The organism is Pantoea sp. (assembly GCF_028283705.1).
Lineage (GTDB): Bacteria > Pseudomonadota > Gammaproteobacteria > Enterobacterales > Enterobacteriaceae > Pantoea.
The window spans coordinates 57,034-111,854 of record NZ_JAPWKD010000005.1 but is presented as its reverse complement, the minus strand read 5'-3'; the positions used below and the strand labels follow the sequence as shown (position 1 = coordinate 111,854).

At 54.6% G+C, this 54,821-nt stretch carries 65 protein-coding genes (1 of these 65 running past the window's edge); 52 read left to right on the top strand and 13 right to left on the bottom strand.

Translation table 11 applies throughout. From position 1 onward, the window contains the following. The first annotated feature begins 215 nt into the window (after positions 1–215). Positions 216–782, top strand: coding sequence for an ADP compounds hydrolase NudE (gene nudE, locus PW844_RS03980; protein ID WP_084877477.1), 567 nt, complete (start codon positions 216–218; stop codon positions 780–782). A 68-nt stretch (positions 783–850) separates the two neighbouring features. Here the strand turns inward: nudE and mrcA are convergent, their stop codons facing one another. Then, entirely contained in the window at positions 851–3,400 is a 2,550-nt protein-coding gene (gene mrcA / locus PW844_RS03975; RefSeq protein ID WP_299447634.1) for a peptidoglycan glycosyltransferase/peptidoglycan DD-transpeptidase MrcA, read from the bottom strand. Between the two features lie 222 nt (positions 3,401–3,622). Between mrcA and pilM the strand changes: the two genes are divergently transcribed. From pilM to trpS, 12 genes are all read left to right on the top strand, one after another. Beyond that, positions 3,623–4,417, top strand: a complete 795-nt coding sequence (pilM, locus tag PW844_RS03970) for a pilus assembly protein PilM (RefSeq protein ID WP_299447632.1) — start codon at positions 3,623–3,625, stop codon at positions 4,415–4,417. Continuing rightward, positions 4,417–4,959 (top strand): PilN domain-containing protein, encoded by a 543-nt coding sequence (locus tag PW844_RS03965; protein ID WP_299447630.1) that lies wholly within the window; start codon positions 4,417–4,419, stop codon positions 4,957–4,959. Before pilM ends, PW844_RS03965 begins: the two co-directional genes overlap by 1 nt. Then, positions 4,952–5,446, top strand: coding sequence for a hypothetical protein (locus PW844_RS03960; protein WP_299447628.1), 495 nt, complete (start codon positions 4,952–4,954; stop codon positions 5,444–5,446). Before PW844_RS03965 ends, PW844_RS03960 begins: the two co-directional genes overlap by 8 nt. Beyond that, positions 5,436–5,825: a HofP DNA utilization family protein gene (locus PW844_RS03955; protein WP_299447626.1), complete on the top strand. Its 390-nt coding sequence runs from the start codon at positions 5,436–5,438 to the stop codon at positions 5,823–5,825. The genes PW844_RS03960 and PW844_RS03955 overlap by 11 nt, the downstream gene beginning before the upstream one ends. After that, a complete protein-coding gene (gene hofQ / locus PW844_RS03950; RefSeq protein WP_299449143.1) occupies positions 5,770–7,026 on the top strand; it encodes a DNA uptake porin HofQ in 1,257 nt (418 codons plus the stop codon). The genes PW844_RS03955 and hofQ overlap by 56 nt, the downstream gene beginning before the upstream one ends. Positions 7,027–7,503: 477 nt before the next feature. Then, on the top strand, positions 7,504–8,025 hold the full coding sequence (gene aroK / locus PW844_RS03945; RefSeq protein ID WP_041525861.1) for a shikimate kinase AroK: 522 nt from the start codon (positions 7,504–7,506) through the stop codon (positions 8,023–8,025). Between the two features lie 38 nt (positions 8,026–8,063). Then, the gene (aroB, locus tag PW844_RS03940) at positions 8,064–9,155 is read left to right on the top strand and encodes a 3-dehydroquinate synthase (RefSeq protein WP_299447624.1); all 1,092 of its coding nucleotides are present in this window, start codon (positions 8,064–8,066) and stop codon (positions 9,153–9,155) included. A gap of 170 nt (positions 9,156–9,325) precedes the next feature. Then, positions 9,326–10,354, top strand: a complete 1,029-nt coding sequence (locus PW844_RS03935; protein ID WP_299447623.1) for an SPOR domain-containing protein — start codon at positions 9,326–9,328, stop codon at positions 10,352–10,354. Positions 10,355–10,450: 96 nt separating this feature from the next. Further along, on the top strand, positions 10,451–11,263 hold the full coding sequence (gene dam / locus PW844_RS03930) for an adenine-specific DNA-methyltransferase (RefSeq protein WP_299447621.1): 813 nt from the start codon (positions 10,451–10,453) through the stop codon (positions 11,261–11,263). Between the two features lie 65 nt (positions 11,264–11,328). Beyond that, complete coding sequence (gene rpe, locus PW844_RS03925) at positions 11,329–12,012, top strand: ribulose-phosphate 3-epimerase (RefSeq protein ID WP_084877443.1); 684 nt, start codon at positions 11,329–11,331, stop codon at positions 12,010–12,012. Beyond that, positions 11,996–12,673 carry a phosphoglycolate phosphatase gene (locus PW844_RS03920; protein WP_299447618.1) on the top strand — a complete coding sequence of 226 codons (678 nt, stop codon included), beginning with the start codon at positions 11,996–11,998 and terminating at the stop codon, positions 12,671–12,673. Before rpe ends, PW844_RS03920 begins: the two co-directional genes overlap by 17 nt. 16 nt (positions 12,674–12,689) lie before the next feature. Beyond that, positions 12,690–13,694, top strand: a complete 1,005-nt coding sequence (trpS, locus tag PW844_RS03915; protein ID WP_299447616.1) for a tryptophan--tRNA ligase — start codon at positions 12,690–12,692, stop codon at positions 13,692–13,694. A 54-nt stretch (positions 13,695–13,748) separates the two neighbouring features. On the opposite strand, the gene cysG is transcribed toward trpS, so the two are convergent. From cysG to nirB, 4 genes are read right to left on the bottom strand one after another with little or no spacing between them, the layout of a single operon-like run. Further along, positions 13,749–15,113: a siroheme synthase CysG gene (gene cysG / locus PW844_RS03910; protein WP_299447614.1), complete on the bottom strand. Its 1,365-nt coding sequence runs from the start codon at positions 15,111–15,113 to the stop codon at positions 13,749–13,751. Between the two features lie 44 nt (positions 15,114–15,157). Then, positions 15,158–15,961, bottom strand: a complete 804-nt coding sequence (gene nirC, locus PW844_RS03905; RefSeq protein ID WP_299447612.1) for a nitrite transporter NirC — start codon at positions 15,959–15,961, stop codon at positions 15,158–15,160. Positions 15,962–15,989: 28 nt separating this feature from the next. Next, complete coding sequence (gene nirD, locus PW844_RS03900) at positions 15,990–16,316, bottom strand: nitrite reductase small subunit NirD (RefSeq protein WP_299447610.1); 327 nt, start codon at positions 16,314–16,316, stop codon at positions 15,990–15,992. Further along, positions 16,313–18,853 carry a nitrite reductase large subunit NirB gene (gene nirB / locus PW844_RS03895; protein ID WP_299447609.1) on the bottom strand — a complete coding sequence of 847 codons (2,541 nt, stop codon included), beginning with the start codon at positions 18,851–18,853 and terminating at the stop codon, positions 16,313–16,315. The genes nirD and nirB overlap by 4 nt, the downstream gene beginning before the upstream one ends. Before the next feature lie 179 nt (positions 18,854–19,032). On the opposite strand from nirB, the gene PW844_RS03890 reads away from it, so the two are divergent. Beyond that, positions 19,033–20,316, top strand: a complete 1,284-nt coding sequence (locus PW844_RS03890) for a cytosine deaminase (protein ID WP_299447607.1) — start codon at positions 19,033–19,035, stop codon at positions 20,314–20,316. 33 nt (positions 20,317–20,349) lie between these two features. Here PW844_RS03890 and tsgA read toward each other — a convergent pair whose 3' ends face one another. Then, positions 20,350–21,528, bottom strand: coding sequence for an MFS transporter TsgA (gene tsgA, locus PW844_RS03885; RefSeq protein ID WP_299447605.1), 1,179 nt, complete (start codon positions 21,526–21,528; stop codon positions 20,350–20,352). Positions 21,529–21,792: 264 nt separating this feature from the next. On the opposite strand from tsgA, the gene ppiA reads away from it, so the two are divergent. From ppiA to PW844_RS03860, 5 genes are all read left to right on the top strand, one after another. Then, positions 21,793–22,365 (top strand): peptidylprolyl isomerase A, encoded by a 573-nt coding sequence (gene ppiA / locus PW844_RS03880; RefSeq protein WP_299447602.1) that lies wholly within the window; start codon positions 21,793–21,795, stop codon positions 22,363–22,365. Positions 22,366–22,464: 99 nt separating this feature from the next. After that, positions 22,465–22,635 carry a YhfG family protein gene (locus PW844_RS03875; RefSeq protein ID WP_299447599.1) on the top strand — a complete coding sequence of 57 codons (171 nt, stop codon included), beginning with the start codon at positions 22,465–22,467 and terminating at the stop codon, positions 22,633–22,635. Beyond that, positions 22,625–23,218: a putative adenosine monophosphate-protein transferase Fic gene (locus PW844_RS03870; protein ID WP_299447596.1), complete on the top strand. Its 594-nt coding sequence runs from the start codon at positions 22,625–22,627 to the stop codon at positions 23,216–23,218. The genes PW844_RS03875 and PW844_RS03870 overlap by 11 nt, the downstream gene beginning before the upstream one ends. Before the next feature lie 41 nt (positions 23,219–23,259). Beyond that, positions 23,260–23,835: an aminodeoxychorismate synthase component II gene (locus PW844_RS03865; RefSeq protein ID WP_208716729.1), complete on the top strand. Its 576-nt coding sequence runs from the start codon at positions 23,260–23,262 to the stop codon at positions 23,833–23,835. A gap of 87 nt (positions 23,836–23,922) precedes the next feature. Then, positions 23,923–25,143 carry an aspartate aminotransferase family protein gene (locus tag PW844_RS03860; protein ID WP_299447589.1) on the top strand — a complete coding sequence of 407 codons (1,221 nt, stop codon included), beginning with the start codon at positions 23,923–23,925 and terminating at the stop codon, positions 25,141–25,143. Between the two features lies 1 nt (position 25,144). On the opposite strand, the gene PW844_RS03855 is transcribed toward PW844_RS03860, so the two are convergent. Continuing rightward, positions 25,145–27,220 carry a YccS/YhfK family putative transporter gene (locus PW844_RS03855; protein WP_299447586.1) on the bottom strand — a complete coding sequence of 692 codons (2,076 nt, stop codon included), beginning with the start codon at positions 27,218–27,220 and terminating at the stop codon, positions 25,145–25,147. A gap of 58 nt (positions 27,221–27,278) precedes the next feature. Next, positions 27,279–27,911: a cAMP-activated global transcriptional regulator CRP gene (gene crp / locus PW844_RS03850; protein ID WP_013510795.1), complete on the bottom strand. Its 633-nt coding sequence runs from the start codon at positions 27,909–27,911 to the stop codon at positions 27,279–27,281. A 301-nt stretch (positions 27,912–28,212) separates the two neighbouring features. Between crp and PW844_RS03845 the strand changes: the two genes are divergently transcribed. Then, the gene (locus tag PW844_RS03845) at positions 28,213–28,617 is read left to right on the top strand and encodes an OsmC family protein (RefSeq protein ID WP_299447581.1); all 405 of its coding nucleotides are present in this window, start codon (positions 28,213–28,215) and stop codon (positions 28,615–28,617) included. A gap of 47 nt (positions 28,618–28,664) precedes the next feature. Here PW844_RS03845 and PW844_RS03840 read toward each other — a convergent pair whose 3' ends face one another. The 3 genes from PW844_RS03840 to PW844_RS03830 form a co-directional block, all read right to left on the bottom strand. Beyond that, the gene (locus tag PW844_RS03840; protein WP_299447578.1) at positions 28,665–29,534 is read right to left on the bottom strand and encodes a phosphoribulokinase; all 870 of its coding nucleotides are present in this window, start codon (positions 29,532–29,534) and stop codon (positions 28,665–28,667) included. Positions 29,535–29,595: 61 nt separating this feature from the next. Next, positions 29,596–29,814, bottom strand: a complete 219-nt coding sequence (locus tag PW844_RS03835) for a YheU family protein (RefSeq protein ID WP_299447575.1) — start codon at positions 29,812–29,814, stop codon at positions 29,596–29,598. A gap of 2 nt (positions 29,815–29,816) precedes the next feature. Continuing rightward, a complete protein-coding gene (locus PW844_RS03830) occupies positions 29,817–30,833 on the bottom strand; it encodes a hydrolase (RefSeq protein WP_299447572.1) in 1,017 nt (338 codons plus the stop codon). A gap of 60 nt (positions 30,834–30,893) precedes the next feature. On the opposite strand from PW844_RS03830, the gene PW844_RS03825 reads away from it, so the two are divergent. The 5 genes from PW844_RS03825 to tauD all read left to right on the top strand — a co-directional run bounded on the left by PW844_RS03825 (position 30,894) and on the right by tauD (position 35,080). Continuing rightward, positions 30,894–31,496 carry a LysE family translocator gene (locus PW844_RS03825; RefSeq protein ID WP_299447569.1) on the top strand — a complete coding sequence of 201 codons (603 nt, stop codon included), beginning with the start codon at positions 30,894–30,896 and terminating at the stop codon, positions 31,494–31,496. A gap of 163 nt (positions 31,497–31,659) precedes the next feature. After that, positions 31,660–32,637, top strand: a complete 978-nt coding sequence (gene tauA / locus PW844_RS03820; protein ID WP_299449138.1) for a taurine ABC transporter substrate-binding protein — start codon at positions 31,660–31,662, stop codon at positions 32,635–32,637. A 12-nt stretch (positions 32,638–32,649) separates the two neighbouring features. Next, the gene (tauB, locus tag PW844_RS03815; RefSeq protein WP_299447566.1) at positions 32,650–33,417 is read left to right on the top strand and encodes a taurine ABC transporter ATP-binding subunit; all 768 of its coding nucleotides are present in this window, start codon (positions 32,650–32,652) and stop codon (positions 33,415–33,417) included. Then, positions 33,414–34,244 (top strand): taurine ABC transporter permease TauC, encoded by an 831-nt coding sequence (tauC, locus tag PW844_RS03810; RefSeq protein WP_299447564.1) that lies wholly within the window; start codon positions 33,414–33,416, stop codon positions 34,242–34,244. The genes tauB and tauC overlap by 4 nt, the downstream gene beginning before the upstream one ends. Then, the gene (tauD, locus tag PW844_RS03805) at positions 34,241–35,080 is read left to right on the top strand and encodes a taurine dioxygenase (protein WP_299447562.1); all 840 of its coding nucleotides are present in this window, start codon (positions 34,241–34,243) and stop codon (positions 35,078–35,080) included. The genes tauC and tauD overlap by 4 nt, the downstream gene beginning before the upstream one ends. A 46-nt stretch (positions 35,081–35,126) precedes the next feature. Here tauD and PW844_RS03800 read toward each other — a convergent pair whose 3' ends face one another. Continuing rightward, the gene (locus PW844_RS03800) at positions 35,127–37,034 is read right to left on the bottom strand and encodes an ABC transporter ATP-binding protein (RefSeq protein ID WP_299447559.1); all 1,908 of its coding nucleotides are present in this window, start codon (positions 37,032–37,034) and stop codon (positions 35,127–35,129) included. Positions 37,035–37,156: 122 nt separating this feature from the next. Here PW844_RS03800 and kefG point away from each other — a divergent pair, with 122 nt between their 5' ends. From kefG to slyD, 4 genes are all read left to right on the top strand, one after another. Continuing rightward, positions 37,157–37,708 (top strand): glutathione-regulated potassium-efflux system ancillary protein KefG, encoded by a 552-nt coding sequence (gene kefG, locus PW844_RS03795; RefSeq protein WP_299447556.1) that lies wholly within the window; start codon positions 37,157–37,159, stop codon positions 37,706–37,708. Further along, a complete protein-coding gene (kefB, locus tag PW844_RS03790) occupies positions 37,708–39,513 on the top strand; it encodes a glutathione-regulated potassium-efflux system protein KefB (RefSeq protein ID WP_084877371.1) in 1,806 nt (601 codons plus the stop codon). Before kefG ends, kefB begins: the two co-directional genes overlap by 1 nt. Before the next feature lie 40 nt (positions 39,514–39,553). Next, positions 39,554–39,748, top strand: coding sequence for a YheV family putative zinc ribbon protein (locus PW844_RS03785; protein WP_013510782.1), 195 nt, complete (start codon positions 39,554–39,556; stop codon positions 39,746–39,748). A gap of 196 nt (positions 39,749–39,944) precedes the next feature. Then, positions 39,945–40,508 (top strand): peptidylprolyl isomerase, encoded by a 564-nt coding sequence (gene slyD, locus PW844_RS03780; protein ID WP_299447548.1) that lies wholly within the window; start codon positions 39,945–39,947, stop codon positions 40,506–40,508. Between the two features lie 32 nt (positions 40,509–40,540). Here slyD and PW844_RS03775 read toward each other — a convergent pair whose 3' ends face one another. After that, positions 40,541–40,759, bottom strand: a complete 219-nt coding sequence (locus tag PW844_RS03775; RefSeq protein ID WP_299447545.1) for a protein SlyX — start codon at positions 40,757–40,759, stop codon at positions 40,541–40,543. A 272-nt stretch (positions 40,760–41,031) separates the two neighbouring features. On the opposite strand from PW844_RS03775, the gene fkpA reads away from it, so the two are divergent. The 23 genes from fkpA to rplN all read left to right on the top strand — a co-directional run. Beyond that, positions 41,032–41,862: an FKBP-type peptidyl-prolyl cis-trans isomerase gene (gene fkpA, locus PW844_RS03770; protein WP_299447542.1), complete on the top strand. Its 831-nt coding sequence runs from the start codon at positions 41,032–41,034 to the stop codon at positions 41,860–41,862. Between the two features lie 171 nt (positions 41,863–42,033). Further along, on the top strand, positions 42,034–42,756 hold the full coding sequence (locus PW844_RS03765; RefSeq protein ID WP_084877361.1) for a transcriptional regulator: 723 nt from the start codon (positions 42,034–42,036) through the stop codon (positions 42,754–42,756). Continuing rightward, a complete protein-coding gene (gene tusD / locus PW844_RS03760; protein WP_299447538.1) occupies positions 42,756–43,142 on the top strand; it encodes a sulfurtransferase complex subunit TusD in 387 nt (128 codons plus the stop codon). Before PW844_RS03765 ends, tusD begins: the two co-directional genes overlap by 1 nt. Continuing rightward, a complete protein-coding gene (tusC, locus tag PW844_RS03755) occupies positions 43,142–43,501 on the top strand; it encodes a sulfurtransferase complex subunit TusC (protein WP_299447535.1) in 360 nt (119 codons plus the stop codon). Before tusD ends, tusC begins: the two co-directional genes overlap by 1 nt. A 9-nt stretch (positions 43,502–43,510) precedes the next feature. Beyond that, positions 43,511–43,798, top strand: coding sequence for a sulfurtransferase complex subunit TusB (gene tusB / locus PW844_RS03750; RefSeq protein ID WP_299447532.1), 288 nt, complete (start codon positions 43,511–43,513; stop codon positions 43,796–43,798). 130 nt (positions 43,799–43,928) lie between these two features. Then, entirely contained in the window at positions 43,929–44,303 is a 375-nt protein-coding gene (gene rpsL / locus PW844_RS03745) for a 30S ribosomal protein S12 (RefSeq protein ID WP_003852912.1), read from the top strand. 96 nt (positions 44,304–44,399) lie between these two features. Then, positions 44,400–44,870, top strand: a complete 471-nt coding sequence (gene rpsG, locus PW844_RS03740) for a 30S ribosomal protein S7 (protein WP_084877349.1) — start codon at positions 44,400–44,402, stop codon at positions 44,868–44,870. 93 nt (positions 44,871–44,963) lie between these two features. Beyond that, entirely contained in the window at positions 44,964–47,078 is a 2,115-nt protein-coding gene (gene fusA, locus PW844_RS03735; protein ID WP_084877346.1) for an elongation factor G, read from the top strand. A gap of 70 nt (positions 47,079–47,148) precedes the next feature. Further along, positions 47,149–48,333 carry an elongation factor Tu gene (tuf, locus tag PW844_RS03730; protein ID WP_084877335.1) on the top strand — a complete coding sequence of 395 codons (1,185 nt, stop codon included), beginning with the start codon at positions 47,149–47,151 and terminating at the stop codon, positions 48,331–48,333. Between the two features lie 184 nt (positions 48,334–48,517). Further along, positions 48,518–48,712, top strand: a complete 195-nt coding sequence (gene bfd / locus PW844_RS03725; RefSeq protein WP_013510772.1) for a bacterioferritin-associated ferredoxin — start codon at positions 48,518–48,520, stop codon at positions 48,710–48,712. A 101-nt stretch (positions 48,713–48,813) separates the two neighbouring features. Next, entirely contained in the window at positions 48,814–49,296 is a 483-nt protein-coding gene (bfr, locus tag PW844_RS03720; RefSeq protein ID WP_299447511.1) for a bacterioferritin, read from the top strand. A gap of 313 nt (positions 49,297–49,609) precedes the next feature. Then, positions 49,610–49,921, top strand: coding sequence for a 30S ribosomal protein S10 (rpsJ, locus tag PW844_RS03715; RefSeq protein WP_001181005.1), 312 nt, complete (start codon positions 49,610–49,612; stop codon positions 49,919–49,921). A 32-nt stretch (positions 49,922–49,953) separates the two neighbouring features. Beyond that, positions 49,954–50,580 (top strand): 50S ribosomal protein L3, encoded by a 627-nt coding sequence (rplC, locus tag PW844_RS03710; protein WP_084877329.1) that lies wholly within the window; start codon positions 49,954–49,956, stop codon positions 50,578–50,580. Positions 50,581–50,590: 10 nt separating this feature from the next. Beyond that, positions 50,591–51,196, top strand: a complete 606-nt coding sequence (rplD, locus tag PW844_RS03705; RefSeq protein WP_013510769.1) for a 50S ribosomal protein L4 — start codon at positions 50,591–50,593, stop codon at positions 51,194–51,196. Continuing rightward, positions 51,193–51,495, top strand: a complete 303-nt coding sequence (gene rplW, locus PW844_RS03700) for a 50S ribosomal protein L23 (RefSeq protein WP_010618574.1) — start codon at positions 51,193–51,195, stop codon at positions 51,493–51,495. The genes rplD and rplW overlap by 4 nt, the downstream gene beginning before the upstream one ends. Positions 51,496–51,512: 17 nt before the next feature. After that, complete coding sequence (gene rplB, locus PW844_RS03695; RefSeq protein ID WP_084877326.1) at positions 51,513–52,334, top strand: 50S ribosomal protein L2; 822 nt, start codon at positions 51,513–51,515, stop codon at positions 52,332–52,334. A 16-nt stretch (positions 52,335–52,350) separates the two neighbouring features. Beyond that, positions 52,351–52,629: a 30S ribosomal protein S19 gene (rpsS, locus tag PW844_RS03690; RefSeq protein ID WP_001138115.1), complete on the top strand. Its 279-nt coding sequence runs from the start codon at positions 52,351–52,353 to the stop codon at positions 52,627–52,629. Positions 52,630–52,642: 13 nt separating this feature from the next. Next, entirely contained in the window at positions 52,643–52,975 is a 333-nt protein-coding gene (gene rplV / locus PW844_RS03685) for a 50S ribosomal protein L22 (RefSeq protein ID WP_007891659.1), read from the top strand. A gap of 17 nt (positions 52,976–52,992) precedes the next feature. Next, complete coding sequence (gene rpsC / locus PW844_RS03680; protein ID WP_009087585.1) at positions 52,993–53,691, top strand: 30S ribosomal protein S3; 699 nt, start codon at positions 52,993–52,995, stop codon at positions 53,689–53,691. Positions 53,692–53,703: 12 nt separating this feature from the next. Next, the gene (gene rplP / locus PW844_RS03675) at positions 53,704–54,114 is read left to right on the top strand and encodes a 50S ribosomal protein L16 (protein ID WP_002438716.1); all 411 of its coding nucleotides are present in this window, start codon (positions 53,704–53,706) and stop codon (positions 54,112–54,114) included. Next, positions 54,114–54,305: a 50S ribosomal protein L29 gene (gene rpmC, locus PW844_RS03670; protein WP_013510767.1), complete on the top strand. Its 192-nt coding sequence runs from the start codon at positions 54,114–54,116 to the stop codon at positions 54,303–54,305. Before rplP ends, rpmC begins: the two co-directional genes overlap by 1 nt. Beyond that, entirely contained in the window at positions 54,305–54,559 is a 255-nt protein-coding gene (gene rpsQ / locus PW844_RS03665) for a 30S ribosomal protein S17 (protein WP_013510766.1), read from the top strand. Before rpmC ends, rpsQ begins: the two co-directional genes overlap by 1 nt. 169 nt (positions 54,560–54,728) lie before the next feature. Next, positions 54,729–54,821 carry the 5' end (the start) of a 50S ribosomal protein L14 gene (rplN, locus tag PW844_RS03660; protein WP_013510765.1) on the top strand. It continues 279 nt past the right edge of the window, so the window shows 93 of its 372 coding nt (coding positions 1–93); the start codon lies at positions 54,729–54,731; the stop codon falls past the right edge of the window.

The following is a 54,821-nucleotide window of genomic DNA, read 5'->3' as shown; positions in this document are numbered from 1 at the left end:
AATTAAAAATCGGTATTTTCTGAATTTACCTTCTCCCGGTTGACTTATTGTGAGAGTTTTAAAGCTGAAATAACAATATGTTGTTAGTACCGGTTAGTAAATATATGACATCTTAGTTTACCTGCGCTGTTTGTCGCACATTTATTCGGGCTTCGGTATGCTGTGCCGATGCTGGCATTATCGCATCACAAGGTCGTGCAAAGTTTGAGGTTGATATGAAAACTCCACAGAAAAAACCTGACATCCTCAACGTGGCAGCGGTGGCCCGCTCCCGATTGTTTACCATCGAAGCAGTCGATCTCGCTTTCAGTAATGGCGCCCGGCGGGTTTACGAGCGCATGAAACCTTCCGATCGGGAAGCGGTGATGATTGTCCCCATCCTCGGTGACGATGTGATTCTGATCCAGGAATATGCCGTCGGGCTGGAAAGTTACGAACTGGGTTTCCCAAAAGGACTCATCGATCCGGGTGAAAGTGCGTTTGAAGCGGCAGATCGTGAGCTAAAAGAAGAGGTCGGTTTTGGTGCGACTAAACTGGAAACGTTGGGCAAACTCACTATGGCTCCCTCTTATTTCTCCAGCAAGATGAACATTGTGGTGGCGGAAGGGCTGTATGAGGAAAAGCTGGAGGGGGATGAACCAGAACCACTGATTGTCCGCCGCTGGCCCCTCAATAACCTGCTGGCTTTGCTGGAAGAACCTGATTTCCGTGAGGCCCGCAACGTGAGTGCATTGTTTTTGGTGCGTGAATGGCTGGTGAAACAGGGACGGCTGAGTTACTGAAGCTTCACGCATCAGGTTATTGCGGATGAGCATCATAAAAAAGCCGGCATATTTGCCGGCTTTTTTTATCAGAACAATTCGTGGCTTTGCCCGTTGTCCATAATGGTGGTGCCGACATCATGGACCGAATATTCGGTCGGCTGCGTACCATTGATAAAGAACTCCTGACGCGTATTACCGCCGCCATTCGCCAGCTTGCCGGTGCCGCGATCGATGGTTACCGTTACCACGCCATCTGGCGGTGTTAACGGTTGAACCGGGACGCCATCCAGTGCGGATTTCATATAATCATCCCACGCCGGTTGTGCACTCTTCGCACCACCTTCATAGCCGGAGATTTGATCCGGAATGGCACCCGAAACCGTAGTGCGGCCCAACGCACGAGAATCATCGAAGCCGATCCATACCGACGTCACGACGCCAGGACCGTAACCGGAGAACCAGGCATCTTTCGAGCTGTTGGTGGTACCGGTTTTACCGCCGATATCGTTACGTTTCAGGTCACGACCCGCGCGCCAGCCGGTACCCATCCAACCCGGTTCGCCGAAGACGTTGCTGTTCAGCGCGCTTTTAATCAGGAACGACAGCGGCGTATTGATCACATGCGGAGCATACTGCTGGTCGCCCGCCGGTTGCGGCTGAGCTGGCACCTGTTCCAGCTCCGGCTGTGGAACCGTCTGGTTCTGCGCCTGGCTGGAGACAGCGACGTTTTCGACACTCTCCTCATTCAACGCAACGGATTTTTGCGTATCACCATAAATTACCGGCAAATTGCACTGCGGGCAGGCGATTTTCGGTTTGGCTTCAAATACCGTGGCACCCTGTTCGTTCTCAATCTTCGTAATGAAATACGGATCGATCAGGAAGCCTCCGTTCGCCATCACCGAGTAACCGCGTACTACCTGCATCGGGGTAAATGAAGCGGCACCCAATGCCAGCGATTCGGTATGAATGATGTTCTGTGCCGGGAAGCCGAAACGTTGCAGATACTGCGCTGCGTAATCGACACCCATGGCACGCATCGCTCGCACCATGACGACGTTTTTCGACTGACCTAAGCCCTGACGCAAACGAATAGGGCCGTCATAGGTCGGCGGGGAGTTTTTCGGTCGCCAGTCGGCTCCCGCACCCGCATCCCAACGTGAAATCGGCACGTCGTTCAGAATGGAAGCCAGCGTCAGACCACGGTCCATTGCAGCGGTGTACAGGAATGGCTTGATATTGGAGCCAACCTGACGCAACGCCTGGGTCGCGCGATTGAACATGCTCTGATTGAAGTCAAAACCACCGACCAGCGCGCGTACCGCACCATCTTCAGGATTGAGCGATACCAGAGCCGAGTTCACCAGCGGAACCTGGCCCAGCCACCAGTCATTATCAACCTTACGTACCCAAATCTGCTGGCCTGCCTGTAACACCTGAGACACGCTACGCGGCGTAGGACCTTGCAGGGTGTCGGATTTGTAGGCTCTGGCCCAGCGAACACCGGCCATTGCCAGTGACACGCTGCTGCCATCTTTCAGCATGGCTGTCGCACCGTCGTTACTGACACTGGTGACCACGGCCGGATTAAGCGGGCCATAGAGGGGCAGGTCTTTCAGCGCGTTCTGGATGCGGGTTTGATCCCAGCTGGTTTCACCCGCTTTCCACAACACGTTCGTCGGACCACGATAGCCATGACGCATATCATAGGCGATCACGTTGTTGCGCACAGCCTGCTGTGCCGCTTCCTGCAAACGACGTGTCACGGTGGTGTAAACCTTGTAACCATCCTCGTAGGCGCTGTCACCGTAGCGCTTCACCATCTCCTGGCGCACCATCTCGCTCAGATAAGGGGCGGAGAAGGCGATTTCCGGGCCATGATAACTGGCTACCAGCGGCGTGTTGCGTGCATCATCGTACTGCTGCTGGGTGATGTAATTCTGATCCAGCATGCGGGACAGCACGACATTACGGCGAGCCAGTGCGCGCTGATGCGAGTAGAGCGGGTTGAAGGTGGACGGTGCTTTTGGCAGGCCCGCAATCATCGCCATTTCACTCAGCGATAGCTGATCGACTGATTTACCAAAATAGACCTGCGCAGCAGCACCCACACCATAAGCGCGGTAACCGAGGTAAATCTTATTGAGGTACAGCTCAAGAATTTCATCTTTGGTCAGCAACTGTTCGATGCGGATCGCCAGGAACGCTTCCTTAATCTTACGCATCAGGGTGCGTTCCGGGCTGAGGAAGAAGTTACGCGCGAGCTGCTGGGTAATGGTACTGGCACCCTGCGAAGCATGGCCGGAAACCAGCGCAATGCTGGCAGCACGGAAAATACCAACCGGATCAACACCATGATGCTCGTAGAAACGGCTATCTTCGGTGGCAATAAACGCTTTGATCAGCTCAGGCGGCATTTGTTGCAGGGTAAGCGGCACACGGCGTTTTTCGCCGTACTGGGCGATAAGCTCGCCATCCGCGCTATAAACCTGCATCGGGGTTTGCAGGCGCACATCTTTTAATGTGTTTACGTCGGGCAACTGCGGCTCTATGTACTTGTACAAACCATAAATCGAGCCGGCTCCCAGCAAGATGCAACACACTGCAAGGATCAATAAATACTTTACGAACTTCACCTGAGATTTCCCATCTGTTGTCGTTTGGGCAGTTTATAAACAATCGCGCGGTAGTATAAAGGCAAGCCTGACGCTTTGATATACCCGGCATACTTCAAGTTGCCGGAGCGTTCGCTATCTGCATTCTCTCGGGCCATTAACCTGAGGAGTTATGCACCGGCTGCCATCCTGCAACGCAGGATATTCAGGATTTTTACCTCTAAGGATAAGGAGAGTACGCGCATGGTTTTTCAGCGCTGGCAAATTGGGTTGGATATTCAAAATGGACGGTTTTGTGCGGTGGCGATTCAGCGTCGTCGCCACGGCTGGCAACTCAGGCACTGGCAGCAGCAGACACTGCCACAGGATACGTTAAGAAACGGTGTCCTGCAGTCCTCACCCGCACTGCTGGCGGTGTTACAGCAGTGGCGACGCCAGCTACCCGGGCGCTACTCATTGCGTGTTGGCCTGCCGCCGCAACTGGTGTTGCAACGCGCGTTAACTCTGCCGGACACCACGCTACGCGAACCGGCGCTAAACCGCTATGTGCAGGCGTCAGCGCAAAGGTTATTTCCGGTGGAGCCAGCTTCGCTGGCGCTGGATTATCGCGCATCTTCCTTATCACAATTGTGTATCACGGCGGCACGGCGTGAAGTGATTGCACAATGGCTCACCCCCTTACGACAAGCTGGTTTACAGCCCGATGTGTTTGAGTTGAGCAGCCTGGCGCTGGCGCAGGTGGCGCAGCGTCTGCGACTCAGTCATCAGCAGTTGCTGGTTCATCCGTTGAGCGATCACTGGCTGTGGTATCTGGCCGGTTCAGAGGTTGTCTCTGGATCGAGTACCGGGCCACTGTCGCTGACGCATTTACAGGAGATGTTTCCCCAGGCAGAGACGATGCTGTGTACGGCACCTGTCGACGGGTTTACCGCCATCAAACCCTTTTCGCTGCTGCGCTATTTGCAGCTACCGCAACCGGAAAACGAGGGCGTTTTTGCGCTGGCTCTTGGGCTGGCGTTGCGCCCGGAGGATACCTGATGTTGACGGTAAACCTGCTCCCCTGGCGCGTCCAGCAGTGGCAACGTCAGCGTCAGCGGAGCCTGATGATACTGGTGAGCGCCCCGGGTATTGCTCTGCTGGTGGTGCTGTCAGGCGGCTGGCAGGGGTATCACGCAGCGCAGCAACAGCGTGCTGAGCAACATGCGATCTCTCAAAGGCTGAGCGCGCTGGAACAACATATTCATACCCGTCAGGCATTAGTGCATCAGCGCGATTTCCTGGTGCAGGCGAAACACAGGCAACAGACCCGACAGTTGCAGCACCGGGCCTGGCAACAGTTCTGGCAGCGATTACCGCAACTGATGCCGGAAACACTCTGGCTCAGCCGTATTGAGCGCAGGCAGGGGCAATTATTTCTGGAAGGGCTGGCATCCGGGATGGCCGCGGTAAGTGATTTTCGCTCTCAACTGGCAACCTTGCCGCTATTTCCGGTGATTCGTCAGGGAAATGTGCAACGCCAGCCAGATGGACACTATCGTTTCACCCTGCGCGCCCAGGTCCAGGAGGTGAACGGTGAATGAATGGCTGCAACGCTGGCGACAACTGACGATCACATGGCGAGTGGCCTGGCTGCTGGTGCTGTCATTACCGATATTGGCGGTAGGTTGGTTGGTCATGTTGTTGCCCCAGCAACAGGCGCGGGCTGAGCGGGAACGTCAGCTGATACAGCAAACCCAGCTTGAACAACAGCGTCAGCAGCAGCTGGCTTTGTGGCCCACAACTGATGAACTGATTGCTGAAATCAGCAGGTTACAGCAACCCCTCGTGATGGGTAACTCCCCAAAGCTGCTGGAGTCCATTCTGGCTGCGCGGGGCACTCAACTGGACACATGGCAGCCGGAAAGCCAGCCGCAGCAGGTGGTGTTAAGGCTGAACTGGCAGCAGTTCACTCCGCTGTTTGCTGAGCTGGCGCACACGACATTGCCTGTTCCTGAACGCTTTCAGTTGCAGTCGGAACAAGGGGGCTTGATGGCACAGTTTTGGCTGGAGAAAAGTGATGCGCAGTAGCGTTGTCCTGCTGTTGATACTGTACAGCGCCCTCGCGCCGGCCCGTGACCCTTTCCAGCCGCTTGCCCCTGCCATTTGTCATACCGTTGTTACCTCTGTTGAAGGATGGCGGTTGCAGGGCATCGTCGGCACTCCCCAGCGTTATGTTGCCTGGCTGCGCTCGCCACAGGGCAAAAGTATCAGGCTGACTGAGCAGATGCTTTTACCTTTTTCGAGCTGGCGCGTGCAGCAGGTAACGTCACGAACATTGCGCCTGCATGCGGACCAGAGCTGCTCAGCGCAGCAGATCACCCTACAAATAAAAGGAGGTTTTTATGCCACGGATGAAGGTATGGATACTGTTGCTGCTATGGCTGACCGCGCCACTGCACGCCAATGATCAGCGGCTGAGTCTGGTGTTTGACGATGCGCCGGTTGAGCGTATTTTGCAGGCGCTGGCGGATTATCAGCAAACTAACCTGTTGATCGCGCCTGGCGTTGAAGGGCGGCTCTCGCTGCGGCTGGAAGATGTTGACTGGCAGCGGGCGCTGTCGCTGGTATCCCGGCTGGCTCGGCTGAGTGTGGTGCACGAAGAGGGGGTATTGCTGGTTTATCCGGAAAGCTGGCAGCAATGGCAGACGCAAAAAGCCCAGGCGGAACGCGAAGAACAGCAGCAGCAAATTGCGCTGGCACAGCAGACCGTGACCTTTCATTACGCCAACGCTGGCGATGTCTGGCGCAGTTTGCAGGCGGAACGCTCGCTGCTGACACCGCGCGGTAGCGCCACAGTGGATAGCCGTACCAACAGCCTGTTGCTGCGGGATACGCCGCAGGCATTAAAGGAGGCGACTCGCTGGCTCAGCGCGCTGGATTTGCCGCTGGAGCAGGTCGAGCTGTCGGCTCATATCGTGACCATCAGCGAGGAGCATTTGCGCGAATTGGGGGTCAATTGGGGGATGTCGCCCGCAGAAGACGTGATGCAGGCCCTGCGCAATCCACAACTGGAGATCCCGCTGGCGGTGAGCAATCCTGCCTTTCGCATGGGTGTGACGCTCGGGCAGGTAGGGGGAGAATTACTCAACCTTGAGCTAAGCGCACTGGAACAGGAAAGCCAGATTGAAATCATCGCCAGTCCACGGCTTTTTACCTCGCATCAGCAAACCGCCACCATTAAACAGGGGACGGAAATCCCCTACGAGGTGAAATCCGGTAACAGCGGCGCGACGGCGATTGAATTCAAAGAAGCGGTGCTGGGGATGGAAGTGACGCCGGTAGTACTGGGAAACGGACGCATTCAGTTAAAACTGCGACTGAGCCAGAACATGCCGGGTCGCACCATCAACACTGGGGAGCATCAGGCGTTAAGTATCGATAAGCAGGAAATCGACACGCAGGTAACGCTGCGCGATGGTGAAACTTTAGCACTGGGCGGCATTTTCCAGCAGCAGCGTTCTCAGGGGGAGCATCGGGTGCCCTGGCTGGGGGAATTACCACTGTTGGGAAATCTGTTTCGCCATCAAACGGATGAGCATAAAAAAAAGGAGCTGGTGATTTTCATCACACCCAGACTGGTCAGGGAAGCAGCGCTTACGTCCGGATAATGAGGAAAATTCGCTCAATGATGCCAACTGCGTTGACGCAGGACAGGAATTAGCTTACAAGGTTTAGCGATTTTTAAACGGTGTAACGGAACGCGACAAAAAACCTCCCGATGGGCGACAGTCACAAGCGATACTGGCGTCAGAAGAATGTACACCCCAAATAATGTGTGTTGCAGGAAGGCAACAAGGGAGCGAATCCCCCGGAGCAGTAGGTGATTGGGGATAATTGATCGCAACCAGTATACCTGTAACCTGAAGTATTAAAGGGGTAGCGGAGGTGCGTTACCGTCTCGCGAACCACAGACCGGTCCTGTTAAGAGGTCGCCGGGGGCAATTTATTCGGTTGCCAAACGGCCATGAGTGTTGAGATAATTTTTCGTCTGACTCTTGCTAACGCTCATGAGGTCTCAGTTCCTGTCCCGCCAGCAAAAGCTGAACGCGGGGTATCATCAACGAATTCTTAGTAATACCGACAAAATGGCAGAGAAACGCAATATCTTTCTGGTTGGGCCGATGGGTGCCGGCAAAAGCACTATTGGTCGTCAGTTAGCTCAGCAACTCAATATGGAATTTTTCGATTCCGATCAGGAAATTGAGCGACGTACCGGAGCGGATGTAGGCTGGGTGTTTGACGTTGAAGGCGAAGCGGGTTTCCGCGATCGTGAAGAGAAAATTATCAACGAGCTAACCGAAAAGCAGGGCATCGTGCTGGCGACCGGTGGCGGTTCCGTCAAATCCCGGGAAACCCGTAATCGTCTCTCCGCCCGCGGTGTGGTCGTCTATCTCGAAACCACCATCGAAAAGCAACTTGCCCGCACCCAGCGTGATAAAAAGCGCCCGCTGCTGCAGGTTGACTCTCCGCCGCGCGAAGTGCTGGAAGCGCTGGCTGGCGAACGTAATCCGCTTTATGAAGAGATCGCTGATGTCACTATCCGCACTGACGATCAGAGCGCAAAAGTAGTGGCTAATCAGATCATCAACATGCTGGAAAAAAGTTGATCCAGCGCCTGAGGGCTAAGTAATAGGTATCGGTCATCATGGAGAAGATCACTGTCTCACTGGGGGATCGCAGTTACCCCATCACCATAGCTGCCGGGCTGTTTAACGATCCGGCTTCTTTTTGGCCGCTGAAAGCAGGTGACAATGCCATGCTGGTGACCAACCAGACATTGGCACCGATGTACCTGCAAAAACTGTCGGCACTGTTGAGTGCGGCTGGGGTGAAAGTGGATCAGGTGATCCTGCCCGATGGTGAACAGTACAAAACGCTGGCCGTGATGGATGATGTGTTTACGGCATTGCTGCAAAAACCGCATGGTCGCGATACCACGCTGATTGCCCTTGGTGGCGGCGTGATTGGTGATCTGACCGGGTTTGCTGCGGCCAGCTATCAGCGTGGCGTGCGCTTTATTCAGGTGCCGACGACGCTGCTTTCTCAGGTTGACTCCTCCGTTGGTGGCAAAACCGCCGTTAACCACCCCCTCGGCAAAAACATGATTGGCGCATTTTATCAGCCAGCGTCTGTGGTGGTGGATACCGATTGCCTGGCAACCCTGCCGCCGCGTGAGCTGGCGTCGGGTCTGGCTGAAGTTATCAAATACGGCATCATTCTGGATGGTGATTTTTTCCAGTGGCTGGAGCAAAATCTTGATGCTCTGCTGGCCCTGGATGAAAAAGCCATGGCGTACTGTATTCGCCGTTGCTGCGAGCTGAAAGCCGAAGTGGTCGCTGCCGATGAACGTGAAACCGGTCAGCGTGCGCTGCTCAATCTCGGCCATACTTTTGGTCATGCCATTGAAGCCCATATGGGCTACGGCAACTGGCTGCATGGTGAAGCGGTCGCGGCTGGCATGGTGATGGCCGCACGTACGGCTGAGCGCCTTGGTCAGTTCAGCACGGTCGATACCGATCGCATTATTGCGCTGTTGCTGCGTGCCGGTTTGCCGGTGCATGGCCCGGCTAGCATGACTGCCGAAGAGTATCTGCCGCATATGATGCGCGATAAAAAAGTTCTGGCGGGTGAATTGCGTCTGGTGCTGCCTCTCGCTATTGGTCGCTCTGAAGTGCGTGCTGGCGTGGCACATGATATGGTGCTGGCTGCAATTAACGATTGTCAGAAGTCATTATAATACCCTGAATAATTCGAGTCGCAGGAACGCGGCTGGCGGGCGCATCCCAGGGAGTGGTTATTGATCGCCCCAGATCGCTGCCAACGCAGCTGCGACGCAAAATATGACGGGTAAAAAAGAGAGTGGTGATGCGGTGCGTCGGATGCGTGCCGTTTTACGGAGGAGGCTAAATGGATGAGTTTAAACCGGAAGACGAGTTAAAACCTGATGCCAGTGACCGCCGTCCCACGCGGCCCCGCAAATCGTCGTCTGCACCGAAAGTAAAAGTGCCGGTTTCCCGTCAGCATATGATGATGGGTATCGGGATTTTGGTTCTGTTGCTGTTGGTGCTGGGTATCGGCTCTGCGCTGAATGGCGGCGATGAAAGCAAGAAGCCTGCGAATACGGCAGGTAATACCGGCAATAACAGCGCTGCTCCTGCGACTGGCGGTTCGGAAAAGAATATTGATCTCTCCGGCTCGACCTCCATGAGTGGCCAGCAGAACGCAGCACCGTCAACCGCAGGTGGTGCGACGCCAGATACCAGTAATCCGCAGACGGACGCGAACGGTTCTCAATCCATTTCGATGCCTTCCGTGTCATCGACTCCTACTCAGGCTGCACCGGTTGAAACACCACCGAACCAGCAGCGTGTCACCTTGCCGGGCGATCTCAACAGCGCGCTGAATAATCAGCAGGGGCAGGTTGATAACGCCGCACAGGGTGCACAGGTTAACAGTTCACTGCCGACAGCTCCCGCGACCGTAATCGGCAGCGGTAAAGCCATCACTCCGCCGATTGCACGCGAAGAGAAACCACGTGCCAACAGCCAGCGTGAAACGCACCCGAGTACGCATAAAGCGCCAGCGGCCAGCAAGCCAGCGGTCAGAGAGAGCAAACCACAGTCGACAGTGGCCCACAGCGCCGCACCCGTCAGCAATGGTGGTGCCAGCAAATCTCTGCCTTCAGGCAACTATACGCTGCAACTGAGCGGGGCATCGAAGGCCGAGAGTCTGAATGCCTGGGCGAAGAAACAGAATCTCAGTGGCTACCATGTGTATAAAACCAGCCGTAATGGTCAGCCATGGTATGTGCTGGTGAGTGGTTCTTATGCCACACCGGCTGATGCCAAACGCGCGGTCTCTTCGCTGCCAGCTGAAGTCCGGGCGCAAAATCCCTGGGTGAAACCCCTGAGCCAGGTTAAAAAAGAGAGCGAATAATCATTGTGGGGCCGCATTCACGTGGCCCCGTTTTAAGCGCAGATCTGCTGTCGGTTCCGCCACAGCCAATAATTAAGATGTAATAACCACGACAGCATGAAAAAAAATCGCGCTTTCCTGAAATGGGCTGGAGGGAAATACCCGCTCCTTGACGATATTCGTCGTCATTTGCCACCAGGCGACTGCCTGATCGAGCCTTTTGTCGGCGCGGGTTCTGTGTTTCTTAACACGGACTACGAGCGCTATCATCTGGCCGATATCAACAGTGACCTGATTAATCTGTACAACATTGTCAAAACGCGCACTGCGGAATTTATTGACGATGCCCGTAAGCTATTCACGCCGGAAACTAACTGTGCGGAGTTTTACTACGCGCAGCGCATCGCTTTCAATGCCAGCCGGGATATCTATCAGCGGGCGGTGTTGTTTCTGTATCTCAACCGTCATGGTTACAACGGCCTGTGCCGCTACAATCTGCGGGGCGAGTTCAATGTGCCGTTTGGTCGATATCGCAAACCTTATTTTCCGGAAGCGGAACTGTTGTGGTTTGCTGAGCGGTCGCAAAAAGCCACCTTTGTCTGCGAATCGTACGATGTTACTCTGAACCGCGCTCATAAAGGCTCGGTGGTGTATTGCGATCCGCCATACGCCCCCCTGACAGCGACGGCTAATTTTACCGCCTACCACACCAACAGTTTCAGCCTGTACGAGCAGCAGCATCTGGCGGAACTGGCGGCAATGCTGGCGGAAGAGAGCAGGATCCCGGTATTGATTTCCAACCACGATACCAAGCTGACGCGTGAGTGGTACCGGAATGCGGTATTACACGTTGTCAAAGCCCGGCGTTCCATCAGCCGAAGCATAAGTGGTCGCACGCATGTAGACGAACTGCTGGCGCTTTTCCGCTAGCCTGTTTCGTCCGCGACCAACGCATTACGCCAGTGCACGCTGGCGCACAAAATTGGGAGAATCGGATGAAACAATTTTTACTGGCCCCTTCAATCCTCTCTGCTGACTTTGCCCGTCTGGGTGAGGATACCGCCAGGGCGCTGGCTGCAGGTGGTGACGTGGTGCATTTCGATGTGATGGATAACCACTATGTTCCCAATCTGACCATGGGACCGATGGTGCTGAAAGCGCTGCGCGATTACGGCATCACTGCTCCCATTGACGTTCATCTGATGGTGAAACCGGTTGATGAACTCATCCCGGCATTTGCCAAAGCCGGAGCCAGCTACATCACCTTCCATCCTGAAGCCAGCCAGCATGTCGATCGTACACTGCAACTGATCAAAGAACACGGCTGTAAAGCGGGCCTGGTGTTCAACCCGGCGACACCGCTCAGCTATCTTGATTACGTCATGGATAAACTGGATATCATCCTGCTGATGTCGGTGAATCCTGGCTTTGGCGGTCAATCCTTTATTCCCGGTACGCTGGATAAACTGCGCCAGGCGCGTCGCCTTATCGACCAGAGCGGCTACGATATCCGTCTGGAAGTGGATGGTGGCGTGAAAATTGACAACATCGCTCAGATCGCTGCCGCCGGTGCCGACATGTTTGTCGCCGGTTCTGCCATTTTTGGCCACCCCGATTACAAAAAAGTGATCGATGATATGCGCAGCGAACTGGAGAAAGTTAATGGCTCATTTCACTGATATTCGCGCGCTGGCGTTTGATCTTGATGGCACGCTGGTGGACAGCGCGCCAGGTCTGGCACAAGCCATCGATCATGCTTTGGCCGATCTGCAATTGCCACCCGCTGGCGTGGCGCGCGCCTCGACCTGGATTGGCAACGGTGCGGATGTGATGATGACCCGGGCATTGACCTGGGCACTGGGCCGTGAACCCCAAGAGAATGAACAGCGTGATGCGCGTACGCTGTTTGATAAGTATTACGCGGAGACGGTGGAAGCGGGCAGTACGCTGTTTCCCCAGGTGAAAGCTACGCTGGCAAAACTGGCTGAAAAAGGGTTGCCGCTGGCGATTGTTACCAATAAACCTACGCCGTTTGTTGCGCCTTTACTGGCCTCGCTGGGGATTGCCGAATACTTTTCACTGATCATCGGCGGTGACGATGTGGTGGTGAAAAAGCCGCATCCCGCAGCGATCTTCCTTGTACTGGGACGATTTGGCGTGCTGCCGCAGCAATTACTGTTTGTTGGCGATTCACGCAATGATATCCTCGCTGCCCAGGCGGCAGGCGTACCAAACATCGGCATGACCTTTGGCTACAACTACGGCGAACCTATTGCCAGCAGCCAACCCGATTTAACTCTCGACTCTTTTGACGAACTTTTGCCCGCTCTCGGGCTGTGAATATCAGGACATAAGCATGAGCAAACCCATCGTTTTCAGCGGCGCCCAGCCTTCAGGTGAACTGACCATTGGCAACTATATGGGTGCGCTGCGTCAGTGGGTGCAGATGCAGGATGATTTCCACTGCATTTACTGCATCGTCGATCTGCACGCCATTACCGTTCGCCAGGACCCGGTAGCGCTGCGTAAAGCTACGCTGGATACGCTGGCGTTGTATCTTGCCTGTGGTATCGATCCGAACAAGAGCACCATTTTTGTTCAGTCGCATGTGCCGGAGCACGCTCAACTGAGCTGGATCCTCAACTGCTACGCCTACTTCGGCGAGCTGAGCCGCATGACGCAGTTCAAAGACAAATCCGCCCGCTACGAAGAAAACATCAACGCCGGTCTGTTTGATTACCCGGTGCTGATGGCGGCTGACATCCTGCTGTATCAAACCAACCAGGTTCCGGTGGGGGAAGATCAGAAGCAGCATCTGGAACTGAGCCGCGATATCGCACAGCGTTTCAACGCGTTATATGGCGATATCTTTAAGGTACCGGAGCCGTTCATTCCGAAATCGGGTGCACGCGTGATGTCGCTGCTGGAACCGACCAAAAAGATGTCGAAATCCGACGACAATCGCAACAACGTGATTGGTCTGCTGGAAGATCCTAAAGCGGTGGTGAAGAAGATCAAACGTGCAGTGACGGATTCCGAAGAGCCGCCAGTGGTGCGCTATGACATCAAAGAGAAAGCCGGGGTATCGAACCTGCTGGATATTCTCGCGGGTGTGACGGGTAAAACCATCGCCGAGCTGGAGCAGGAGTTCGAAGGCAAAATGTATGGCCACCTGAAAGGTGCGGTCGCGGACGCGGTTTCCGGCATGCTGAGCGAGTTGCAGGAGCGTTACTATCGCTATCGCAACGACGAGGATTTCCTCAACCAGGTGATGCGTGATGGCGCGACCAAAGCCCGTGCTCATGCGCAGGAAACGCTGAAGAAAGTCTACGAAGCGGTTGGCTTTGTTGCCCAGCCGTAAGCGGCAGCACAGGTAAATCAGAGCGGCGGGCCATTATGGCCCGCCGTTTTTTTATCAGAACCAGCGCAACTGCGAACGCAGACCTACCACGCGTCCCACAATAATCAGCGCCGGGCTGGCAAACTGTTGAGCCAGCGTCGCCAGCTCGCCAAGCCGACCCGTTGCCACGCGTTGTTGTGGCGTGGTGCCGTTTTGCACCAGCGCGACTGGCATTTCCGCTTCCATGCCATGAAACATCAGCTGCCGCTGAATCTCCGGTGCCTGCGTCAGGCCCATATAAAACACCAGCGTCTGCTGTTCAGCCGCCAGCTTTTGCCACTCAATTTCGCCATGCTGTTGCAAATGGCCAGTGACAAAACGCACACTCTGCGCGTGATCGCGGTGGGTGAGTGGAATGCCGCTATAGGCCGCACAGCCTGATGCGGCGGTAATGCCGGGCACCACGCTGAAAGGAATATTATGCTGCGCCAATACTTCCAGCTCCTCACCCCCGCGCCCAAAGATAAAAGGATCGCCGCCTTTGAGTCGCACCACGCGTTTGCCACGTTGTGCCTGCTCCAGCAGCAATTGATTGATCTCCGATTGCGGAACGCAGTGGTGTCCGGCGTGTTTACCCACGAAGATACGCTCCGCATCCCGGCGGACCAGATTGAGGATCGGATCTGACACCAGGCGGTCATACACCACCACATCAGCCTGCTGGATATGCTGTAAACCCTTCAGCGTCAGCAAACCTGCATCCCCTGGCCCGGCACCTACCAGCACCACTTCACCTTGCTGCGACAACGGGGCATCGAACAAAGTATCGACCAGGGCATCCGCGCGGGGTTGATCACCGTTGGCAAGTGATTGCGCCAGTCGGTCACTGGCGAAGAAGCGCTCCCAGAAATGACGACGCTGCGCCATGCTGTTAAAACGCTTTTTCACCCGCTCACGCAGTGAACCCGCCAGGGCCGCCAGTTGCCCGAGATGTTGTGGCAGCATGGCTTCCAGTTTTTCGCGCAGCAGACGTGCCAGCACCGGTGCGCGGCCGCCAGAAGAGACGGCAATCATGAGCGGTGAGCGGTCGACAATCGAAGGCATGATAGCGCTGGCCTGTTCCGGTGCATCCACCAGATTACAAAAAATCCGGCGCGCTTCTGCGGCTGCGCCCACCTGCTGATTCACCGCATCATCATCGGTGGCGGCAATCACCAGCCAGCAGCCATCCAGCCAGGCTTCAGTGAAGGCTCCATTCAGTAGCACCACTTTCCCTTGTTGCGCCCATTGCTGAAAAGCAGGGGAGAAATCCAGTGCGCCGACATACAGGTCAGCACCGGCGTCCAGTAGCAGGCGTGCTTTACGCTCCGCGACATCACCACCGCCCACCAGCAAACAACGCTTGCTGTGAAGGCGACAAAACAGGGGAAAGTAATCCATAGCTGATCCTAAAAAAGCCCGCTCGGGGCGGGCTGTCATATGCGTTATGCCGATTTAAGTGCGCTGGTCTGGGTTTCCGGCTGTGGCCGTTGTGCCTGCGGTGTGGCGTACCAGTAACCGAGGCCCATCAGCACCATGCCAGAGAACATATTGCCCAGCGTCACCCACAGCAAATTATGGCCGATACCTTGCAAAGTCAGATCGGCATTATGCTGACCAAACCATGACAGCGCAAAGAGCGTCATATTGGCGACCGAGTGTTCGAAGCCAGAAGCGATAAACGCCAGCAGGCACCACCAGATGGCGAGGAACTTCGCGGTGCCTTCAGTGCGGACTGCCATCCAGATCGCCAGACAAACCAGCCAGTTACACAGCGCCCCTTTAAAGAACAGAGCCATTGCGGTCTGGCTGGTTTTAGCCAGTGCTGCGCTATGAATCAGGGAACCGGGATTGGGCAGCAGTGCTCCTGCCGCATAGTAGTAAATCAATGCTACCAGCACCGAGCCAAGCAAGTTGCCGAGCCAGGTCTGCGGCAGAACGCACCACATCTGGCCGTGGGTGATGCTCCTCGCTTTCACCCCAATGGTGAGGAACATGGTATGGCCGGTAAACAGCTCCGACCCGGCGATAATCACCAGTGTCAGCGCGATACCAAAGGTTGCCCCCATTAACAGCGGACGGTATGCCGGGTCGGCAAGATTGCCAAGGGTGAAGATCAGGATAATCGCCAGCCCGACATAGGCGCCTGCCATGGCCGCACCTATCCAGAATGCCAGCGGGCTTTGTTGCGCGGTGCGCGCTATGCGCGCCGCATTAGCGGCGCATTTTTCCAGGGTATCAGTAAACATAAAAATATCTCATAAAGTTAAAAATCAGTCAGGCGCACACTTCCACATGGCCATTACTGACGCGCACCGGGTAGCTCGCTACTGAACGTGAGGCATCCTCAAGGCAGAGACCGTCGCTCAGACGGAAGCGTTGCTTTTTCAGCGGGCTGGCAACCCACAATGCCTGCTGATGCTCGGCGATAATGCCGCGTGATAGCACGCTGGCCTCGGCGAAGGGGTCGATATTGCTCAGGGCGTAGAGTTGCTCATCCTCTCTGGGACGGAAGATGGCAATTTGCTGTCCCTGAACCAGGGCGCATACGCCGGTGGCGGGCAGAATCTGGTTCAGTTCGCAGACGGAATTCCACTGGCTCATACGTTGGTCTCCTCAATCAGGGTGACGTCAATACGTTCGGCGGGACGCGCCGGGCGATGCTGATCGCGGACGTTGATATTCTGTATCAGCGGGTCACGCTGCGGGCTGTTGATAAAGGTGGGGAAATGGCTCTGCTGCTGTGGATCGTTAATGGTTGCCGCCCATTCGCACTCTGCCAGGTCACGCAGGCGCGCCAGTTCGCTCTCCAGCTGGCTGTTCAGACCGAGTTTGTCATCCACAATCACTTTGCGCAGGTAATCGATGCCGCCCTCCATGCTTTCCAGCCAGACGGAGGTACGTTGCAGGCGGTCACCAGTGCGGATGTAGAACATCATAAAACGGTCGAGATAGTGCAGCAGCGTGTCGTGATCGAGGTCGGCAGCCAGCAGATCGGCATGACGTGGTTTCATCCCGCCGTTGCCGCAGACATACAGGTTCCAGCCTTTTTCGGTGGCGATCACGCCAACGTCTTTACCCTGCGCTTCGGCGCATTCACGCGTACAACCAGAGACCCCAAACTTCATCTTGTGTGGGGTGCGGATGCCTTTGTAGCGGTTTTCCAGTTCGATGCCGAAACCAAGGCTGTCACCGACACCGTAGCGACACCAGGTACTGCCGACGCAGGTTTTCGCCATGCGCAACGCTTTGGCATAGGCATGGCCGGTTTCAAAGCCAGCGGCAATCAGCTGTGACCAGATGGCGGGCAGGTCATCGCGTTGCGCGCCAAACAGGCCGATACGCTGCGAACCGGTGATTTTGGTGTAGAGATTATACTGGCGTGCTACTGCGCCGATGGCCATCAACCCTTCCGGGCTGATTTCGCCGCCTGCAGAGCGTGGGATCACCGAATAGGTGCCGTCTTTCTGGATGTTGCCGAGGAACAGATCGTTGCTGTCCTGCAACGGCGTGTGTTGAGGCTTGAGAATGTGTTCGTTCCAGCAGGAGGCCAGCAGCGAACCGACAGTCGGTTTACACACTTCGCAACCATAACCCTGGCCGTATTTCGCCAGCAGCGCATCGAACGATTTGATCTCTTCAACCCGAATCAGGTGATACAGCTCCTGACGTGAATAAGGGAAGTGGGCGCACAGATGGTTGTTCACCTCGATACCCTGACGGCTCAGTTCCGCATTCAGCACCTGCGTAATCAACGGAATACAACCGCCACAGCCCGTACCCGCGCGGGTTTCAGCTTTCAGTGCCGCGACGGTGTGGCAGCCATTCTTCACGGCGTTGACGATATCGCCCTTGCTGACATCGAAGCAGGAGCAGATTTGCGCGCTTTCCGGCAATGCATCAACGCCGATCGACGGCTTCTCGCCGCTGCCTGCGGGCAGGATCAGCAACTCCGGCCGTTCCGGCAGGGTGATTTTATTCAGCGCCAGCTGCAACAGGTTACCGTAGTCGCTGGTGTCGCCCACCAGTACCGCGCCGAGCAGCGTTTTGTTGTCTTCACTGACGATCAGACGCTTGTAAATGGATCGTTGTTCATCGAGCCAGACATAGCTACGTGCGCCAGGCGTCCGTCCGTGGGCATCACCAATGCCGCCGACATCCACACCCAGCAGTTTTAGCTTGGCGCTCATATCCGCACCGGCAAAGATATTATCGCGGCCGACTAAGGTATCGCTGGCGACCTGCGCCATTTTGTAACCGGGAGCCACCAGACCAAAAGTCCGGTTCTGCCAGGCGGCACACTCACCAATGGCGAAAATGGCCGGATCGCTGGTTTGGCAGCGGTCATCAATGGCGATGCCCCCACGCGGGCCGAGTGGCAGGCCGCATTGCTTCGCCAGCTGGTCCTGTGGGCGAATACCGGTGGAGAACACAATAAAATCCACATCCAGCGTGCTGTCATCGGCGAATTGCAGGGTTTTACCGCCTTTGCTGTGATGGACAATTTGCCGGGTGTTTTTTGCCGTATGTACATACACACCCATCTGCTCAATCTTGCGACGCAGTTGTACGCCACCCTGGGCGTCGAGCTGCTCTGCCATCAGGACCGGTGCGAACTCGATCACATGGGTTTCAATGCCGAGATTTTTCAGCGCCCCTGCGGCTTCCAGCCCGAGCAGACCGCCGCCAATCACCGCACCGCGTTGGCTGCGACGCGCACAGGCTTCAATCGCGTTAAGGTCTTCAATGGTGCGATAGACAAAACAGTCGCTGCCTTCCGAACCCTGAATCGGTGGGATCCATGGATAAGAGCCGGTCGCGAAAATCAGCGTGTCGTAATGCACCGCCCGGCCGGTATTGGAGTGAATCAGTTTTTCATCACGATTGATGGTGATGGCGCGTTCACCCAACAGCAGATTGACCTGATGTTTTTCATAGTAACCTTCGCGCACCAGCGAAAGTTCTTCTGCGGTGTGATGGGAAAAATAGGCGGACAGGTGGACACGGTCGTAAGCGACCCGCGGCTCTTCGCAAAAAACGGTGATCGCAAACTGGCCGGGTTCGGCCTTGTCGATCAGTTCTTCAATAAAGCGGTGGCCAACCATGCCGTTGCCAATAATGACGACGTTGTGTTTGCTCATGCTTGCCTCAAAATTAAAATATCTGAGGCTACCTTAACGCGCGCGTTCAGGGGCTTATTGATGCATATCAAATGCGTCTTCATATACCTATTTTGAGGTATGTCACTGATTCTGAACACATTCGTAGCGACGTCAGGTTCGTGCTAGCTTAAGACGTTGTGTTTCAACGGGAGAATGGCATGGCGACGACATCACTGAAGTGGATCAACAACCTGCGCTTAGCGGGGCGGGATGGGCTGTGGCAAATCGAAATCGAACAGGGAAAAATTACCCGCGTGGTGCCCCAGTCGGCAGCCTGTAGCGTGCAGGAAGGGGTGCTGGATGCGGAAGGTGGGCTGGCAAGCGCTCCCTTTATTGAACCGCATATCCATCTTGATACCACGCAAACCGCTGGGGAACCGGCCTGGAATCAGTCTGGTACGCTGTTTGAGGGCATTGAGCGCTGGGCTGAGCGTAAAGCGTTGCTCAGCCATGAAGATGTGAAACAGCGTGCGAAACAGACGCTGAAGTGGCAAATCGCCAACGGTATCCAGCATGTCCGTACCCATGTGGATGTCTCCGATCCTACGCTCACTGCGCTGAAAGCCATGCTGGAAGTGAAGGCGGAGATGGCACCGTGGATTGATATCCAGATTGTTGCCTTTCCGCAGGAAGGCATCCTGTCATATCCCAACGGAGAAGCTCTGCTGGAAGAGGCGCTGCGCCTCGGTGCCGATGTGGTGGGCGCGATCCCCCATTACGAATTTACCCGTGAGTATGGCGTCGAGTCGTTACATAAAGCCTTTGCGTTGGCGAATCGTTATGACCGGCTGGTGGATGTGCACTGTGACGAAATCGATGATGAACAGTCGCGCTTTGTGGAAACCGTGGCGGCACTGGCCCATCGAGAGGGCATGGGCGAACGCGTTACCGCCAGCCATACCACGGCGATGCATTCGTATAACAACGCCTACACCTCGCGTTTATTCCGCCTGCTGCGTCTGTCGAAGATTAACTTTGTTGCCAACCCGCTGGTGAATATTCATTTGCAGGGCCGCTTTGACAGCTATCCGAAACGACGCGGCATTACCCGGGTAAAGGAGATGCTGGAGGCCAATATCAATGTCTGCTTCGGTCACGATGATGTGTTTGATCCCTGGTATCCACTGGGCACCGCCAACATGTTGCAGGTGCTGCATATGGGGCTGCACGTTTGCCAGCTGATGGGGTATGAACAGATTGACGCGGGATTGCAGCTGATCACTACCCATAGCGCCAAAACCCTGCAGCTGACGCATTACGGTATCGAACCGGGCAAAGATGCCAGCCTGATTATTCTGCCGGCAGACAGCGGCTTTGATGCGGTGCGGCGTCAGGTACCGGTGCGTTATTCGTTGAGAAAAGGGGAACTGGTGGCGGCAACGGAGCCAGCGCGAAGTGAAATCTATTTGCAGGAGGCGGAAGCGGTCACCTTCCGGCGTTAAGGAGCAGGGCGGACTGACGTCCGCCCATCAATCTTAGTGGGTGATATGACCGTGCTGGCGATGTTTGGTGACAAAGCCGAGTAACACACACATCACGAACACCACGGCATACAAGCCGTTCGACGTTGCCAGTGCGGCATGCGCGCCTCCTTTTGCCACAATCGGGCCGGTGACGACAAAAGTCAGCATGGTGCCAACCGTACCGCAGGTCAGGATAAAGTTAACCAGCTTCGGTGAGGACGCTTTGGTTTGCAGCGAACCGAGGGTAATGATGGTGGTGTAGATGGCGCTGGAGCTGAAACCGAGCGTCATGATGATCCAGTGCAGCATATTGGCGTCACTGGTGCTGACAAACCAGTACATCAGCACGGTGGCAATGGCTGCCAACACCATCAGGATGCGTTGCAGATCAAAGAAGCGCAGCAGGAAGCTGAATACCCACATGCCCACCATATAGGCTGTCCAGAAATTCCCCACCAGCTGGCCCGCAGCCGCGATATCCATACCCATGGTTTTGGTGGCATATTCCGGCACCCAGGAGATGAAACCGAGCTGACCGAGGATGTAGCACAGTGCGGCAATCGACAGGAAGAGTACGCCGATACCCCATTTTTCTTTCTCCGCCGCCTGGGTTTCGCTGTTGTTTTTCAGCACCGGGAATTCCACGCACAGCGCCAGCACGAAGATGGCGAGGTAAATCACACCAATGCAGGCATAGACCCAGTACCACGGCAGAGCACGCGCCAGCAAAATACCCGCAATGATGGGAAACACCGTACCAGCCATACTGAAGAAGGAGTCAGTAAACAGCAGACGTGAACCGCGCTGACGGCCATCATACAGATGGGTAATCAGGAAGGTACCGATTGACATGGTAATGCCGCTCACCACGCCGAGCACAAACATGCACAGCGAGAACACGGACAGGTTGTGGCTGGTCATCAGGCCAACTACCGCCAGCACCATCAGCACAAAGCCAAATATCAGCTGACGTTTTAACGGCACAATCACCATTAACCAGGCGTTCAGAAAGACGGCCACCAGAATGCCGGTATTGAGGAAGGTAAAAGTGTTGCTCATTTCTGAGATGGGTAACTGGAAATATTGCGCGATATTGTCCAGCACCATCCCGGTCACAATCACCAATGCGCCAGTCAGCGCATATGAGAAAAAGCTAATCCAGGTAAGGCCAATGCGATTACGGTTTGTCATGTTGGGAACCTGTTTTGAGCACCGAAGTTGGCAAAAAGTGTCATGAATTGTAAATGCAACTGTGACCTTAATAAACAAAGAGTGAAATATGGTTATCAGATTTCATTAATAGTGTGATTCAGGTCACGCAAATGATTGCGTGGCGCGGGATTGGGGACATTTACCGTCGCCGCGTAAATATAAGTAAAACGCTGGCTCTTGTATTACATGCTCTTTACAATCAATCTCGTTTTTGAGCTGGCTCTCCATGGTAAGGAATCTTTCATGTTTAAACGTACTTTGACAGCGGCCGTAGCCCTGTTAGCGCTCTCATCTATTTCCGCTTCCGCCCTGGCGGCGAAAGGCGATCCCCATGTTCTGCTCACCACCTCTGCGGGCAATATCGAACTCGAATTGAATGCACAGAAAGCCCCGGTTTCGGTGAAAAACTTTGTTGATTACGTCAATAACGGTTTCTACAACAACACGATTTTCCATCGTGTGATCCCTGGTTTTATGGTGCAGGGTGGTGGCTTCACTACCGATATGCAGCAGAAGCAAACCAACGCACCGATTAAAAACGAGGCGGACAACGGCCTGCGTAACCTGCGTGGCACCATCGCGATGGCGCGTACCGCAGAAAAAGACAGTGCGACCAGCCAGTTCTTTATTAATGTCGCCGACAATGCCTTCCTCGATCACGGTCAGCGTGATTTCGGCTACGCGGTATTTGGTAAAGTTGTGAAAGGAATGGATGTGGCCGATAAGATGGCTCAGGTGCCGACCAAAGATGTGGGTCCGTACCAGAATGTGCCGTCAAAACCGATCGTTATCCTTTCCGCGAAAATCCTGCCCTGATTTATCGGCGCGTCATTTCGTGATGGCGCGTCCTGCCGCTCTCCGGCAAAGCGAATATTTGCTGCTTATACTTAGGGCAAATTGCTTGCCGGAGGCTCTATGACCAGCAAACTGACCGACAAACAGAAAGCCACGCTGTGGCAACAACGCCGTGCTGCCAGTTATCAGGCCAGCTGCCGTCTGGCGGGTTATGCGCTGAACGAAGCCGCGATCACGCCTGAACAGGCTTCAGCCCGGCTGACCTCGCTAAGGAGGCAATATGGCGGATAACACTCTGGCGGTACGCGATCCCTATCTGTGGCACAACGATAGCGTGCTGAAAAACCGTCTGGATATTCACGATAGTGCACAGTTACGCAAAGCTGAGCTGGCGTTCAGTGCTGCGCGACTCGCCACGCTGGAACTGGCTCCGCGCAACAGCGGTATGCCATGGCTATGTCATATTCATCGCACGCTGTTTCAGGATCTCTACAGCTGGGCCGGTGAGTTGCGCACGGTCGATATCTGGCGCGATGACACCCCTTATTGCCACTGCGCTTATATCGAGAAAGAAGGCAACAGCCTGATGAGCGCGCTGGCGGATGAAGAAGGACTGGCCCATCTGGCGCAGGATGAGTTTGTCGCGCGCCTTGCACATTACTATTGCGAGATCTATGTGCTGCACCCGTTCCGGGCCGGTAATGGTCGAACCCAGCGTATCTTCTTCGAGCAGCTGGCGTTACATGCCGGTTATCTGCTGACGTGGGATAAGCTGGACCGTGATAGCTGGCGTGCGGCGATTCGCGATGCCGTCGAGGGCGATTTAACCGCGCTCAGCGCGCAATTTGCGAAAGTGGTAAGTCCCGCCCGTTAAAATGCGTAGAATGGCGGCGGTTTTACCGGCCTGAGGGCGCTATGCTGCTGCTAATTGATAATTACGACTCCTTCACCTGGAATCTCTACCAGTATTTCTGCCAGCTGGGCGCTGACGTCAGGGTGGTGCGCAATGATGCCATCACCCTGGACGAGATGGATGCGCTCCCCCTGAGCCATCTGGTGATTTCTCCTGGCCCCTGTACGCCGGACCAGTCCGGTATCTCGCTGGCGGCCATCCGCCATTTTGCCGGTCGTCTGCCGATCCTTGGTGTGTGCCTCGGTCATCAGGCGATTGCTCAGGCTTATGGTGCCCAGGTGGTGCGTGCGCGTCAGGTAATGCATGGCAAAACGTCAGCGATTCGCCATAACGATAGCGGTGTGTTTCGCGGGCTGAACAATCCTCTCACCGTGACCCGTTACCATTCGCTGATTGTGGCGCGGGATTCTCTGCCTGACGCGTTTGAGGTCACGGCCTGGAGCCTGCGCGAGGGGGAGCCTGATGAAATTATGGGGTTCCGTCATAAAACGCTGCCACTGGAAGGGGTACAGTTCCATCCGGAAAGTATTCTCAGTGAACAGGGACATCAGCTGCTGGCAAATTTCCTGCGGCCTTAAGTTGTGTTTGCCTTTGTGTGATTTTTTATGCATATTTTGTGATTATAATTTCACGTCAACTCAACAAATAACCCGATGAGGTCGGCAATGGCAGCAGAAAAACTAGCGGTAACCCGGGAAACGTTCGATAACGTAATTTTGCCTGTTTATGCACCTGCGCAGTTTGTGCCGGTTAAAGGCAAGGGTAGCCGAGTCTGGGATCAGCAGGGCAAAGAATATATCGATTTTTCCGGCGGCATCGCAGTGACTGCGCTCGGCCATTGCCATCCGGCGCTGGTGGAAACGCTGAAAACCCAGGGCGAAACCCTGTGGCACACCAGCAACGTATTTACCAATGAACCGGCGCTGCGCCTGGCAAGCAAACTGATTGCGGCCACCTTTGCCGAGCGCGTGTTCTTTGGCAACTCCGGTGCGGAAGCTAACGAAGCCGCGTTCAAACTGGCGCGTTATTACGCCTGCAAAAAACATAGCCCGTTCAAAAGCAAAATCATCGCCTTCCACAATGCGTTTCATGGACGCACGCTGTTTACCGTCTCGGTTGGCGGCCAGCCAAAATACTCCGATGGTTTTGGCCCAAAACCGGCGGATATCGTGCATGTGCCTTACAACGACCTGGCGGCGGTAAAAGCGGTAATTGATGATCACACCTGCGCCATCGTGGTCGAGCCGATTCAGGGCGAAGGCGGCGTGATGCCGGCTACCCCGGAATTTATGCAGGGTTTGCGTGCCTTATGCGATGAATACAAGGCGCTGCTGGTGTTGGATGAAGTGCAGAGCGGCATGGGACGCAGTGGCAAACTGTTTGCTTACGAACACTATGGCATCACCCCGGACATTATCACCACGGCGAAAGCGCTGGGCGGTGGTTTCCCGGTGAGCGCCATGCTGACTACCAATGAAATCGCTTCAGTGATGGCACCTGGCGTGCACGGCACCACTTATGGCGGTAACCCGCTGGCCTGTGCGATTGCCGAAACGGCGCTGGATATCATCAACACGCCTGAAGTGCTGGACGGTGTCGAAGCTCGTCGTCAGCAGTTTGTCGCGGCGCTGAAAGCGCTGGATAGCAAGTTTGATCTGTTCAGTGACATCCGTGGAAAAGGCCTGCTGATTGGTGCAGCGCTGAAGCCGCAGCACGCCAGCAAAGCACGCGATATCCTGCATGCCGCTGCGGCGGAAGGTTTGATGATCCTGACAGCCGGTACCGATGTGATCCGTTTTGTTCCGTCGCTGGTGATTGAGCCGACCGATATCGAAGAAGGGATGGCGCGCTTTGCCGTGGCGGTAGAGAAGGTACTGGCGGCGTAATTCAGTTTTTTACCCGCAGGCCCATCAGCCAGCGACCATGATGCGGTCGCTGGCTCCACGCCAGTGAAGAGATGGTGTGCATCACGTTAAGGTGTTGCAGAATCCGCTTCACATGCTGCTCAACAATGGTCACCGCACCCTCATTAATATTTTCCGGCGCTTCCAGCACGTTGCTGTCGTTGCCCGGCCCGTCATATTCCAGCCGCTGCTGACAACGCTGCAACGCGATTTCGCAGGATTGCAGATACTTCTCGGCGAGCTTTGGCGTCAGCATGGTGTGCTCGCGCGCCAGAATCGTCATGGCGTTGATGTGTTCGACAATAAACTGGCTGTGCGTCACCCATAAGCGCATATCTTTCAGATACTGTGGGTTAAAACCCGGTTCGGTCATCGCCTGATTGAGCGAGTTAAACATGGCGTTGTGTGCCTGGTTAACCTTAATGCGCTGGTACGCCAGCTTCTCCGGCGACTGCTCCGGCCCGAGCAGCAGCTGCAACGCTTCCTGGTCAGCCTCCAGCGCGTCATGTGCGTTCTTACGGAGCAAGCCACTCTGCCACTGTGGCCACAGCCAAATCATGCCGCCAAAGGCAATCAGGCATCCCATCAGCGTATCCATCATGCGCGGCAGCAGGAACTGTGCGCCGTTGAGCGACAGCAACTGAAGCGAGTACACCGCCGTTACCGTAAAGCCAATCATCGACCAGCCGTAATATTTACGCGTCACCAGATAGCTGGCGAGGGTGATCGCCAGCATAAACAGCAGGGTGATAGATTCCGGCACGGCAAAACGCAGCGAGGCAGCCGCGATCAATAGCCCGGCGAAGGTGCCGAGGGCACGGTGCTGGATACGTACGCGAGTGGCGCTGTAGCCGTTCTGGCTGACGAACATGGTGGTCATCAGAATCCAGTAGGGTTTGGGGATGTTAAAGAACAACGCCAGCGCGCTGCCAAACATCAGCATTACGGCAAAACGCGCTGCGGTACGTAACGCCGGGGACTTTAGCGACAGGTAACTGCGCAGCGCCGGAAAAAACGGCAAACGTCGCTGGCGGTCGGCCATCAGGTCACGGGTATAAAGCGGTTTCTGCGTGCGCAGGACGCGGGCTATCCGACTGAAATGGTACAGGCAAAAATTACCGACCGGATTATCCGGGTGCTGGCGCGCAATCTTTTCCAGCGCCCCGAGCTGCTTCTCCATATGAAAGCGCTCCGGCAACTGGTGATAGAGGATAGCATCGGCCAACAGCCGCAGCCGTGCCGATATGGTCTTCGCATTCCAGCGGATCACTGCTTCAGCATGGCTCTGCTCCACCAGTTTTTGCACTTCTTCAGGCTGATGCAGGCTGACCGAGATGTGCTCCTGGAGATCGAGTGCCACCTGGAAGGCACGCGTCAGACGTTTATGGCTGTTGTTACGGCTGGCAGACAGCATATGCATTTGCTGATAACAGGTGGTGATCAGGTCAACCGCTTTTTGCTGCCGGGCCAGCAGTGGGGGTAGCGCTTTTTCCGGATCGGTCAGCTGCGTCAGCAGGGTATATTTGGCATCGCAATAATCCGCCAGCTCGCGATACAGCAGGCTGAGGGTTTCACGCATCGGCTGTTCTTTCCACAGCCAGAACCAGAGCCAGTTAAACAGCCCGTACCACAGCGTGCCGCCGATATACAGCAGCGGCGGTACCCATATCGGCATGCGTCCTGCGAGGCTGAGGGTGAAGATGGCGGCGATAAGGGTGCCGGGCAGCAAACGGCCATGCAATGGACTGATTTCGCCGGTGACGCCCACCAGCAGCGGCAGAGCCAGCATAATCAGCGGCAAAGGAACATGGTAATCCGTCAACCACTGAATCAGAAAGCTGCCGGTGGCAAACAGGGATCCGCCGACAATCAGGCGTTTAAAGAAACGTTTATGTGGTGTATCCAGACCCGCGATATTGCAGCAGGCGGGAACCAGCGAGAACAGCAAACCTTTTTGCAGGTCACCAAACAGCCAGCCGAGAGCCACGGGCAGGCAAAGCACCAGCGTTTGCCGCAGGGCATAATTAACTTCGGGATGATAGATGATTCGACGCCACATCAGCTCATCGTAGACAAAAACGGCGCGATGTGACCATCACGCCGTGGGTGAGAAGGAATTAGCGGGTGCCGTAAACGACGATGGTTTTACCATGTGCGGAGATCAGGTTTTGATCTTCCAGCATTTTCAGAATACGGCCAACTGTCTCGCGTGAGCAGCCAACGATCTGACCAATTTCCTGACGGGTGATTTTGATCTGCATCCCGTCCGGGTGGGTCATGGCATCCGGCTGTTTGGCCAGATTGAGCAGCGTCTGCGCAATGCGACCGGTCACATCAAGGAAGGCAAGGTTGCCGACTTTTTCTGATGTCACCTGCAGGCGACGTGCCATCTGCGCCGAAAGACGCATTAAAATATCCGGGTTTACCTGAATCAGCTGACGGAATTTTTTGTAGGAAATTTCAGCCACTTCGCAGGCAGTTTTTGCTCGTACCCAGGCACTGCGTTCCTGACCTTCTTCAAACAGGCCAAGCTCGCCGATGAAATCCCCCTGATTGAGGTAGGAGAGAATCATCTCTTTGCCTTCTTCATCTTTAATCAGTACCGCAACGGCACCTTTCACGATGTAGTAGAGCGTTTCCGCTTTTTCACCCTGGTGAATCAGGGTGCTTTTGGATGGATATTTGTGAATATGGCAATGGGACAGGAACCATTCGAGTGTAGGGTCTGTTTGCGGTTTGCCGAGAACCATTCGCTATTATCCTCTGTTGTAATCGTGCCCAAAACACAGGGGGCAATTTTCCCTGTCAGGCGGTGAAATCGTAGAGCGCTTCCAGTAAAGGAAATTATTCGGGTGGACTCTTAAGCCAGGCTTCTGATTCTTCCCGCCTTCGTCTATTACGACGAAAATATTTTCAGCTCTGTTTGTAGCACAGCTTTTGCTAGCTGTCTTCTGTTGTCTCGCTTCAGCAAAAGGGCGATTAGTCTGGATTGCTGTTTCTCAGGTGAAAGCGTACTCTGGCGGCAAATCAGCTTGGTCAGGAGAAAGAATAATGCAGGCACGAGTCAAATGGGTGGAGGGGCTTACCTTTCTCGGAGAATCCTCATCGGGTCATCAGGTATTAATGGATGGGAACTCGGGTGATAAAGCACCGAGTCCGATGGAGATGGTGCTGATGGCGGCGGGTGGTTGCAGCGCGATTGACGTGGTGTCTATCCTGCAAAAAGGGCGCAATGAAGTGACCGATTGCGAGGTGAAACTCACCTCTGAACGTCGTGAAGAAGCGCCGCGGATTTTTACACACATCAATCTGCATTTTATTGTCAGCGGCAAAGCGCTGGGCGATAAAGCGGTGGCGCGTGCGGTGGATTTGTCGGCAGAGAAATATTGCTCGGTGGCGATCATGCTGGGCAAAGGCGTCGACATCACCCACAGTTATGAGGTTATCGAGCTATAGCACGAACGTAGCGGCGCGATAAATCGCGGCGCTACGGAAATGACGGATTATTCAATCCGTTTACCTTCAATCAGCCGTTGCACCAGCGGTGTCATAATCAACTCCATCGCCAGCCCCATTTTGCCACCCGGTACCACCAGGGTGTTCATATGCGAGATAAAGGAATCCTGAATCATCGCCAGCAGGTAAGGAAAGGCAATACCTTCCAGCCCACGAAAATGGATCACCACAAAGCTTTCATCCAGCGACGGAATCTCACGCGCGGCAAACGGATTTGAGGTATCAACGGTGGGTACGCGCTGGAAGTTGATATGGGTGCGCGAAAACTGTGGCGTGATGAAGTTGATGTAATCCTCCATCGAACGTACCACCGAGTCCATCACCGCTTCGCGCGAATGGCCGCGTTCGCTGGTGTCGCGGATCAACTTCTGAATCCACTCGAGGTTCACAATCGGCACCACGCCGACCAACAAATCCACATGTTCGGCCACATTGTGTTGCTGCGTCACGACGCCGCCGTGCAAACCCTCATAAAACAGCACATCCGTGTTTTCCGGCAGCGGTTGCCAGGGCGTAAAGGTGCCAGGAACCTGATTCCACGGCACGGCTTCATCATAGGTGTGAAGATATTTGCGCGACTGCCCGAGACCGGATTGGCCGTATTGTCTGAAGGTTTGCTCCAGCAGGCCAAAATCGTTGGCCTCCGGTCCGAAGTAGCTGATATGACGGCCCAGATCGCGCGCTTTGCGGATCGCCATGTCCATCTCTGGACGCGTATAACGATGGAAACTGTCGCCTTCCACTTCTGCGGCGTGCAGATCCAGCTGCTGGAAAATTTTCCGGAAGGCAAGGCTGGTGGTAGTGGTTCCGGCCCCGCTGGAACCGGTAACGGCGATAACTGGATGCCTGGCTGACATGACAAAGCTCCCTGTGAAGTCCGGCGATGAGCATTGTTAGCACGAAATGCCGGGATGTGCATTAGCCGCGAAATTCACCGCGCGCCATGATATTGACGGTTTCGTGCAGTTCAGACCACACCAGTACCGCCTCGCCACGTTCCAGCTGGCGGCGCACATCGGCGACCTTCTGCGCCAGACTGCGCTCCTGTTCACCGTAGTCGGTGCCTTCGCGTAATACAAAGGCTTCAATCAGGTTTTCCAGCGTTTCGGGGGCGAGTTGTTGCCACGGTATAATCACGATCACATATCCAGATAAGTTGATAGCCATTGTGGCACGCGTTGCTCCAGCCACATTTGCGGGCGCAGCAATGTCCCGCCGACAAAGCCAACGTGGCCGCCTTGCTGCGTCAATTGGTATTCAATTGACGAGGACAGCTGCTCCGGTTGCGGGATAACTGCGTCAGTCATAAAGGGATCGTCTTTGGCGTGAATGATCAGCAGCGGCTTACGGACATTGATTAAGTGCGGCATGGCGCTGGCGCGGTGATAATAGTCTCCCGCATCGATAAAACCGTGCGCCCGTGAGGTGACGGCATCGTCAAAGTCGCGCAGACGCCGCAGGGTGCGTAGCTGGCGTAAATCCACCGGCAAGGTACCGGGCCAGGCGCGCAGCTTGCGCTTCGCATTTTTTTTCAGCTGCGTCAGCAAATAATGCTGATAAAAGCGTGAGAAACCGTTCTCCAGTTTCTGGCTGCACGGCTCCAGCAGCAGCGGTGCCGAGATAGCGACGGCGGCATCAAAAGGCGCATCACTGCCCTCCATCCCAGCGAGGCACGCCAGCATATTCGCGCCGAGCGAGACGCCCACTGCAGTGGTTGGCACTGTGCCCCATTCACGCCTTAACCAGCGCAGGAAATAGCTCGCGTCTTCCGTTTCGCCGGAATGGTAAATACGATGCAGGCGATTGGGTTCGCCACTGCAACCACGGAAGTGCATCACCACTGCCAGCCAGCCATGCGCCTGACATGCCTGCATCAACCCGTGGGCATAGGGGCTGTGGAAACTTCCCTCTAAGCCGTGAAACAGGACCATGCGCGGTTTATGGGCGGCCTGCACCGGATCTTCACTCCACGCGAGATCGACGAAATCACCATCCGGCAAATCAAGACGCTGCCAGTGCGGACGCAGGGTGACACGCCGGCGCAGCAGGCGCGGGAGCAGGGTTTGCAGATGCGGATTGCGAAAGCCACTCAGCGGGACGAAGGTCTCGCCGGGAGGAGAATCAAAATTACTGTGGTAAACGCTTGTCTGATGCATATCTCGCTGATAGTTTCGATGGGTTTTTGGCTTTCCTGGGTGAGGAGCACCCGAATCAACATGGAACTAAGTCTGTTTTTATCAATGCTGGGCTTTCTCTGGGTCGCTGCGATCACGCCAGGGGCTAATAATATGTTACTTACCGCCTCCGCTGCCAACTTTGGCTTTCTGCGTACCTTCTCGTTGTTAATCGGCATCATGATCGGTATGCAGGTGATGCTGCTGATGGTGGCCTTTGGCGTGGGTAGTCTCATCCTACTCTATCCTTCCCTTCATCTGGTTCTTAAAATTGCCGGTAGCCTCTATCTGTTGTGGCTGGCGTGGAAAATTGCTACCGCCGAGTATGAGACGCTGGACACGGATGTGGCACCTCCGGTACCCACGCCGTTCTGGCAGGGAGGGTTGCTGCAACTGATTAACCCGAAAGCCTGGCTGATGGCGCTGGGTGCGGTTGCCAGCTTTAGCCTGGCCGGGGCCGCCTATCTGCATTCCGTGGTGGCCATCAGCATTGGTATGGCGCTGGTCAACGTGGTCTCCGGGATGATCTGGATGGGGTTTGGTTCGATCATCGGCCGTCTGCTGCGCAGCCCACGGGCGTGGAAAATCTTTAACCTGGCGATGGGGATTTTGACTGCCGCCTGTGTGCTGTTGATTTGGCACTGAGTAAACCCGAGGCGCGGCAACGCGCCTTTTTGCTGTTTGCGCATAGCCTTGCCCGATGTTGATCTAAGAACCGATTTTCATTAGGGATAATTTTTAATTCCTTTATGAAACCATTGCTGCTGGCGACACTGCACCCAACATAAAAATATTGGGGTGCAAAATGATGGCAGTGAAGAAAACCATAACCACGTTAGCCGCAGCGCTGGCGTTGCTGACCTTCCAGGCCGAGGCGGTTAGCGTCACGGTGGCGTATCAGACCTCCGCGGAACCGGCCAAGGTGGCACAGGCCGATAACACCTTTGCCAAAGAGAGTGGAGCCAGCGTTGACTGGCGAAAGTTCGATAGCGGGGCCAGCGTGCTGCGCGCCCTGGCCTCCGGCGACGTGCAGATTGGCAATATCGGCTCCAGTCCGCTGGCGGTGGCCGCCACACAGCAACTGCCAATTGAAGCCTTCCTGTTAGCATCGCAGCTCGGTAATTCCGAGGCGCTGGTGGTGAAGAAATCCATCAGCAATCCCAAAGACCTGATCGGCAAACGTATCGCCGTCCCTTTTATCTCCACCACCCATTACAGCCTGCTGGCCGCATTGAAGCACTGGGGCATCAAACCCACCGATGTGCAGCTGGTTAACCTGCAACCGCCCGCAATAATTGCCGCCTGGCAGCGTGGCGATATTGACGGCGCTTACGTCTGGGCACCGGCGGTCAATGAACTGGAAAAGGATGGCAAAGTGCTGACCGACTCCTCACAGGTCGGCAAATGGGGCGCGCCGACGCTGGATGTCTGGGTGGTGCGTAAAGACTTTGCACAGCAGCACCCGGATATCGTTACGGCGTTTGCCCGCAGCGCGCTGGAGGCGCAGAAAGCCTATATCGATAACCCGCAACAGTGGCTGCAACAGTCGGACAACCTGAGCAAGCTGTCGCGCCTGAGCGGGGTGCCGGAAGCTCAGGTACCGGGGCTGGTGCAGGGCAACACCTATCTCACTGCCCAGCAGCAGGTTGAGCAGCTTGGTAAGCCCGTCAATCAGGCGATTGTCGATACCGCGCATTTCCTGAAAGAGCAGGGCAAGGTGCCGGATGCGGCCAGTGATTACAGCGGCTTTGTCACCACCCGTTTCGTTGCTCCCTTAGTGAAATAACCGGAGGCTCCGATGCTTAGCATCACTCATCTTAATGCGCGTTACGCCGGACAACCTGCGTTGCAGGACATCAACCTGCAACTGGAACAGCGTGAACTGTTGGTGGTGCTGGGACCGTCCGGGTGTGGCAAAACCACGTTACTCAATCTGATCGCCGGTTTTCTGCCGCTGGAATCCGGCAGCATCACGCTGGATGGCAAACCGGTGAACGGGCCGGGTGCCGAACGCGGCGTGGTGTTTCAGAACGAAGGGTTGCTGCCGTGGCGCAATGTGATCGACAACGTCGCCTTCGGTTTGCAACTGGCTGGGATGGCAAAGGCCGATCGTCATGGCATCGCCCGGCGCCTGCTGGGCAAAGTGGGGCTGGAAGGAGCGGAAAAGCGTTTTATCTGGCAGCTCTCTGGGGGTCAACGTCAGCGCGTGGGGATTGCGCGTGCGCTGGCGGCTGATCCTCAGCTGCTGCTGTTAGATGAACCCTTTGGCGCGCTCGATGCTTTTACCCGTGAGCAGATGCAAACCCTGCTGCTGACGCTGTGGCGCGATACCGGCAAACAGATCCTGCTGATTACTCACGACATTGAAGAAGCGGTGTTTCTCGCCAGTGAACTGGTACTGCTGTCGCCAGGGCCTGGGCGAGTAGTGGAACGACTGAAGCTCGATTTTGGGCAGCGTTTTGCCGACGGTGAGCCCTGCCGCAGTATCAAATCCGATCCCGCATTTATTGAACGGCGCGAATACGTGCTGAACCAGGTGTTTGCTCAGCGGGAGGTGTTCGCATGAGTGCGTTAATTGATGATAAAGCGCGTGCGGCACGCCGCCGGAATCTGCGCTGGCCCTTTTCGCGTCAGCTGTCCCTGAGCCTGTTAAGTGTGGCGGTGCTGCTGCTGGTGTGGTGGGGGGTAACGGCGCTGGGCTTGATTGCGCCGCTGTTTCTGCCGCCACCGCAGCTGGTGCTGAAAAAGCTGCTGCTGATTGCCGGTCCACAAGGCTTTATGGATGCCACGCTGTGGCAGCATCTCGGTGCCAGCCTGACGCGGATGCTGGTGGCGCTGTTCTTCGCGGCGCTGATTGGCATTCCGGTAGGGATCGCCATGGGACTGAGCCCGTCGATTCGTGGCCTGCTTGATCCGCTGATTGAACTCTATCGACCGGTGCCGCCGCTGGCTTATCTGCCGCTGATGGTGATCTGGTTCGGCATCGGTGAAACCTCAAAAATCTTACTGATTTACCTGGCGATCTTCGCGCCTGTCACCTTATCGACGCTGGCGGGCGTGAAGAACGCTCAGCAGGTACGTATCCGTGCGGCACAGGCGCTTGGGGCTACGCGCTGGCAATTGCTGCGCTGGGTGATTCTGCCGGGCGCGTTACCGGAAATCCTCACTGGCTTGCGTATTGGTCTCGGCGTCGGCTGGTCAACGCTGGTGGCAGCCGAACTGATTGCTGCCACCCGTGGGCTGGGCTTTATGGTGCAATCGGCGGGCGAGTTCCTGGCAACGGATGTGGTGCTGGCGGGCATCGCGGTGATTGCGTTGATCGCTTTTAGTTTAGAACTGGGTCTGCGCGCCTTGCAGCGCCGTCTGACGCCCTGGAATGGAGAACAGCAATGAACGAACGTGTGACTTTCAGCGCGCTGGGGCCGTATATCGGTGCGCAGGTGAGTGATGTCGATCTCAGCCGCCCGCTGAGCGATGCGCAATTTGAACAGCTTTACCATGGCCTGCTGCGCCATCAGGTGTTGTTCCTGCGTCATCAGGTGATCACGCCCGAGCAGCAGCGCGCGCTGGCAGTGCGCTTTGGTGATTTACATATCCACCCGGTCTATCCGCATGCCACCGGAGTGGAGGAGATCATCGTGCTGGATACGCATCAGGGCAACCCACCCGATAGCGATAACTGGCACACCGATGTGACCTTTATCGAGACCCCTCCGGCGATCGCCATTCTGGCGGCCAAATTGCTGCCGGAAAGCGGCGGCGATACGCTGTGGGCCAGCGGGATTGCGGCGTATGAAGCGTTATCCGAACCGTTTAAAACGCTGCTGGCAGGATTGCAGGCGGAGCATGACTTCAAAAAAGCATTCCAGGAATTTAAATATCGCAAAACGGCTGAAGAACATCAGCGCTGGCAGCAGGCAGTGGCGAAGCACCCGACGGTGCTGCATCCGGTGATCCGTACCCATCCGGTCAGCGGTCGCAAGGCGTTGTTCGTCAACGAAGGATTCACCACGCGGCTGGTTGGGCTAAGCGAGAAGGAGAGTGCGGCGCTGCTCGGTTTCCTGTTTGCGCACATTACCAAACCTGAGTTTCAGGTGCGCTGGCGTTGGCAGGAAAATGATGTGGCGATTTGGGATAACCGCGTGACGCAGCATTATGCCAATGCGGATTATTCTCCGGCGCGCCGGGTGATGCATCGGGCCACCGTGCTAGGCGATAAACCAGTTTAAAACGCCCGTCGTGGCACGATTAATCGTGCCACGACGGAATGCACTGTTATGGCGCAGCCAGCATCTGCTCCAGCTGTTCCTGGGCATCCAGCCAGGCCATTTCCGCTTCTTCCAGCGCCGATTTACTCTCCGCCTGACGTTGCAGCGCGACAGTCAGATCCGCTTTGCGGTTTTGGTCGTAAATAGCGCTGTCGGACAGCAGCTGCTCGGCTTCGCTCAGCTGGCTCTGCCACTTCGTCATCTGTTTTTCGAGTTTCTCAATCTCTTTGCGTAGTGGCTGCGTCTGTGCGCGCAGTTCCGCATCACGACGCTTCTGATCTTTACGGGCCTGGGCGCTGTTGCCGCTTTCCTGCTTTGGTGCGGCATCCTGCTGCGCCTGCTGTTTTTGCAGGTCGCTCAGCCACTGCTGATAATCCTCAAGATCCCCTTCGAAGATATCCACTTTGCGATCGTGTACCAGGTACAAATCATCGGTAGTGGCGCGCAGCAAATGGCGGTCATGCGAGACCACCACCAGCGCACCTTCAAAATCAATCAGCGCCTCGGTTAATGCCTGGCGCATATCGAGATCGAGGTGGTTCGTTGGTTCATCAAGCAGCAACAGGTTCGGACGCTGCCAGACAATCAACGCCAGCACCAGACGCGCTTTTTCACCACCGGAGAAACGCTCAGTCACTTCGCTGACTTTATCGCCCTGGAAGCCAAAGCCGCCGAGGTAATCACGCAACTGCTGCTCCAGCGTTTTCGGCGCAAGGCGCGCCAGATGCTGCAACGGCGACTCGTCGGCACGCAGGAATTCCAGCTGGTGCTGGGCGAAGTAACCCAGCTTGATCCCTTTCGCCAGCCCAATTTCACCCGCCAGTGGGGTTAACTCGCCTGCCAGCAGTTTGATTAAGGTGGATTTACCCGCGCCGTTGCGCCCCAGCAGGCCAATACGTGAGCCGGGTACCAGGTTAAGTTTGATGGCGTCGAGAATGATGCGTTCACCGTAGCCTGCGGTCACTTTCTCCATTTTCAGCAGGGGATTGGGCAGGCTTTCTGGTGCACGGAAGCTGAAGCTGAATGGGTTATCGACGTGCGCGGGCGCAATCAGTTCCATGCGCTCCAGCATCTTGATGCGGCTCTGCGCCTGCTTCGCTTTGGTGGCCTGGGCGCGGAAACGATCGATATAGCTTTGCAGGTGCGCCACTTTCTCCTGCTGGCTTTGATACAGCGCCTGCTGCTGCGCCAGTTTGGCGACGCGCTGACGCTCGAACGAACTGTAGTTGCCGGTGTATTCAAACATCGTCTGTTGTTCGATGTGGATGATCTTATCCACCACCGGATCGAGGAAGTCGCGGTCATGCGAAATCAGGATCAGCGTGCCTTCGTAGCTTTTTAACCAGCGTTCCAGCCAGATCACCGCATCGAGGTCGAGGTGGTTAGTCGGTTCATCGAGCAGCAGTAAATCAGAACGACACACCAGCGCCTGCGCGAGGTTAAGACGCATGCGCCAGCCGCCGGAGAAGTCGCTCACCGGACGCTGGAGCTGCTCCTGGGAGAAGCCGAGACCGTGCAGCAAGCTGGAGGCGCGTGCCGGGATACTCCATGCCTGGATCGCATCCAGTTTACCGTGCAGCAGCGCGATAGCGTTGCCATCGTTACGTGCGTTGGCATCGGCTAATTCAGATTCCAGCTGGCGATATTCGCGGTCGCCGTCGATAACATATTCCAGCGCGGCTTTACTGAGCGCTGGGGTTTCCTGATTGACCCAGGCCAGCGCCCAGTTACCAGGGAAGGTGGCGCTACCGGCATCACTGCTCATTTCACCTTTGAGCAGCGACAACAGCGTGGATTTGCCGCAGCCGTTTTTGCCCACCAGACCCACTTTCTGGCCGGGGTTGATGGTTGCGGTAGCGTTATCCAGCAGCACGTTGGTGCCGCGGCGAATTTGTAACGAGGAAAAGACAATCATAAGCGCCGTATCGTCAGAATATGTTAATTTACTGGCAACATAATTAGATGAACTGTTTAGTTGCGTCGAGCATGGTAGCGGAATTCCTGCGCTGTGACGATGCTTTGCTTTGGAGGGGAACGATGTCGCAGCCACCCAAAATCCTGCTGCTTTACGCCCATCCGGAATCACAGGATTCGATTGCCAATCGGGTTTTGCTGCAGTCGGCTATGGAACTGGACCACGTCACGGTACACGATTTATACGCCCACTATCCGGATTTCTTTATTGATATTCACTACGAGCAACAACTGCTGCGCGAACATCAAATCGTGGTTTTCCAGCATCCACTGTATACCTACAGCTGCCCGGCACTGCTGAAAGAGTGGCTGGACCGGGTGCTGTCTCGCGGCTTCGCCAGTGGCGTAGATGGCAATGCGCTGGAGGGGAAATACTGGCGCAGCGTCGTCACCACCGGCGAGCCGGAAACCGCCTATCATCAGCATGGCCTCAATCGTTACCCGATGAGCGACATCATGCGTCCGTTTGAGCTGACGGCGCAGATGTGCCGTATGCATTGGATGACGCCGATGGTGATCTACTGGGCGCGACGCCAGACGCCGGAGGTATTGCGTCATTTTGCCCAGGCTTACAGCGACTGGCTCTCGTCACCGCTGCCGCAGGGAGGTGTGTAATGGAAGGACAAACGCTGCTTACGGCCGGTGTCATCTATCTGGTGGCGGCGGTGCTGATCGTCCCGATTGCGGCACGACTGGGCATCGGCGCGGTGCTGGGTTATCTGCTGGCAGGTATTGCCATCGGGCCGTGGGGATTGGGTTTTATCAGCGACGTGGACGAGATTCTGCACTTCTCTGAACTCGGCGTCGTATTCCTGATGTTTATCATCGGCCTGGAACTGAACCCGGCGAAACTCTGGGCGCTGCGGCGGTCGATTTTTGGTGTGGGTGCGGCTCAGGTGTTGATCTCTGCGGCGATTCTCGGGGTGCTGCTATGGCTGACCGATTTCTCCTGGCAGGCGGCAGTGATTGGCGGTATCGGCCTGGCAATGTCCTCGACGGCGATGGCACTGCAATTAATGCGTGATAAAGGCATGAATCGCAGCGAAGCCGGGCAGCTGGGTTTCTCGGTGCTGCTGTTCCAGGATTTAGCGGTGATCCCGGCGTTGGCGCTGGTGCCGCTGCTGGCGGGAGGAGGCGACAGCGGTCATGTAGACTGGCTGAAAGTCGGCATGAAGGTGCTGGCATTCGCCGGGATGCTGATTGGTGGCCGTTTTCTGCTGCGCCCGATTTTCCGCTTTATTGCTGCCTCCGGCGTGCGCGAAGTCTTTACCGCAGCCTCGTTACTGCTGGTGCTTGGCTCGGCGTTGTTTATGGATGCGCTGGGCCTGTCGATGGCGCTGGGGACTTTTATCGCCGGTATTCTGCTGGCGGAAAGTGAGTATCGCCATGAGCTGGAAGTGGCGATCGAACCCTTTAAAGGACTGCTGCTGGGGCTGTTCTTTATCTCCGTCGGTATGGCGCTGAATCTCGGCGTGCTCTACACCCACATCCTCGAAATCGTGCTTGGCGTGGTGATTCTGGTGGTAGTGAAAATTCTGGTGCTGTATGTGCTGGCGCGGGTTTATGGTCTGCGCAGTTCGGAGCGTCAGCAGTTTGCCGGGGTACTCAGCCAGGGCGGAGAGTTTGCCTTCGTGCTATTTTCGGCCGCGGCATCGGCAAAGCTGTTTAGCGGCGATCAATTGCCGCTGCTGCTGGTGACGGTGACGTTGTCGATGATGACCACACCGCTGTTGATGCAGGGCATTGATCGTCTGCTGGCACGTCGCTTTAATGAACCGGATGACAACAGCGAGAAGCCGTTTGTCGAAGATGATCAGCCGCAGGTGATTGTGGTGGGCTTTGGTCGTTTCGGCCAGGTGGTTGGCCGTTTGCTGATGGCGAATAACAAGCGTATCACGGTACTGGAGCGCGATATCTCAGCAGTTAGCCTGATGCGTAAATATGGCTACAAGGTTTACTATGGTGATGCTACCGAGCTGGAGCTGTTGCGCGCTGCGGGAGCGGCGACGGCACAATCCATCGTCATCACCTGTAATGAACCGGAAGATGCCATGACGATTGTGCATCTTTGCCAGCAGCATTTTCCGCAGTTGCAGATCCTCGCCCGGGCGCGTGGTCGTGTGGAAGCCCATGAACTGATTCAGGCGGGCGTGACGTTGTTCTCGCGTGAAACCTTCTCCAGTGCGCTGGAGTTGGGACGCAAAGCGCTGATCTCGCTGGGGATGCATCCACACCAGGCGCAACGTGCTCAACATCATTTCCGCCGTCTGGATATGCGTATGCTGCGTGAACTGGTGCCCAATCAGACGGACAGCGCAACGGTTTCACGCGTGCGTGAGGCGCGTCGCGAGCTGGAAGATATCTTCCAGCGTGAAATGCAGCATGAAAAACGTCAGTTTGATGGCTGGGATGATGAGTAACTACACTTACCTTATCCGTTGATGACGGGCAGGAAACAGTATGCGTAAACGTTTTATTGCTGGTGCGGTATGTCCGCACTGTCAGCAGAAAGACACGCTGGCGATGTGGCGTGAAAACAATGTGGATGTGGTGGAGTGCGTGAAGTGCGGCCATCAGATGCGTGAAGCGGATAAGCAGGTGCGCGATCAGGTTCGCAGTCAGGAACAGGTGATCGGCATTTTTCATCCCGAGTAGCGCAATGGCGCAGCTTTTTTTAAGCTTAAACTTACAGCGGGATTGAATTCCGCTACAATCGGCGCCATTAACGCTGAGCAGAATGCGGCATTGCGTTGTCAGCATCCTCAGTCTTGAACCTTTCTGGTTGGTGTTTTTGCTCGCAAAAATGGACCAATGAGACGGGATTCGCAGTTCTCAACGGTTAGGAGATATCATGAAAGTAGCAAAAGACCTGGTGGTGAGCCTGGCGTATCAGGTTCGTACCGAAGACGGTGTGTTGGTCGACGAGTCACCGGTGAGCGCGCCGTTGGACTATCTGCACGGCCATGGTTCCCTGATTTCTGGTCTGGAAAAAGCACTGGAAAATCATGTGCCAGGTGACAAGTTTGACGTGCATATCCCGGCAAACGACGCTTACGGTCAGTATGATGACAACCTGGTGCAGCGTGTACCGAAAGACGTATTTATGGGCGTTGACGAACTGCAGGTTGGCATGCGCTTCCTGGCAGAAACCGATCAGGGTCCGGTACCGGTTGAAATTACCGAAGTGGAAGACGAGCACGTGGTGGTTGATGGTAACCACATGCTGGCGGGTCAGAACCTGAACTTCAACGTGGAAGTGGTGGCGATTCGTGAAGCAACACCGGAAGAACTGGCTCACGGCCACGTTCACGGTGAGCACGGCCATGATCACGACCACGACCATGATCACGACCACGGTCATGAACACGGTAAAGGCGGCTGCGGCGGCCACGGTGGTTGCGGTTGTAACCACTAAGAATCAAGGCCACCCTCGCGGTGGCCTTTTCTTTAGTAGTGCGGGGGTGGCGTCTCTTCCGATTGCGACGCAATCATGGATGGCGCGGCGGCCTTAACCTTATCAACCAGCAGACGCACCTGCTCACGCAGTTTGCTCATCTCCAGTTCATGATGAACCACCGTCTGATTGAGTTGATCTATGGTGTGTTCCTGAAAAGCCAGCTTGCTCTCCAGCGCCTCAAGGCGTTGCTCCCATTCTGATTGTTGCATCACCACTCCTCGAATTACGGTGCTTCTCGCGTGTCGGCCGGGATTCTAAGTCTTTTGCTGCAGAATAACCCGATTTTTCACCAGAATTGGCCAGGATGCTTGAATGGGGACATTATGCCACCATCTCTGATGAAACTTCCTGATGCAAAAAAGGTCAGAGGTTGACCGGATTATTACGTTGTGGGAGTGTTCGCCGCTGCCACGTAAAGTTATAGTGTGGGCCACAGTCCGCAATGATTCCCGGGGCGAGAGGCTTCGGTTTTGGAGAAAGGATGAAATCACTGTTTAAAGTCACATTGTTAGCTACCACTATGGCCGTCGTGCTGAACGCGCCGCTGGCAATGGCAGCAGAAGCTACCACTGCGCCGGCAGATGCTGCTCAGGCCGCGCCGCAGGCACCGAAAAATGCTGCCTTCAAAAATGAAGATCAGCAATCAGCCTATGCGCTGGGCGCGTCCCTGGGTCGCTACATGGACAACTCTCTGAAGGAACAAGAGAAACTGGGTATCAAACTGGACAAACAACAGCTGATCGCTGGTGTTCAGGATGCATTTGGCGGTAAGAGCAAACTCTCTGATGAAGAGATTGAACAAACCCTGCAGGCATTTGAAGGCCGCGTGAAAGGTGCTGCCCAGGCGAAGATGGAAAAAGACGCGAAAGAGAACGCCGATAAAGGCACCGCTTTTGCTGACAAATTCGCCAAAGAAAAAGGCGTGAAGAAAACCGAATCTGGCCTGCTCTATCAGGTTGAGAAAGAAGGCACCGGTGACGCGCCTAAAGACAGTGATACTGTCGTTGTGAACTACAAAGGTACGCTGATTGATGGTACCGAGTTCGACAACTCCTACACCCGTGGCGAGCCGCTGTCGTTCCGTCTGGATGGCGTCATCCCTGGCTGGACTGAAGGCCTGAAGCACGTGAAGAAAGGCGGCAAGATCAAGCTGGTCATTCCACCGCAACTGGCTTACGGTAAAAACGGCGTGCCGGGTATTCCGGCTAACTCTACGCTGGTGTTTGATGTTGAACTGCTCGATATCAAACCGGCGCCAAAAGCCGATGAGAAAACCCAGGCTCCAGCTGCTGCTGATCAGAAAGCACAGTAATTTGCCAGCCGCCGCCCCCAGGGGCGGCGGTTTCATTTCCGCCTTATGACAAAGCTCTGGCATAAGCACTCGACATTTGCCAGACTAACGCCTGCACAACTACTACTATCAAAAAATGAGTCTGCCCAGAGCTGCCGTGACAGGCTCCAGCCATTTAGGGTGATGTCTTCGATGTCTAATCCATTCAATCCCGGTGAACTGACTGACTTCGATTTACTGGAGCAACGTCCGTTTGAGCAAGCAGACTACGATATTCTGAAATCTTACGAGGCCGTGGTCGATGGCCTGGCGATGCTGATTGGCTCGCACTGTGAAATCGTGCTGCATTCGCTGGAAGATTTAAAATGCTCTGCGGTGCGCATCGCGAATGGCGAGCACACCGGACGTAAAGTCGGATCGCCGATAACCGACCTGGCACTGCGCATGCTGCACGATATGCACGGTGCAGACAGCAATGTCTCAAAAGCTTACTTCACCCGCGCCAAAAGTGGTGTGCTGATGAAGTCGGTCACGATTGCGATTCGCAATCGCCAGCAGCGGGTGATTGGCCTGCTGTGTATCAATATGAACCTCGATGTGCCGTTCTCGCAGATTATGTCGACTTTTATGCCGCCAGAGATGCAGCAGGTCGATTCCAATGTGAACTTTGCCAGTTCGGTTGAAGACCTGGTGACGCAGACGCTGGAGTTCACCATTGAAGAAGTGAGCGCCGATCGCAACGTGTCGAACAACGCCAAGAATCGTCAGGTGGTCCTCAATCTGTATGAAAAGGGGATTTTCGATATTAAAGATGCGATTAACCAGGTTGCCGATCGCCTCAATATTTCTAAGCACACGGTGTATCTCTATATTCGCCAGTTCAAGAGTGGTGACTTTCAGGGCCAGGATCGTTAATGCGCTATACCTTGCTGGTAACCGGTCCGGCTTATGGCACACAACATGCAAGCAGCGCGTTGCTGTTTGCCCGGGCGTTGCTACAGGGCGGGCATCAGCTGGAAAGCGTGTTTTTCTATCGTGAAGGTGTACTCAACGCGAATCAGCTTACTGCTCCGGCCAGCGATGAAGTGGATCTGGTACGTGAGTGGCAGCAGTTACATCAGGCGCATGGCGTGGCGTTGAATATCTGTGTGGCGGCGGCGTTGCGGCGTGGCGTCACTGACGCTCAGGAAGCGGCACGATTGCAGCTGGCGGGCAGCAACCTGCAAGCTGGCTTTGTTTTAAGTGGGCTGGGGGCATTGGCGGAAGCCGTGCTAACCTGTGACCGTCTGGTGCAATTCTGATGAATTCTGTCGCTTTTCTCTTTACCCAATCGCCCCATGGCAGCAGTGCTGGCAGAGAAGGGCTGGATGCGGTGCTGGCCACGGCAGCGCTGAGTGAGAACATTGCGTTGTTTTTTATTGGCGATGGAGTGCTGCAACTGAATTGCCATCAGCAACCTGAGACAATTCTGGCGCGCAACTATATCGCCACTTTTGGCGTGCTGGCGCTCTACGATATCGATCAGTGCTTTGTCTGCGAAGAGTCACTGCTGGCGCGTGGGCTGCATGCGACGTCACCGCGTGTGATGGCAGCAACGGTGCTGGATACGCCAACCCTGCGCCAGAAACTGGCGACTTATCACCGTATCATTCGTTTCTGAGACTTCATCATGCTGTACACGCTCATGCATTCCCCCTGGCAATGCGATATCGACACCTTACTGCTACTGCTGCAGAAGGAAGACGATCTGTTGCTGCTTCAGGATGGCGTCACGGCAGCTTTGTCAGGCAGTACCATGCTTAAAAAGCTGCTTAATTCCCCGGCCACGGTGTGGGTACTGCGGGAAGATGTGGTGGCACGCGGCCTGGTTGCGCAAATTTCGACCAGTCTATCCTGTGTGGACTATACTGAATTCGTTGCTTTAACGGCGAAGCACCAACAGCAAATAGCCTGGTAACACGCTTTAACCTGGTTATTTCTTGACACCCTTTTGACACAGCCCTAAAATTCTGCCTCCTCGTAGTAATGCGAGGCGATTTATTACGTGTTTACGAAGCAAAAGCTAAAGCAAATCCAGGAGCTATTTAATGGCAACAGTTAACCAGCTGGTTCGCAAACCACGCGTCCGCAAAGTTGCAAAGAGCAACGTGCCGGCGCTGGAAGCTTGCCCGCAAAAACGTGGTGTTTGTACTCGTGTGTACACCACTACCCCGAAAAAACCTAACTCAGCGCTGCGTAAAGTATGCCGTGTGCGTCTGACCAACGGTTTCGAAGTGACTTCCTACATCGGTGGTGAAGGTCACAACCTGCAGGAGCACTCCGTGATCCTGATCCGTGGCGGTCGTGTTAAAGACCTGCCAGGTGTGCGTTACCACACCGTTCGTGGCGCGCTGGACTGCTCAGGTGTTAAAGACCGTAAGCAGGCTCGCTCCAAGTATGGCGTGAAGAAGCCAAAGGCTTAATGGTTCTCCGTTAAGTAAGGCCAAACGTTTTAACTTAAATGTCAAACTAAACTCGTAGAGTTTTGGACAATCCTGAATTAACAACGGAGTATTTCCATGCCACGTCGTCGCGTCATTGGTCAGCGTAAAATTCTGCCGGATCCTAAGTTCGGATCAGAGCTGCTGGCTAAATTTGTAAATATCCTGATGGTTGATGGTAAAAAATCAACTGCAGAATCAATCGTTTATACCGCTCTTGAGACCCTGGCTCAACGTTCTGGTAAAAACGCCCTGGAAGCTTTTGATGTTGCCCTCGAAAACGTGCGCCCGACTGTAGAAGTTAAGTCTCGCCGTGTTGGTGGTTCAACTTATCAGGTTCCAGTTGAAGTCCGTCCGGTCCGTCGTAATGCTCTGGCAATGCGTTGGATCGTAGATGCTGCTCGTAAACGCGGTGATAAATCTATGGCTCTGCGCCTGGCGAACGAACTTTCTGACGCTGCAGAAAACAAAGGTACTGCAGTTAAGAAACGTGAAGACGTTCACCGTATGGCAGAAGCCAACAAGGCGTTCGCACACTACCGCTGGTAATGACCACGTAGTTGTTGTTAAACCAGCGGGCGCTCGAACAGCCAACCCGCTGGGGTCGACTAACTTTGAACGTCCGAGAATCAGAGGAATCAAATGGCTCGTACAACACCCATTGCGCGCTACCGTAACATCGGTATCAGCGCACACATTGACGCCGGTAAAACTACTACTACCGAACGTATCCTGTTCTACACCGGTGTTAACCACAAAATCGGTGAAGTGCATGATGGCGCAGCGACCATGGACTGGATGGCCCAGGAGCAGGAGCGTGGTATTACTATCACCTCTGCAGCGACTACCGCATTCTGGTCTGGTATGGCTAAGCAGTTTGAGCCGCACCGCATCAACATCATCGACACCCCGGGACACGTTGACTTCACCATCGAAGTAGAACGTTCCATGCGTGTGCTCGACGGCGCAGTAATGGTTTACTGTGCAGTAGGTGGCGTGCAGCCGCAGTCTGAAACCGTATGGCGTCAGGCTAACAAATATAAAGTTCCACGCATTGCGTTCGTTAACAAAATGGACCGCATGGGTGCAAACTTCCTGAAAGTTGTAGGCCAGATTGAAAGCCGTCTGGGCGCGACTCCGGTACCTCTGCAGCTGGCTATCGGCGCAGAAGAACACTTCACCGGTGTTGTTGACCTGATCAAAATGAAAGCCATCAACTGGAACGATGAAGATCAGGGCGTTACCTTCGTTTACGAAGATATCCCGGCTAACATGCAGGAACTGGCTGAAGAATGGCGCCAGAAACTGATCGAGTCTGCTGCTGAAGCTTCTGACGAGCTGATGGAGAAATTCTTTGGTGGCGAAGAGCTGTCTGAAGAAGAGATCAAATCTGCTCTGCGTAAGCGCGTTCTGAATAACGAAATCATCCTGGTTACCTGTGGTTCTGCATTTAAGAACAAAGGTGTTCAGGCGATGCTGGATGCAGTTGTTGAGTACCTGCCGGCTCCGACCGACGTACCTGCAATCAACGGCATGCTGGATGATGGCAAAGACACCCCGGCTGAGCGTCACGCAAGTGATGACGAGCCGTTCTCTGCTCTGGCGTTCAAAATCGCAACTGACCCGTTCGTTGGTAACCTGACGTTCTTCCGCGTGTACTCTGGTGTGGTTAACTCCGGTGACACCGTACTGAACTCAGTGAAATCTGCACGTGAGCGTTTTGGTCGTATCGTTCAGATGCACGCCAACAAACGTGAAGAGATCAGCGAAGTTCGTGCAGGTGACATCGCCGCTGCTATCGGTCTGAAAGACGTTATCACCGGTGACACCCTGTGTGATCCGAACAACGTGATCATTCTGGAGCGTATGGAGTTCCCTGAGCCGGTAATCTCTATCGCTGTTGAGCCGAAAACCAAAGCTGACCAGGAAAAAATGGGTCTGGCTCTGGGTCGTCTGGCGAAAGAAGACCCGTCATTCCGCGTATGGACTGACGAAGAGTCTAACCAGACCATCATCGCTGGTATGGGTGAGCTGCACCTCGACATCATCGTTGACCGTATGAAGCGTGAATTCAACGTTGAAGCGAACGTAGGTAAACCTCAGGTTGCTTACCGTGAAGCGATCCGCGCGAAAGTTACCGATGTTGAAGGTAAACACGCGAAACAGTCTGGTGGTCGTGGTCAGTATGGTCATGTTGTGATCGACATGTACCCGCTGGAGCCTGGTTCGAACCCGAAAGGTTACGAATTCATCAACGACATTAAAGGTGGTGTGATTCCTGGTGAATACATCCCTGCCGTTGATAAAGGCATCCAGGAGCAGCTGAAATCTGGTCCGCTGGCTGGTTATCCGGTAGTAGACCTGGGTGTGCGTCTGCACTTCGGTTCTTACCATGATGTCGACTCCTCAGAGCTGGCATTTAAACTGGCTGCTTCTATCGCCTTCAAACAAGGCTTTAAGCAAGCGAAACCTGTTCTGCTTGAGCCGATCATGAAGGTTGAAGTAGAGACTCCGGAAGAGCACACCGGTGACGTTATCGGTGACCTGAGCAGACGTCGTGGTATGCTTAAAGGGCAGGAATCTAACGCTACTGGTGTTGAGATTCACGCTGAGGTTCCGCTGTCTGAAATGTTCGGATACGCAACCCAACTGCGTTCTCTGACCAAAGGCCGTGCTTCTTACTCCATGGAGTTCCTGAAGTACGATGATGCGCCGAACAACGTCGCTCAGGCCGTTATTGAAGCTCGTGGCAAATAAGGCTACGGTTTAAAAATTGTGAACAGATGCCTCTATCCTTGATAGAGGCATAACAGTAAGGATTATCGCCATGGCGAAAGAGCAATTTCAACGTAACAAACTGCACGTAAACGTGGGCACCATCGGTCACGTTGACCACGGTAAAACCACTCTGACTGCTGCGATCACCACCGTTCTGGCTAAAACCTACGGCGGCCAGGCTCGTGCATTTGACCAGATCGACAACGCGCCGGAAGAGAAGGCTCGTGGTATCACCATCAACACTTCACACGTTGAGTATGAAACCCCGACTCGCCACTACGCGCACGTTGACTGCCCGGGCCACGCCGACTACGTGAAAAACATGATCACCGGTGCTGCTCAGATGGATGGCGCAATCCTGGTTGTTGCTGCGACTGACGGCCCGATGCCGCAGACCCGTGAGCACATCCTGCTGGGTCGTCAGGTTGGCGTTCCTTACATCATCGTGTTCCTGAACAAGTGTGACATGGTTGATGACGAAGAGCTGCTGGAACTGGTTGAGATGGAAGTTCGTGACCTGCTGTCACAGTACGACTTCCCGGGCGACGACACTCCGATCGTTCGTGGTTCAGCTCTGAAAGCGCTGGAAGGCGAAGCAGAGTGGGAAGCGAAAATCGTTGAGCTGGCTGGTCACCTGGATACTTACATCCCGGATCCGGTTCGTGCCATCGACCTGCCGTTCCTGCTGCCGATCGAAGACGTATTCTCAATCTCTGGCCGTGGTACCGTTGTTACCGGTCGTGTTGAGCGCGGTATCGTGAAAGTCGGCGACGAAGTTGAAATCGTTGGTATCAAAGCGACTGCAAAATCAACCTGTACTGGCGTTGAAATGTTCCGCAAACTGCTGGATCAGGGTCAGGCTGGTGAAAACTGTGGTGTTCTGCTGCGCGGTATCAAGCGTGAAGACATCCAGCGTGGTCAGGTACTGGCTAAGCCGGGTACCATCAAGCCGCACACTCAGTTCGAATCAGAAGTGTACGTACTGTCTAAAGACGAAGGCGGCCGTCATACTCCGTTCTTCAAAGGCTACCGTCCTCAGTTCTACTTCCGTACAACTGACGTAACCGGTTCAGTAGAACTGCCGGAAGGCGTAGAGATGGTAATGCCGGGCGACAACATCAAAATGGTTGTTACCCTGATTCACCCGATCGCGATGGACGAAGGTCTGCGCTTCGCAATCCGCGAAGGCGGCCGTACCGTTGGTGCGGGCGTTGTTGCTAAAGTTATCGCTTAATTGTGTTAACACAGATGGCCGCTTCGGTAGCCATCTGAGCAATTGAAAAAGAGCACTTCGGTGCTCTTTTTTTATGCTGAAAATTCCTCTCAGATTGATGCTAATCCCACACAAAATCCAGGTTTGAAATAAAAACCATTCTCATTTACACTTTGATCAGAAATTGTACTGGAGTCCGTAGTGAATGTACGTCTGTCTGTGTAATGCCGTGAGTGATAAAACCCTCCGTGAGGTGGTTCGCCGCTATCAGCCCAAATCTATTCAGCATTTGCGCCAGCTGGTTCCTATTGGAAAACAGTGCGGTAAATGCATTCGCGCCGCGCGTGAGATTATGGATGATGAATTGCAGCAGGTGCCGCTGTACAAAGAAATTGCCTGATACCTGGCCTGCCTGGGTAATAACCACAAAAACTGTCGCGTTTTTTTGACTTCTTTTTATCCGCATCTACGCTCTAATTAACTGGAAGCGGAGGAAGCGAAATGAAGGGCGACACTAAAATCATAAATCATCTCAACAAATTGCTGGGGAATGAGCTGGTTGCAATCAATCAGTACTTTCTTCATGCGCGCATGTTCAAAAACTGGGGTCTGATACGCCTCAACGATGTTGAATACCACGAATCCATTGATGAAATGAAGCATGCGGACAAGTACATTGAACGCATTCTGTTTCTTGAAGGGATTCCTAATCTGCAGGATCTGGGGCGGTTGCGCATTGGTGAAGATGTACCGGAAATGCTGCAATCTGACCTGGCACTGGAACTGGAAGGTGCGAAGGACCTGCGCGAAGCGATTGCCTATGCGGATAAAGTTCACGATTACGTCAGCCGCGATATGATGATCGAAATCCTGGCGGATGAAGAACACCATATTGACTACCTGGAGACCGAGCTGGAACTGATTAATAAAATCGGGATTCAGAATTACCTGCAGGCACAAATCAAAGAGGAGGGCGACAGCTAAGCTGATTGCTTTCCCTGGATAATCGAGCCCGCAGCGATCTGTGATCGTTGCGGGTTTTTCTTTATCGCACCATTGCCTGTTCTGGTTAAAAACGCATCACGGCTTGCTTCCTGTACAAATTTGCGTATAATGCGCGGGCCTGCCAATATTGGCTGGCGCGATTCGAGCAGAATCGCAGGTGGCTGTAAGTTAGGTCGCCTGACAATACTCCCAATTGGGGAGTTATATGCTGAACGATTACACTCCCCCATCAATCGTAATGGGTGCGGGTAGTAATTTTTTTCGTTTATAAAATGTTTGGAGCTCTGGTCTCATGCAGAACCAAAGAATCCGTATCCGTCTTAAAGCGTTTGATCATCGCCTGATCGATCAATCAACCGCGGAAATCGTTGAGACTGCCAAGCGCACTGGTGCGCAGGTACGTGGTCCGATCCCGCTGCCGACTCGCAAAGAGCGCTTCACAGTTCTGATCTCTCCGCACGTTAACAAAGATGCGCGTGATCAGTACGAAATCCGCACTCACAAGCGTCTGGTAGACATCGTTGAGCCAACTGAAAAAACCGTTGATGCTCTGATGCGTCTGGATCTGGCTGCCGGTGTAGACGTGCAGATCAGCCTGGGTTAATCAGGTCATCGAGCGATTGAGAGGTTGAAACAATGATTGGTTTAGTCGGTAAAAAAGTGGGCATGACTCGCATCTTCACTGAAGATGGCGTTTCTATCCCCGTCACCGTAATCGAAGTTGAAGCAAACCGCGTTACCCAGGTCAAAGGTCTGGAGAATGATGGTTACCAGGCGATCCAGGTTACCACCGGTGCTAAAAAAGCTAACCGTGTGACCAAACCGGAAGCAGGTCATTTTGCTAAAGCTGGCGTTGAAGCTGGCCGTGGTCTGTGGGAATTCCGCACCGAAGGTGAAGAATACTCAGTAGGCCAGAGCATCAGTGTTGAAATCTTCGCTGAAGTTAAAAAAGTAGACGTAACCGGTACCTCTAAAGGTAAAGGTTTCGCAGGTACCGTTAAGCGCTGGAACTTCCGTACCCAGGACGCGACACACGGTAACTCCTTGTCTCACCGCGTACCGGGTTCTATCGGTCAGAACCAGACTCCGGGCAAAGTGTTCAAAGGCAAGAAAATGGCTGGTCAGCTGGGTAATGAGCGCGTAACCGTTCAGAGCCTGGAAGTGGTACGTGTTGACGCTGAGCGCAACCTGCTGCTGGTGAAAGGTGCAGTTCCGGGTGCGACCGGTAGCGACCTGATCGTTAAACCGGCTGTGAAGGCGTAAGGGGATAGCAATGGAATTAGTATTGAAAGACGCGCAGAGCGCGCTGACTGTTTCCGAAACTACCTTCGGTCGTGATTTCAACGAAGCGCTGGTTCACCAGGTTGTTGTTGCCTACGCTGCAGGTGCTCGTCAGGGTACTCGCGCGCAGAAAACTCGTGCCGAAGTAACTGGTTCAGGCAAAAAGCCGTGGCGCCAGAAAGGTACCGGCCGTGCGCGTTCAGGTTCTATCAAGAGCCCGATCTGGCGTTCAGGTGGCGTGACCTTCGCTGCACGTCCGCAGGACCACAGTCAAAAAGTTAACAAAAAGATGTACCGCGGCGCGCTGAAAAGCATCCTGTCCGAGCTGGTACGTCAGGACCGTCTGATCGTTGTCGAGTCGTTCTCTGTTGAAGCACCTAAAACCAAGCTGCTGGCACAGAAACTGAAAGACATGGCGCTGGAAGACGTGCTGATCATCACCGGTGAACTGGATGAGAATCTGTTCCTGGCTGCGCGTAACCTGTACAAGGTTGACGTGCGTGATGCAGCGGGTATCGACCCAGTTAGCCTGATCGCCTTCGACAAAGTCGTTATGACTGCTGAAGCAGTTAAGCAAGTTGAGGAGATGCTGGCATGATCCGTGAAGAACGTCTGCTGAAAGTACTGCGCGCGCCGCACGTATCTGAAAAAGCATCTACCGCGATGGAAAAAACCAATACCATCGTTCTCAAAGTTGCTAAAGACGCGACCAAAGCAGAGATCGTTGCTGCTGTTGAGAAACTGTTCGAAGTAGAAGTTAAAGACGTAAACACCCTGGTTGTTAAGGGCAAAGTTAAGCGTCACGGACAGCGTATCGGTCGTCGTAGCGACTGGAAAAAAGCTTACGTCACCCTGAAAGAAGGCCAGAATCTGGACTTCGTCGGCGGCGCTGAGTAAGTCGGAGGAGAAAGACAATGGCAGTTGTTAAATGTAAACCGACATCTCCGGGTCGTCGCCACGTAGTTAAAGTGGTGAACCCTGAGCTGCACAAGGGCAAACCATTTGCTCCGCTGGTAGAAAAAAACAGCAAATCCGGTGGTCGTAACAACAATGGTCGTATCACTACCCGTCATATCGGTGGTGGTCATAAGCAGGCTTACCGTATTGTTGACTTCAAACGCAACAAAGATGGTATCCCGGCAGTTGTTGAGCGTCTTGAGTACGATCCGAACCGTTCTGCGAACATCGCACTGGTTCTGTACAAAGATGGCGAACGCCGTTACATCCTGGCCCCTAAAGGCCTGAAAGCTGGCGACCAGGTTCAGTCTGGCGTTGATGCTGCGATCAAAGCAGGTAACACCCTGCCGATGCGTAACATCCCAGTTGGTTCTACCGTGCACAACGTAGAAATGAAACCAGGCAAAGGCGGTCAGATTGCTCGCTCTGCTGGTACTTACGTGCAGATCGTTGCGCGTGAAGGTTCCTACGTTACCCTGCGTCTGCGTTCAGGTGAAATGCGTAAAGTCGAAGCTGACTGCCGCGCAACTCTGGGCGAAGTCGGTAACGCTGAGCACATGCTGCGCGTTCTGGGTAAAGCCGGTGCAACCCGTTGGCGTGGTGTTCGTCCTACCGTTCGCGGTACTGCGATGAACCCAGTCGATCACCCGCACGGTGGTGGTGAAGGTCGTAACTTTGGTAAGCACCCGGTAACGCCGTGGGGCATTCAGACCAAAGGTAAGAAGACCCGTAGCAACAAGCGTACTGATAAATTTATCGTACGTCGCCGTAGCAAATAATTTTAGAGGATAAGCCATGCCACGTTCTCTCAAGAAAGGTCCTTTTATTGACCTGCACTTGCTGAAGAAGGTAGAGAAAGCGGTGGAAAGCGGAGACAAGAAGCCCCTGCGCACCTGGTCCCGTCGTTCAACGATCTTCCCTAACATGATCGGTTTGACCATCGCTGTCCATAATGGTCGTCAGCACGTTCCTGTCTTTGTTTCCGACGAAATGGTCGGCCACAAACTGGGTGAATTTGCACCGACACGTACTTATCGCGGCCATGCTGCAGATAAGAAAGCCAAGAAGAAATAAGTAGGAGGAAGAGATGGAAACTATTGCTCAACATCGCCATGCTCGTTCTTCTGCTCAGAAGGTTCGCCTCGTTGCTGACCTGATTCGCGGTAAGAAAGTGTCGCAGGCTCTGGATATTCTGACTTACACCAACAAGAAAGCGGCTGTACTGGTTAAGAAAGTCCTGGAATCTGCCATTGCTAACGCCGAACACAACGATGGCGCTGATATCGACGATCTGAAAGTTGCGAAAATTTTCGTAGACGAAGGCCCAAGCATGAAGCGCATTATGCCGCGTGCAAAAGGTCGTGCAGATCGCATCCTGAAGCGCACCAGCCACATTACTGTGGTTGTGTCCGATCGCTGAGACTCTGGAGACTAGCAATGGGTCAGAAAGTACATCCTAATGGTATTCGCCTGGGTATTGTAAAACCATGGAACTCTACCTGGTTTGCGAACACCAAAGAATTCGCTGACAACCTGGACAGCGATTTTAAAGTACGTCAGTTCCTGACTAAAGAACTGGCAAAAGCGTCTGTATCTCGCATCGTTATCGAGCGTCCGGCTAAGAGCATCCGTGTGACCATTCACACTGCTCGCCCGGGTATCGTTATCGGTAAGAAAGGTGAAGACGTAGAAAAACTGCGTACGGTCGTCGCGAATATCGCTGGCGTTCCTGCACAGATCAACATCGCTGAAGTCCGTAAACCGGAACTGGACGCAAAACTGGTAGCTGACAGCATCACTTCACAGCTGGAGCGTCGTGTGATGTTCCGTCGTGCTATGAAGCGTGCAGTACAGAACGCCATGCGTCTGGGCGCGAAGGGTATCAAAGTTGAAGTTAGCGGCCGTCTGGGCGGCGCGGAAATCGCACGTACCGAATGGTACCGCGAGGGTCGCGTACCGTTGCACACTCTGCGTGCTGACATTGACTACAACACCTCTGAAGCGCACACCACTTATGGTGTAATCGGCGTTAAGGTATGGATCTTCAAAGGTGAGATCCTGGGTGGTATGGCTGCTGTTGAACAACCGGAACCGGCTGCTCAACCTAAAAAGCAGCAGCGTAAAGGCCGTAAGTAAGGAGAGTCGCTGATGTTACAACCAAAGCGTACGAAATTCCGTAAAGTGCACAAAGGCCGTAACCGCGGTCTGGCGCAGGGTACGGATGTTAGCTTCGGTACTTTCGGTCTGAAAGCTGTTGGCCGTGGTCGTCTGACTGCACGTCAGATCGAAGCAGCACGTCGTGCTATGACCCGTGCAGTTAAGCGTCAAGGTAAGATCTGGATCCGTGTATTCCCGGACAAACCGATCACCGAGAAGCCGCTGGAAGTGCGTATGGGTAAAGGTAAGGGTAACGTGGAGTATTGGGTTGCCCTGATCCAGCCTGGTAAAGTCCTGTATGAAATGGACGGCGTACCGGAAGAGCTGGCCCGTGAAGCATTCAAGCTGGCAGCAGCAAAACTGCCTATCAAAACCACCTTTGTAACTAAGACGGTGATGTAATGAAAGCAACTGAGCTGCGTGAAAAAAGCGTTGAAGAGCTGAACGCTGAGCTGCTTAACCTGCTGCGTGAGCAGTTTAACCTGCGCATGCAAGCAGCATCCGGCCAACTGCAGCAGACCCATCTGCTGAAGAATGTGCGCCGTGATGTTGCACGCGTTAAGACTTTACTGACTGAGAAGGCGGGTTCGTAATGACCGATAAAATCCGTACTCTGCAAGGTCGTGTTGTTAGTGACAAAATGCAGAAATCTGCAGTTGTTGCTATCGAGCGTTTCGTGAAGCACCCGATCTACGGTAAATTCATTAAACGTACGACTAAGCTGCACATCCACGACGAAAACAATGAATGCGGTATCGGTGACGTGGTTGAAATCCGCGAATGCCGTCCGCTGTCCAAGACTAAGTCCTGGACACTTGTTCGCGTTGTAGAGAAAGCGGTTCTGTAATAGAATCCACTTCCTCTAAAAAATAAGATGAACGGCTCTCGCGAGCCGTTCATTTTTTCTACCCATTTGCGAGAACCGGTGTTATAATGCCGCGCCCTCAATTATGGGGCTTTTTAACGACCTGAGGTTTGGGTCCCGAAGTAGTAGTTGACATTAGCGGAGCACTAAAATGATCCAAGAACAGACTATGCTGAACGTCGCCGACAACTCCGGTGCACGTCGCGTAATGTGTATCAAGGTTCTGGGTGGCTCGCACCGTCGC

Bases quoted from the DNA above. Each gene is read 5' to 3' on its own strand.
- PW844_RS03965 (WP_299447630.1), top strand. From the start codon at position 4,417: ATGTTGACGGTAAACCTGCTCCCCTGGCGCGTCCAGCAGTGGCAACGT.
- PW844_RS03800 (WP_299447559.1), bottom strand. From the start codon at position 37,034: ATGATTGTCTTTTCCTCGTTACAAATTCGCCGCGGCACCAACGTGCTG.
- PW844_RS03765 (WP_084877361.1), top strand. From the start codon at position 42,034: ATGTCTAATCCATTCAATCCCGGTGAACTGACTGACTTCGATTTACTG.
- bfd (WP_013510772.1), top strand. From the start codon at position 48,518: ATGTACGTCTGTCTGTGTAATGCCGTGAGTGATAAAACCCTCCGTGAG.
- rplW (WP_010618574.1), top strand. From the start codon at position 51,193: ATGATCCGTGAAGAACGTCTGCTGAAAGTACTGCGCGCGCCGCACGTA.
- nirD (WP_299447610.1), bottom strand. From the start codon at position 16,316: ATGAGCCAGTGGAATTCCGTCTGCGAACTGAACCAGATTCTGCCCGCC.
- PW844_RS03830 (WP_299447572.1), bottom strand. From the start codon at position 30,833: ATGCATCAGACAAGCGTTTACCACAGTAATTTTGATTCTCCTCCCGGC.
- rplB (WP_084877326.1), top strand. From the start codon at position 51,513: ATGGCAGTTGTTAAATGTAAACCGACATCTCCGGGTCGTCGCCACGTA.
- PW844_RS03840 (WP_299447578.1), bottom strand. From the start codon at position 29,534: ATGTCAGCCAGGCATCCAGTTATCGCCGTTACCGGTTCCAGCGGGGCC.
- tusD (WP_299447538.1), top strand. From the start codon at position 42,756: ATGCGCTATACCTTGCTGGTAACCGGTCCGGCTTATGGCACACAACAT.
- PW844_RS03875 (WP_299447599.1), top strand. From the start codon at position 22,465: ATGACCAGCAAACTGACCGACAAACAGAAAGCCACGCTGTGGCAACAA.
- PW844_RS03935 (WP_299447623.1), top strand. From the start codon at position 9,326: ATGGATGAGTTTAAACCGGAAGACGAGTTAAAACCTGATGCCAGTGAC.
- trpS (WP_299447616.1), top strand. From the start codon at position 12,690: ATGAGCAAACCCATCGTTTTCAGCGGCGCCCAGCCTTCAGGTGAACTG.
- rpe (WP_084877443.1), top strand. From the start codon at position 11,329: ATGAAACAATTTTTACTGGCCCCTTCAATCCTCTCTGCTGACTTTGCC.
- hofQ (WP_299449143.1), top strand. From the start codon at position 5,770: ATGAAGGTATGGATACTGTTGCTGCTATGGCTGACCGCGCCACTGCAC.
- tauC (WP_299447564.1), top strand. From the start codon at position 33,414: ATGAGTGCGTTAATTGATGATAAAGCGCGTGCGGCACGCCGCCGGAAT.
- rplC (WP_084877329.1), top strand. From the start codon at position 49,954: ATGATTGGTTTAGTCGGTAAAAAAGTGGGCATGACTCGCATCTTCACT.
- PW844_RS03785 (WP_013510782.1), top strand. From the start codon at position 39,554: ATGCGTAAACGTTTTATTGCTGGTGCGGTATGTCCGCACTGTCAGCAG.
- aroB (WP_299447624.1), top strand. From the start codon at position 8,064: ATGGAGAAGATCACTGTCTCACTGGGGGATCGCAGTTACCCCATCACC.
- tusC (WP_299447535.1), top strand. From the start codon at position 43,142: ATGAATTCTGTCGCTTTTCTCTTTACCCAATCGCCCCATGGCAGCAGT.
- PW844_RS03890 (WP_299447607.1), top strand. From the start codon at position 19,033: ATGGCGACGACATCACTGAAGTGGATCAACAACCTGCGCTTAGCGGGG.
- tusB (WP_299447532.1), top strand. From the start codon at position 43,511: ATGCTGTACACGCTCATGCATTCCCCCTGGCAATGCGATATCGACACC.
- kefB (WP_084877371.1), top strand. From the start codon at position 37,708: ATGGAAGGACAAACGCTGCTTACGGCCGGTGTCATCTATCTGGTGGCG.
- PW844_RS03845 (WP_299447581.1), top strand. From the start codon at position 28,213: ATGCAGGCACGAGTCAAATGGGTGGAGGGGCTTACCTTTCTCGGAGAA.
- nirB (WP_299447609.1), bottom strand. From the start codon at position 18,853: ATGAGCAAACACAACGTCGTCATTATTGGCAACGGCATGGTTGGCCAC.
- PW844_RS03870 (WP_299447596.1), top strand. From the start codon at position 22,625: ATGGCGGATAACACTCTGGCGGTACGCGATCCCTATCTGTGGCACAAC.
- fusA (WP_084877346.1), top strand. From the start codon at position 44,964: ATGGCTCGTACAACACCCATTGCGCGCTACCGTAACATCGGTATCAGC.
- PW844_RS03775 (WP_299447545.1), bottom strand. From the start codon at position 40,759: ATGCAACAATCAGAATGGGAGCAACGCCTTGAGGCGCTGGAGAGCAAG.
- PW844_RS03855 (WP_299447586.1), bottom strand. From the start codon at position 27,220: ATGTGGCGTCGAATCATCTATCATCCCGAAGTTAATTATGCCCTGCGG.
- kefG (WP_299447556.1), top strand. From the start codon at position 37,157: ATGTCGCAGCCACCCAAAATCCTGCTGCTTTACGCCCATCCGGAATCA.
- aroK (WP_041525861.1), top strand. From the start codon at position 7,504: ATGGCAGAGAAACGCAATATCTTTCTGGTTGGGCCGATGGGTGCCGGC.
- nudE (WP_084877477.1), top strand. From the start codon at position 216: ATGAAAACTCCACAGAAAAAACCTGACATCCTCAACGTGGCAGCGGTG.
- dam (WP_299447621.1), top strand. From the start codon at position 10,451: ATGAAAAAAAATCGCGCTTTCCTGAAATGGGCTGGAGGGAAATACCCG.
- PW844_RS03955 (WP_299447626.1), top strand. From the start codon at position 5,436: ATGCGCAGTAGCGTTGTCCTGCTGTTGATACTGTACAGCGCCCTCGCG.
- nirC (WP_299447612.1), bottom strand. From the start codon at position 15,961: ATGTTTACTGATACCCTGGAAAAATGCGCCGCTAATGCGGCGCGCATA.
- PW844_RS03825 (WP_299447569.1), top strand. From the start codon at position 30,894: ATGGAACTAAGTCTGTTTTTATCAATGCTGGGCTTTCTCTGGGTCGCT.
- rpsJ (WP_001181005.1), top strand. From the start codon at position 49,610: ATGCAGAACCAAAGAATCCGTATCCGTCTTAAAGCGTTTGATCATCGC.
- rplD (WP_013510769.1), top strand. From the start codon at position 50,591: ATGGAATTAGTATTGAAAGACGCGCAGAGCGCGCTGACTGTTTCCGAA.
- rpsC (WP_009087585.1), top strand. From the start codon at position 52,993: ATGGGTCAGAAAGTACATCCTAATGGTATTCGCCTGGGTATTGTAAAA.
- rpmC (WP_013510767.1), top strand. From the start codon at position 54,114: ATGAAAGCAACTGAGCTGCGTGAAAAAAGCGTTGAAGAGCTGAACGCT.
- crp (WP_013510795.1), bottom strand. From the start codon at position 27,911: ATGGTTCTCGGCAAACCGCAAACAGACCCTACACTCGAATGGTTCCTG.
- cysG (WP_299447614.1), bottom strand. From the start codon at position 15,113: ATGGATTACTTTCCCCTGTTTTGTCGCCTTCACAGCAAGCGTTGTTTG.
- tauA (WP_299449138.1), top strand. From the start codon at position 31,660: ATGGCAGTGAAGAAAACCATAACCACGTTAGCCGCAGCGCTGGCGTTG.
- rpsG (WP_084877349.1), top strand. From the start codon at position 44,400: ATGCCACGTCGTCGCGTCATTGGTCAGCGTAAAATTCTGCCGGATCCT.
- bfr (WP_299447511.1), top strand. From the start codon at position 48,814: ATGAAGGGCGACACTAAAATCATAAATCATCTCAACAAATTGCTGGGG.
- tsgA (WP_299447605.1), bottom strand. From the start codon at position 21,528: ATGACAAACCGTAATCGCATTGGCCTTACCTGGATTAGCTTTTTCTCA.
- PW844_RS03920 (WP_299447618.1), top strand. From the start codon at position 11,996: ATGGCTCATTTCACTGATATTCGCGCGCTGGCGTTTGATCTTGATGGC.
- fkpA (WP_299447542.1), top strand. From the start codon at position 41,032: ATGAAATCACTGTTTAAAGTCACATTGTTAGCTACCACTATGGCCGTC.
- rplP (WP_002438716.1), top strand. From the start codon at position 53,704: ATGTTACAACCAAAGCGTACGAAATTCCGTAAAGTGCACAAAGGCCGT.
- PW844_RS03860 (WP_299447589.1), top strand. From the start codon at position 23,923: ATGGCAGCAGAAAAACTAGCGGTAACCCGGGAAACGTTCGATAACGTA.
- rpsL (WP_003852912.1), top strand. From the start codon at position 43,929: ATGGCAACAGTTAACCAGCTGGTTCGCAAACCACGCGTCCGCAAAGTT.
- rpsQ (WP_013510766.1), top strand. From the start codon at position 54,305: ATGACCGATAAAATCCGTACTCTGCAAGGTCGTGTTGTTAGTGACAAA.
- ppiA (WP_299447602.1), top strand. From the start codon at position 21,793: ATGTTTAAACGTACTTTGACAGCGGCCGTAGCCCTGTTAGCGCTCTCA.
- tuf (WP_084877335.1), top strand. From the start codon at position 47,149: ATGGCGAAAGAGCAATTTCAACGTAACAAACTGCACGTAAACGTGGGC.
- slyD (WP_299447548.1), top strand. From the start codon at position 39,945: ATGAAAGTAGCAAAAGACCTGGTGGTGAGCCTGGCGTATCAGGTTCGT.
- tauB (WP_299447566.1), top strand. From the start codon at position 32,650: ATGCTTAGCATCACTCATCTTAATGCGCGTTACGCCGGACAACCTGCG.
- PW844_RS03865 (WP_208716729.1), top strand. From the start codon at position 23,260: ATGCTGCTGCTAATTGATAATTACGACTCCTTCACCTGGAATCTCTAC.
- rpsS (WP_001138115.1), top strand. From the start codon at position 52,351: ATGCCACGTTCTCTCAAGAAAGGTCCTTTTATTGACCTGCACTTGCTG.
- rplV (WP_007891659.1), top strand. From the start codon at position 52,643: ATGGAAACTATTGCTCAACATCGCCATGCTCGTTCTTCTGCTCAGAAG.
- pilM (WP_299447632.1), top strand. From the start codon at position 3,623: ATGGTTTTTCAGCGCTGGCAAATTGGGTTGGATATTCAAAATGGACGG.
- tauD (WP_299447562.1), top strand. From the start codon at position 34,241: ATGAACGAACGTGTGACTTTCAGCGCGCTGGGGCCGTATATCGGTGCG.